This is a genomic window from Colwellia sp. 5_MG-2023, assembly GCF_030547795.1.
Classification (GTDB): domain Bacteria; phylum Pseudomonadota; class Gammaproteobacteria; order Enterobacterales; family Alteromonadaceae; genus Colwellia.
The window spans coordinates 1-57,671 of the sequence record NZ_JAUOPW010000009.1; the positions used below are offsets into that span (position 1 = coordinate 1).

Annotated in this window: 52 protein-coding genes and 2 pseudogenes (1 of these 54 running past the window's edge); 31 read left to right on the plus strand and 23 right to left on the minus strand. The window is 35.4% G+C overall.

Features of this window, described 5'->3' with window-relative positions:
* The 5 genes from Q4496_RS08370 to Q4496_RS08390 form a co-directional block, all read right to left on the minus strand.
* Positions 1–1,037: cache domain-containing protein (locus Q4496_RS08370; RefSeq protein WP_303610228.1), on the minus strand; the 1,037-nt coding region annotated here is incomplete at its 3' end.
* A gap of 337 nt (positions 1,038–1,374) precedes the next feature.
* Positions 1,375–3,276, minus strand: a complete 1,902-nt coding sequence (locus tag Q4496_RS08375) for a hypothetical protein (RefSeq protein ID WP_303610229.1) — start codon at positions 3,274–3,276, stop codon at positions 1,375–1,377.
* A gap of 36 nt (positions 3,277–3,312) precedes the next feature.
* Positions 3,313–3,714, minus strand: a complete 402-nt coding sequence (locus Q4496_RS08380) for a DUF2069 domain-containing protein (protein WP_215972771.1) — start codon at positions 3,712–3,714, stop codon at positions 3,313–3,315.
* Positions 3,715–3,746: 32 nt separating this feature from the next.
* Complete coding sequence (gene arsC, locus Q4496_RS08385; RefSeq protein ID WP_215972772.1) at positions 3,747–4,088, minus strand: arsenate reductase (glutaredoxin); 342 nt, start codon at positions 4,086–4,088, stop codon at positions 3,747–3,749.
* Between the two features lie 29 nt (positions 4,089–4,117).
* Positions 4,118–5,584: a M48 family metalloprotease gene (locus tag Q4496_RS08390; RefSeq protein WP_252727450.1), complete on the minus strand. Its 1,467-nt coding sequence runs from the start codon at positions 5,582–5,584 to the stop codon at positions 4,118–4,120.
* A gap of 234 nt (positions 5,585–5,818) precedes the next feature.
* Here Q4496_RS08390 and Q4496_RS08395 point away from each other — a divergent pair, with 234 nt between their 5' ends.
* Entirely contained in the window at positions 5,819–6,043 is a 225-nt protein-coding gene (locus tag Q4496_RS08395; RefSeq protein WP_215972773.1) for a sulfurtransferase TusA family protein, read from the plus strand.
* A gap of 49 nt (positions 6,044–6,092) precedes the next feature.
* On the plus strand, positions 6,093–7,163 hold the full coding sequence (locus Q4496_RS08400; RefSeq protein WP_215972774.1) for an AI-2E family transporter: 1,071 nt from the start codon (positions 6,093–6,095) through the stop codon (positions 7,161–7,163).
* A gap of 143 nt (positions 7,164–7,306) precedes the next feature.
* Here the strand turns inward: Q4496_RS08400 and Q4496_RS08405 are convergent.
* From Q4496_RS08405 to Q4496_RS08415, 3 genes and pseudogenes are all read right to left on the minus strand, one after another.
* Positions 7,307–7,447: pseudogene (locus Q4496_RS08405) on the minus strand (thioredoxin-dependent thiol peroxidase); the annotation flags it as partial.
* A 266-nt stretch (positions 7,448–7,713) separates the two neighbouring features.
* Entirely contained in the window at positions 7,714–8,043 is a 330-nt protein-coding gene (locus Q4496_RS08410; RefSeq protein WP_303610230.1) for a hypothetical protein, read from the minus strand.
* 13 nt (positions 8,044–8,056) lie between these two features.
* Entirely contained in the window at positions 8,057–8,311 is a 255-nt protein-coding gene (locus Q4496_RS08415) for a hypothetical protein (RefSeq protein ID WP_303610231.1), read from the minus strand.
* Between the two features lie 129 nt (positions 8,312–8,440).
* Between Q4496_RS08415 and Q4496_RS08420 the strand changes: the two genes are divergently transcribed.
* From Q4496_RS08420 to Q4496_RS08500, 17 genes are all read left to right on the plus strand, one after another.
* The gene (locus Q4496_RS08420; RefSeq protein WP_303610232.1) at positions 8,441–9,310 is read left to right on the plus strand and encodes a WYL domain-containing protein; all 870 of its coding nucleotides are present in this window, start codon (positions 8,441–8,443) and stop codon (positions 9,308–9,310) included.
* A 41-nt stretch (positions 9,311–9,351) separates the two neighbouring features.
* Positions 9,352–9,528 (plus strand): hypothetical protein, encoded by a 177-nt coding sequence (locus tag Q4496_RS08425; protein WP_303610233.1) that lies wholly within the window; start codon positions 9,352–9,354, stop codon positions 9,526–9,528.
* A 26-nt stretch (positions 9,529–9,554) separates the two neighbouring features.
* On the plus strand, positions 9,555–12,029 hold the full coding sequence (locus tag Q4496_RS08430) for a class I SAM-dependent DNA methyltransferase (protein ID WP_303610234.1): 2,475 nt from the start codon (positions 9,555–9,557) through the stop codon (positions 12,027–12,029).
* A gap of 2 nt (positions 12,030–12,031) precedes the next feature.
* Entirely contained in the window at positions 12,032–13,348 is a 1,317-nt protein-coding gene (locus Q4496_RS08435; RefSeq protein WP_303610235.1) for a restriction endonuclease subunit S, read from the plus strand.
* Between the two features lie 12 nt (positions 13,349–13,360).
* Positions 13,361–14,968, plus strand: coding sequence for a DUF262 domain-containing protein (locus Q4496_RS08440; protein ID WP_303610236.1), 1,608 nt, complete (start codon positions 13,361–13,363; stop codon positions 14,966–14,968).
* A complete protein-coding gene (locus Q4496_RS08445) occupies positions 14,961–17,015 on the plus strand; it encodes a DUF262 domain-containing HNH endonuclease family protein (RefSeq protein WP_303610237.1) in 2,055 nt (684 codons plus the stop codon). Before Q4496_RS08440 ends, Q4496_RS08445 begins: the two co-directional genes overlap by 8 nt.
* Positions 17,016–17,017: 2 nt before the next feature.
* A complete protein-coding gene (locus Q4496_RS08450; RefSeq protein ID WP_303610238.1) occupies positions 17,018–20,059 on the plus strand; it encodes a type I restriction endonuclease subunit R in 3,042 nt (1,013 codons plus the stop codon).
* A 12-nt stretch (positions 20,060–20,071) separates the two neighbouring features.
* Positions 20,072–21,157 carry an ATP-binding protein gene (locus Q4496_RS08455; protein WP_303610239.1) on the plus strand — a complete coding sequence of 362 codons (1,086 nt, stop codon included), beginning with the start codon at positions 20,072–20,074 and terminating at the stop codon, positions 21,155–21,157.
* A gap of 22 nt (positions 21,158–21,179) precedes the next feature.
* Entirely contained in the window at positions 21,180–21,731 is a 552-nt protein-coding gene (locus Q4496_RS08460) for a DNA-binding protein (RefSeq protein ID WP_303610240.1), read from the plus strand.
* Between the two features lie 136 nt (positions 21,732–21,867).
* On the plus strand, positions 21,868–22,044 hold the full coding sequence (locus Q4496_RS08465) for a hypothetical protein (protein WP_303610241.1): 177 nt from the start codon (positions 21,868–21,870) through the stop codon (positions 22,042–22,044).
* Between the two features lie 54 nt (positions 22,045–22,098).
* Positions 22,099–23,064, plus strand: coding sequence for a CBASS oligonucleotide cyclase (locus Q4496_RS08470; RefSeq protein ID WP_303610242.1), 966 nt, complete (start codon positions 22,099–22,101; stop codon positions 23,062–23,064).
* A gap of 3 nt (positions 23,065–23,067) precedes the next feature.
* Positions 23,068–23,574 (plus strand): hypothetical protein, encoded by a 507-nt coding sequence (locus Q4496_RS08475; RefSeq protein WP_303610243.1) that lies wholly within the window; start codon positions 23,068–23,070, stop codon positions 23,572–23,574.
* Positions 23,575–23,576: 2 nt separating this feature from the next.
* Positions 23,577–24,515 carry an ATP-binding protein gene (locus tag Q4496_RS08480; RefSeq protein WP_303610244.1) on the plus strand — a complete coding sequence of 313 codons (939 nt, stop codon included), beginning with the start codon at positions 23,577–23,579 and terminating at the stop codon, positions 24,513–24,515.
* Positions 24,508–25,233, plus strand: coding sequence for a DUF6602 domain-containing protein (locus Q4496_RS08485; protein WP_303610245.1), 726 nt, complete (start codon positions 24,508–24,510; stop codon positions 25,231–25,233). The genes Q4496_RS08480 and Q4496_RS08485 overlap by 8 nt, the downstream gene beginning before the upstream one ends.
* Positions 25,234–25,259: 26 nt before the next feature.
* On the plus strand, positions 25,260–25,916 hold the full coding sequence (locus Q4496_RS08490; RefSeq protein WP_303610246.1) for a hypothetical protein: 657 nt from the start codon (positions 25,260–25,262) through the stop codon (positions 25,914–25,916).
* A gap of 212 nt (positions 25,917–26,128) precedes the next feature.
* Complete coding sequence (locus Q4496_RS08495) at positions 26,129–26,491, plus strand: hypothetical protein (RefSeq protein ID WP_303610247.1); 363 nt, start codon at positions 26,129–26,131, stop codon at positions 26,489–26,491.
* A 229-nt stretch (positions 26,492–26,720) separates the two neighbouring features.
* On the plus strand, positions 26,721–27,359 hold the full coding sequence (locus tag Q4496_RS08500; protein WP_303610248.1) for a hypothetical protein: 639 nt from the start codon (positions 26,721–26,723) through the stop codon (positions 27,357–27,359).
* Between the two features lie 164 nt (positions 27,360–27,523).
* Here Q4496_RS08500 and bcp (Q4496_RS08505) read toward each other — a convergent pair whose 3' ends face one another.
* The 7 genes and pseudogenes from bcp (Q4496_RS08505) to Q4496_RS08535 form a co-directional block, all read right to left on the minus strand.
* Entirely contained in the window at positions 27,524–27,988 is a 465-nt protein-coding gene (gene bcp, locus Q4496_RS08505; RefSeq protein WP_303610249.1) for a thioredoxin-dependent thiol peroxidase, read from the minus strand.
* 114 nt (positions 27,989–28,102) lie between these two features.
* Positions 28,103–28,588 carry a hypothetical protein gene (locus Q4496_RS08510; RefSeq protein ID WP_303610250.1) on the minus strand — a complete coding sequence of 162 codons (486 nt, stop codon included), beginning with the start codon at positions 28,586–28,588 and terminating at the stop codon, positions 28,103–28,105.
* Positions 28,585–30,783 (minus strand): hypothetical protein, encoded by a 2,199-nt coding sequence (locus tag Q4496_RS08515; RefSeq protein WP_303610251.1) that lies wholly within the window; start codon positions 30,781–30,783, stop codon positions 28,585–28,587. Before Q4496_RS08515 ends, Q4496_RS08510 begins: the two co-directional genes overlap by 4 nt.
* 9 nt (positions 30,784–30,792) lie before the next feature.
* The gene (locus tag Q4496_RS08520) at positions 30,793–33,162 is read right to left on the minus strand and encodes a hypothetical protein (RefSeq protein WP_303610252.1); all 2,370 of its coding nucleotides are present in this window, start codon (positions 33,160–33,162) and stop codon (positions 30,793–30,795) included.
* Between the two features lies 1 nt (position 33,163).
* A complete protein-coding gene (locus Q4496_RS08525) occupies positions 33,164–34,555 on the minus strand; it encodes a site-specific integrase (RefSeq protein ID WP_303610253.1) in 1,392 nt (463 codons plus the stop codon).
* 69 nt (positions 34,556–34,624) lie between these two features.
* Positions 34,625–34,982, minus strand: a pseudogene (gene bcp / locus Q4496_RS08530) (thioredoxin-dependent thiol peroxidase); the annotation flags it as partial.
* 34 nt (positions 34,983–35,016) lie between these two features.
* The gene (locus tag Q4496_RS08535) at positions 35,017–35,544 is read right to left on the minus strand and encodes a glycine cleavage system protein R (protein WP_215972776.1); all 528 of its coding nucleotides are present in this window, start codon (positions 35,542–35,544) and stop codon (positions 35,017–35,019) included.
* 251 nt (positions 35,545–35,795) lie between these two features.
* On the opposite strand from Q4496_RS08535, the gene bamC reads away from it, so the two are divergent.
* The gene (gene bamC / locus Q4496_RS08540; RefSeq protein WP_215972777.1) at positions 35,796–36,917 is read left to right on the plus strand and encodes an outer membrane protein assembly factor BamC; all 1,122 of its coding nucleotides are present in this window, start codon (positions 35,796–35,798) and stop codon (positions 36,915–36,917) included.
* 87 nt (positions 36,918–37,004) lie between these two features.
* On the opposite strand, the gene Q4496_RS08545 is transcribed toward bamC, so the two are convergent.
* The 5 genes from Q4496_RS08545 to Q4496_RS08565 all read right to left on the minus strand — a co-directional run bounded on the left by Q4496_RS08545 (position 37,005) and on the right by Q4496_RS08565 (position 40,110).
* Positions 37,005–37,199: a hypothetical protein gene (locus Q4496_RS08545; RefSeq protein ID WP_215972778.1), complete on the minus strand. Its 195-nt coding sequence runs from the start codon at positions 37,197–37,199 to the stop codon at positions 37,005–37,007.
* Positions 37,200–37,302: 103 nt separating this feature from the next.
* Complete coding sequence (locus Q4496_RS08550) at positions 37,303–38,058, minus strand: M15 family metallopeptidase (protein ID WP_303610254.1); 756 nt, start codon at positions 38,056–38,058, stop codon at positions 37,303–37,305.
* On the minus strand, positions 38,055–39,236 hold the full coding sequence (gene dapE, locus Q4496_RS08555; protein ID WP_303610255.1) for a succinyl-diaminopimelate desuccinylase: 1,182 nt from the start codon (positions 39,234–39,236) through the stop codon (positions 38,055–38,057). The genes Q4496_RS08550 and dapE overlap by 4 nt, the downstream gene beginning before the upstream one ends.
* Positions 39,237–39,302: 66 nt before the next feature.
* Entirely contained in the window at positions 39,303–39,674 is a 372-nt protein-coding gene (locus Q4496_RS08560; RefSeq protein WP_303602403.1) for a Spx/MgsR family RNA polymerase-binding regulatory protein, read from the minus strand.
* A 55-nt stretch (positions 39,675–39,729) separates the two neighbouring features.
* Positions 39,730–40,110 carry an ACT domain-containing protein gene (locus tag Q4496_RS08565; protein ID WP_215972781.1) on the minus strand — a complete coding sequence of 127 codons (381 nt, stop codon included), beginning with the start codon at positions 40,108–40,110 and terminating at the stop codon, positions 39,730–39,732.
* A 329-nt stretch (positions 40,111–40,439) separates the two neighbouring features.
* Here Q4496_RS08565 and yfbV point away from each other — a divergent pair, with 329 nt between their 5' ends.
* Positions 40,440–40,910, plus strand: a complete 471-nt coding sequence (gene yfbV / locus Q4496_RS08570) for a terminus macrodomain insulation protein YfbV (protein WP_215972782.1) — start codon at positions 40,440–40,442, stop codon at positions 40,908–40,910.
* A gap of 64 nt (positions 40,911–40,974) precedes the next feature.
* Here the strand turns inward: yfbV and rlmA are convergent, their stop codons facing one another.
* Complete coding sequence (gene rlmA / locus Q4496_RS08575; protein WP_303610256.1) at positions 40,975–41,784, minus strand: 23S rRNA (guanine(745)-N(1))-methyltransferase; 810 nt, start codon at positions 41,782–41,784, stop codon at positions 40,975–40,977.
* Between the two features lie 55 nt (positions 41,785–41,839).
* The gene (gene xthA / locus Q4496_RS08580) at positions 41,840–42,649 is read right to left on the minus strand and encodes an exodeoxyribonuclease III (RefSeq protein WP_215972784.1); all 810 of its coding nucleotides are present in this window, start codon (positions 42,647–42,649) and stop codon (positions 41,840–41,842) included.
* Between the two features lie 312 nt (positions 42,650–42,961).
* Between xthA and Q4496_RS08585 the strand changes: the two genes are divergently transcribed.
* The 9 genes from Q4496_RS08585 (at position 42,962) to Q4496_RS08625 (ending at position 55,365) form a co-directional block, all read left to right on the plus strand.
* Complete coding sequence (locus tag Q4496_RS08585) at positions 42,962–44,590, plus strand: TldD/PmbA family protein (RefSeq protein ID WP_215972785.1); 1,629 nt, start codon at positions 42,962–42,964, stop codon at positions 44,588–44,590.
* A 48-nt stretch (positions 44,591–44,638) separates the two neighbouring features.
* Complete coding sequence (locus Q4496_RS08590) at positions 44,639–46,015, plus strand: TldD/PmbA family protein (protein ID WP_215972786.1); 1,377 nt, start codon at positions 44,639–44,641, stop codon at positions 46,013–46,015.
* 130 nt (positions 46,016–46,145) lie between these two features.
* Complete coding sequence (locus Q4496_RS08595; RefSeq protein WP_303610257.1) at positions 46,146–46,847, plus strand: DUF4159 domain-containing protein; 702 nt, start codon at positions 46,146–46,148, stop codon at positions 46,845–46,847.
* A 22-nt stretch (positions 46,848–46,869) separates the two neighbouring features.
* On the plus strand, positions 46,870–47,880 hold the full coding sequence (locus tag Q4496_RS08600; RefSeq protein ID WP_215972788.1) for a MoxR family ATPase: 1,011 nt from the start codon (positions 46,870–46,872) through the stop codon (positions 47,878–47,880).
* Positions 47,881–47,900: 20 nt separating this feature from the next.
* Positions 47,901–48,809 (plus strand): DUF58 domain-containing protein, encoded by a 909-nt coding sequence (locus tag Q4496_RS08605; protein WP_303610258.1) that lies wholly within the window; start codon positions 47,901–47,903, stop codon positions 48,807–48,809.
* A complete protein-coding gene (locus tag Q4496_RS08610) occupies positions 48,806–50,275 on the plus strand; it encodes a BatA domain-containing protein (RefSeq protein ID WP_303610259.1) in 1,470 nt (489 codons plus the stop codon). Before Q4496_RS08605 ends, Q4496_RS08610 begins: the two co-directional genes overlap by 4 nt.
* Complete coding sequence (locus Q4496_RS08615) at positions 50,268–52,634, plus strand: hypothetical protein (RefSeq protein ID WP_303610260.1); 2,367 nt, start codon at positions 50,268–50,270, stop codon at positions 52,632–52,634. The genes Q4496_RS08610 and Q4496_RS08615 overlap by 8 nt, the downstream gene beginning before the upstream one ends.
* Positions 52,631–54,655: a hypothetical protein gene (locus Q4496_RS08620; RefSeq protein ID WP_303610261.1), complete on the plus strand. Its 2,025-nt coding sequence runs from the start codon at positions 52,631–52,633 to the stop codon at positions 54,653–54,655. Before Q4496_RS08615 ends, Q4496_RS08620 begins: the two co-directional genes overlap by 4 nt.
* A gap of 128 nt (positions 54,656–54,783) precedes the next feature.
* On the plus strand, positions 54,784–55,365 hold the full coding sequence (locus Q4496_RS08625) for a VC2046/SO_2500 family protein (RefSeq protein ID WP_303610262.1): 582 nt from the start codon (positions 54,784–54,786) through the stop codon (positions 55,363–55,365).
* 122 nt (positions 55,366–55,487) lie between these two features.
* On the opposite strand, the gene Q4496_RS08630 is transcribed toward Q4496_RS08625, so the two are convergent.
* Positions 55,488–56,075, minus strand: coding sequence for a YchJ family protein (locus Q4496_RS08630; protein ID WP_215972794.1), 588 nt, complete (start codon positions 56,073–56,075; stop codon positions 55,488–55,490).
* A 289-nt stretch (positions 56,076–56,364) separates the two neighbouring features.
* Between Q4496_RS08630 and Q4496_RS08635 the strand changes: the two genes are divergently transcribed.
* Positions 56,365–57,671, plus strand: partial view of a prolyl oligopeptidase family serine peptidase gene (locus Q4496_RS08635; RefSeq protein ID WP_303602394.1) — the 5' portion only. Its footprint extends 1,180 nt past the window's final position; 1,307 of the gene's 2,487 nt are visible here — the first part of the coding sequence; the start codon lies at positions 56,365–56,367; the stop codon falls past the right edge of the window.

Sequence of the window (57,671 nt, forward strand, 5' to 3'; positions counted from 1 at the left end):
CTGGCGGCATTGGCAGCGTTTGTTGCTATTTCTTGTGTGGCTGCAGCCATCTCATGTACAGCAGTTGCTGCTTGGATCGTTTCTTGTCTTTGATTTTCGACATTACCATTCGTGCTTATTACGACTGTTTCCATCTGATGTGAAGAGCTACTCAGATCAGTAATACCATTCTTCACTTCTAAAACTGATTGTTGCATTTTATCTACAAATAAGTTGAATCCTTTTGATACTTGTCCAACTTCATCTTCCGCATATATTTTTAAGCGGCGGGTTAGGTCACCTTCGCCTTGGCTAATATCGTCTAATGCAAGTGCGGTGTCACATAAAGGTCGGGTGATTTTAGCAGAGATATAAAGACTGATAAAAATTACAAGTGCAATTAACGAAGCACCGACAGTCCCAATGAGCAACATGGCTTTATTAATACTAGCATTCACTTTTAAACGAATACTAGCAATCTCATCTTCAATATCATCAATATAGAAACCTGAACCTACCATCCATTGAAATTTATCAATAGATTTAGCATAACCTAATTTAGTTACTTCCATATCTTTAGATGGTTTATGCCACATATATTCTACATAGCCACCACCATCTTGTGCTTTATCTATTAATTCCTTAATAACAAGCACACCGTTTGGATCTTTTAAATTATAAAGATTTTTGCCTTCAAGCTCCGGCTTTTCTTTATGCGCAATGTTTATACCATCGTATTTATAAATAAAAATATAACCATCTTTAGACTCTTCAAAAACAATATTACGTAAATAGCCGGCAACTACATTTTTTATTTGCTCATCATTAATCCCACTCGCTTGTTCAACTAAACTGCTCACGGCAGACAATGATATATCAACATAATTTTTAAGGGTTGCTCGTTTATCCTCCATCATTGTACTTTTAGTATTTTGAACTTGTTCTTCACCAAGTTCTTTAAGTTGGATATTGACCAAAAACATAACCACTAGAACAGCGACTGTTATAGGAGCAATTGAAAGCAACAAAATCCTTTGCTTAATACTGAGTGTGTTCATGATATTCCTTACCAGTTAGAGTGTTTTTTTAAGAAGGTAAAGCTAACCTTAAATCGATTGGAAGCCCTTACATGCTTATTTTTAAATAATTTTTTATTTATCAAGGAGTATAGATAAATTAGTTATTTCTACAAAGAAGTGAGTGTAAATTTTTTGTTTTATTATTAGAGTAAACTCTAAAAGAAGAGCAAAATGGTAATCACAAGTGATGTGAACTAAACCAAATCTACACATACTTTACTTAGTCGATTCTAGCGAATTGTAAGAAATATTACTATTATTTACGCTCTCTAATAATATTTCTTACTGCTTTTGATGTCAAAGTTTGATGTTTAAATTAATGCTTGGGCAATGGCTTATGATGATACAAATAGGGGATAGCTTGTTGATCTTGTTTGGTTGTAAATACACGTTTGGCATTTTTAAGGTTATTGGATTGTATCGGGCCTATGGTTAAATTTTCTATCCAATCATTACCACTTGTCATTTGAATAGGGGTAGGTACATTTAGTAAAGCGGTTTCACTATCAAATTCAGGTAATACTCGGCTAGCACTAAATAATACTCTAGGTTTAATATCTTGTTCGCCTATTCTACCGCGTTGACCCCAGGTAACCTTATAATCACTACTGGAAATAGTATCACCAATAGGTTGATTTGTTATTGCAACATCTCTAAAAATATTAAAACGTTTTTGCATCATCAATTCTTCAAACAACATGGCGTAATCTTCTCGTAAACTTGAATAAGCATAAAAGTCGGTGGCAGAATCAGGGCTAAAAATTATTTCTATATCTGTTGGTAAATAGGATTTTTGTGTATTGGTGGCACTTTCACCAGCAAAGCTAACTTGAGCCAAATCACGCATCGTTTGACTTTGCAGAGGGTACGCTACAGACAAGTTGTCTGATTCTGTATTATTGCTAACAGCAGCATCTAATATACGTTGTGAAGAAGAGTAGGTTGACCATCGACTACTAGGAAAAAAATCATTTGCATGGGCTAATTCATGGTACATTAAAGATGTAAGTCGATACAGACCATCACTTTCGGTTCGGTCAGTACGTACTGAACTAGGAATAGTAGAATAAGCGTAATCATTATCTTTTACATAGCGCCAAGGCATTACAAATTGAAGATCGTTTCCAAAATCAGCACGATAATCTGGAGCTTCATTTATTGTGTCTCGCTCTTGCGCAGTTAACCAAAAATTATTGGCATCAAGATAAATAGCACCTGTTGCCGCCCAGTAAAATGAGGGACGAACATCGTAGCTGATAACAATTGCAGTTGTTGCTCTAAGTAGGCGTTTTATATCATCATGAGGATCATTATTAATTAAAAACGATTTAAACTTTTCCCCCATCCATTGGTGGGATACAACAACTCGATCCATAATGGTATCTACAGATGGAATATCTGCAGCGTTTTGAACCTCACTCGCAATAAGAGGTAATTTATTTAGCGTACAAGAACTCGTTAAGGCATTTGAGTATACACAATCAACTAAATCATCTTTATAAGGGCTAGATTTATTGTAAGAGAATACCTTAGCAACGCGTGTCTCAAAATAAGCGTTATTGCTGATCGTATCAGCTGATTCAACAAGTATTGTTACTGTATCACTATATTTTACTCCATCTGAGGAAATTGAGGCTGTAAAGCTCAGATAAGTATCTTTATTAACTTGTGGTGCATCGAAAAAAATTGCTAATTTTCCGTTAGTGTCACTATCAGTTAATGTCACAGTAGGACCAGCAACTTGTTCCCAATTTAATAAATTACTATCAATGTCTTCATTAATTTCAGCTCTTAAGGATACTTTATTACCGCTACGTACTTCATGTGCTAATCGTGTGGTGATTAAACTTGATTCCCCTGTTACCGTGATAGTTTTTGTTAATGTTTGACTTGCACCACCATCATTATTAAAACTTACCGAAAAACTATATTCTCCTGCGCTAGCAGGTGTAAACCCTATAGCTTTACTTTTAGGAGCAAGCAAGTCTACAGCGTCACCAGCTGTTTGTTGCCACTGTATATTGGTTAAGTCACCATCAGGGAAATACAAAATTAAATCTACACCTTGGTTTATTGAAAGTGAGTCTTCAAGTTGCAAAATACTTCCTATAGTATCAACATTATTAGTATTATCAGATTGAGAGCTTCCACCACCGCAAGCTGACAACATGAGTGTTGATGAAAGTGTTAAGTGTAAGAAAGTATTTTTAAATGTCATGCTTTGAATCCTTTAAGTGCAGATAAAACAACCAAGTTAATCAGCTTTATCCGTTTTAGGTTTACGAATACTAAGTCCAAGTTCTTGTCCTTTATATTTTGCATAATAGCTACATCCTAAAAACATAGTAGAAGCAAATATAAGCTCTAATAGCGCCCAAATTCTATCACTTGGTAAGACCCATAATGTAGTTAATGAGTGTAAAAAGTAAATTAATACAATGAAATTTGCCCAAGCATGGGTAAATGGATTACCTTGTAAAATTCCCTTCATAGGGAAGAGTAGTGGCAAAATAAATAATAGAAATGTTGTTAAAGCGCTTAAACTTTCGCTCGGTGATAATACAAGCAACCATAAAGGCATAAAAATAAGTAAAGAAAAATAGCCAAATAAGGCTAATTTTCTGAGGTTTGGGGTAGAGATTTTTTGAGTTTTCATTTATTGCTTATAACCTTTAATCTAGAGCAAAGTTAGCATAAAGCTAGGGCATTTTGTGGCGGTCTACCTATCACGGCTTTATTACCATCACTTACAATAGGGCGTTCAATTAATTTTGGTGTAGCAACCATTGCCGCTATCAGTGTTTTATCATCGGCTTTACTTAGGTTTTGCTCCTTAAACTCAGCTTCCTTTACTCGCATCATTTCGATAGGAGTACAAGATAGTAAGGATAATATTGTTTCAATTTCTGCTTCGGTTAGTGGCTCTTTAAGATATTCAATAACTTTAATCTCTTTTTGTGAATTTTCTTTAATCAGCTCAAGAGTTTGTCTGCTTTTTGAACATCTTGGGTTGTGGTAAATTGTTAACATAATATATTCTTAATCAGTAAGGGTTAGTATTATAAACGTTTCAGCTTATTCTCTTGTTCTTGAAGTTGTAATATTCTAGCTTTTACGCGTTTTTGTAAAAGCGGTTGTCCTTCAATAAAATCATAACTTGTTTGTAATTCATCTACGGCTTTTTTATATGCACCCAATAAAGCTAATACCTCAGCGTTTGTTATATGCATTAAGCCTTTATTTTCTTGTTTTCTATAAACTTTTGTTAAAATATCATAAGCAATAAAGTTCTCTGGACTAACGATTAAAAAATCTTGAAGAACACTTGCAGCTTGTTCATATTTACCAGCAGTAAGTAACGCATTAGCATGATTTAAACTAATAACTTGATTGTTCGGCATCAATAAACTTAATTCACTTAACATGGATATTGCTTTGTCATATTCTTTTAATGATAAATAAACATCAGTTAGCGCATCAATATAAAATAGATTATTTTTATCTTCTTGCCTTAGAGCTTCTAAAATACTTTTAGCTTGTTCATAATTTTTATTTTCGAAATATGATAACGCTAATCCATATTTTGCACCAGCCTCTACAGCATAACTTTGCGTTCGTAATTGTCGTGCAAAATAGGCAATATTGTCGTTCGGGTTACCTTGATATCGAGCTTGAATTCTAGACTTAGCTAATTCAAAGTTGAGACTTGGAGCTAAACGACGTATTGGGTAATTATGAGCACGTTGTCTTGCGTCGGCTATTCGTGATTCAGGTAAAGGATGTGTAAGTAACATTGCAGGTGGTTTACTGGCGTAGCGGTATTTCTCAGACATCTTAGCAAAGAAACTTGGAGCACCTTGAGGATCAAAATTACTGTTTGCTAGCAAAGCAATACCAACTCTATCGGCTTCTTTTTCATTACTACGAGTATAATTGATACTGGCTTGTTGAGAAGCAGCCATAGAAGCACTTAATGCCGCCATGCCAACGGTAGGATTGACTAGGGCAAGTAATATACCTGAAACCATTCCTGCCATCGTTAACGATTGGCTATTACTTTGTGATTCCAAACGGCGTGCTAAATGACGTTGTGTAACATGAGATATTTCATGAGCTATAACAGATGCAAGCTCACTTTCATTATCAGCAGTTGTTAATAAACCACTATGAATACCAACATGACCACCAAAAAAAGCAAATGCGTTGAGTTCATCATTGTTAATTAAAAAAAATTCAAACGGATAATTAACATCATTAGCATTCTTAACTAGTTGATTGCCTAAATGATTGATGTATTCTATTAAAACGGGATCTTGAATGACAGGCTGAGTGGCACGAAGTTGGCGCATCATTGCTGTACCTATTTGTCCCTCTTTATCTAAAGAGAGGACACTAAAACCCGAAATACCTATCTCAGGTAATTTGTTTTTATTGTTTTGCCCATGGGCCTCGGCATCTAAATTAAACGTATTTGCTATTAACGTGGTGATAGCAATGCCTATTAATAAAGGTTTTATGTTAAACAATATGTAATCCTGTAATTAGTTTTATGAGAATGATATAAATAAAAGCAGTATATTAATGCTAAATACCCATCATTCTTTGACACCGATTATGAAGAAAGATTCGGTTAAAAATTAAATTATTATAAATTAAGTTGTTTGAGTAAGCTGTTCATTTAGCTATTTATATAAGAACAGTTAAGATAAGATATCAAATTGATTGTCGCAGATTACCTTGTTAAAAAAAAGAACTAAATAATGATCTTTCAATATGATGCTAGTCAAGAAAAGTGTCCACTTCCATTGGTTCAGTTACGCTTGATTTTGAAGAAAATGACTAAAGATGATGTTTGTGTGTTAAAAATACGTGATTCAGGCTCTAAAGAAAGTATACCTAAATTATTGTCTAAGTTAGGGTATGGTTTTAAGCAAAATATTATTGGCAATAACATTGTAGAAATAACGTTATCTAAAAATAATTAAATTTAATTAATGTAAAATATAATAAAACACAGTGGAGTAAAGGAAATATATGTTTAAGCTTTTTAGCGACTGGTATACCCGTAAGTTTTCAGACCCTCATGCTGTTACGCTTGTGGTTATTTTGCTCGGTCTATTTTTATTCCTCGCCTTATTTAGTCATTTATTAATGCCAGTACTTGTTGCGTTAGGAATTGCTTTTTTATTAGATCTACCTGTCAATAAATTGGTGGCTTTAAAACTTTCCAGAACTGGTTCAACCGTTGTTATTGTAGCAAGTTTTGTCGGGATATCATTAATTTCTCTGCTTGGCTTGATGCCAATTATCTGGCAACAAAGTAGTAATTTATTGCAAGAAGTACCAAACATGGTGACTGAAGGACAAAAATATTTATTAACGTTACCTGAAAAATATCCAGATATTATTCAAGCTTCACAGATTGAAACTTTTATTAATACAATTAAAGATAAGTCCCTTGAATGGGGGGAAGTTGCACTTAAGGCGTCTCTTAATTCTATTTCTGATATTGTAGCCTTAATGGTTTATCTTATTTTAGTGCCTCTGATGGTGTTCTTTTTTCTGAAAGATAAGCAAGATTTGTTTGCTACTTTCAGTCGATTCTTACCTAAAGAGCGTCGTATGGCGACTGCAGTTGGTAAAGAAATGAATCAGCAAATATTAAATTATATACGCGGTAAAGTAATTGAAATTCTTATTGTTGGCGCTTCTACCACTATCGCATTTGTATTTCTTGATTTACGATATTCTGTTTTATTAGGCGTATTAGTTGGTTTGTCAGTATTAGTGCCTTATGTTGGAGCAACGATTGTAACTATTCCTGTTTTTCTAGTTGCCTTGTTTCAGTTTGGTTTTAGTCAAGAGCTAGGATATGTAATGTTGGCTTATGGGATTATTCAAGCCATAGACGGTAATGTAATAGTGCCATTATTATTTTCAGAAGCCGTTAACCTTCACCCTGTCACTATAATTATTGCTGTAATACTCTTTGGTGGTTTATGGGGATTTTGGGGAATATTTTTCGCGATACCTTTAGCAACATTAGTTAAAGCAGTGATTAATGCTTGGTCTTCAACACAGGAAGACTTTGAATCTATAAATTAACTTAACTAGCAAGTAACATAAAGCGGCTATTGTTGTTTGTGCTGTGAAACCAGCGATATTACAGATAGTGATAGATAAATAAACGCTTTTCATTGATAAAGTCTCCATAATTAACATATGGTAGACTTTATCAATATTAACGCTTAAGCTTGGTTTTCAGTTAAGTAATCAATTACTACTTGGTGATGATCTTTCGTTTTGAACTTGTTAAATACATGCGCTATTTTACCATCTAAGCCAATTAGAAAACTTAAACGGTGAATGCCGTCGTATTCTTTACCCATAATCATTTAACCTTGGAAAGTGTTTATGACTAAAATTATGATATAGGCAATAAAAAACTATCTTTAACAGTGTGTTAAGTTAAAATTATTGTGTATTTATTCAGCTCTAAAAATTTATCATAAATTTTAGAGAAATGTCTCATTTTTTGATGATTTCATCAAAAAATTTATCATAAAAATGAATATACTCTTAGGCATTATCTGCTTCCTCTAATATTTTAATTATCATATCTTTCTGTAATCTCGGTAAATCGGTAGCCTATTAATTACGTTAACTTAATCCTCTCAAGCAGCAGTAATATAAGATCCCTCTCAAAATATTGATAATCATCTGAGATGTCTAAGTTGCTTATTTTAGGTAAATAAACATCCCCCGTGTGCTTTTGAATGCGTTCAATATGTTGCTTTTCAAATACATATACTTGATCAGCCCATTGCAACATTTCTACGGTACAAAGAGTAGAATTAGCTTTACTTACATATTTTTCGCTAAGGCCAGCTGATTTGTATTGGTGGTTATTATTGGCAGCACGAAACAACTCTTCAGCAGTTTTGCTTCGTTGTATATTACTAGTACATAAAAAGAGAATATTCATAGACGGCTATTCCTTATGAAAAATCACCTGTTCTCATGCGAATCAACATTCCCATCACTTCATCAGGATTAATCGACAGCTGCTCAAACGGTGACTTCCCTTGCAAAAAAGGTTTAGGTTTAGTGAGCCACTCTTGGCACAGCCGATCATCCAATTTAAATTGCTTCATCAACTCCTGATACATATCAAAATGCTCAGCATTTAAATGTTCAAGTTCGGCTAAATTAGTATGTTTTTCTGTAGAAGGTTTGCCGTTTTGATTGGACATAAACTTAAGCTTTTAAATAGTGATGATCTGTATCAACACTAAAGCATAAAATCTATTTGCTGTCTAACTCATAATGAGACATACTATTTCAACTCGAATAGAAAATGTCAATAGAATCAGATTTATCGAATGGAAAATTTCAGTTTTGCACAGAAGCAGCGCCTAGCTTATATCGACTTTAAGCTTTATTTTTCTGGGATGGTAACTCGCAGTGAAATAGTTAGTCATTTCGAATTAGGCCTAGCCGCAGCAACCAGAGATTTAAAGTTCTATAAAGATAATGCGCCTGAGAATATGGCGTATGACAACGTAGAGAAAAAATACTTCATCACCACGCAATTCAAGCCTATATTTAAACATGATGCTCGCCGCACGCTTATTAAGTTAGCGAATAACATTAGCTATGGTTTTGACTCTATTGGTGATACTTCATTCCCTATTGAATCGCCAAGCCCATTAAACGTGCCTGATATTGATATTATCGCTAAGTTATCTCAAGCGATTATCAACCAAAAGCCTATTGGCATTATATATACGTCTTTAAGCAGTGGTTCAGGTGCAAGAGAATTAGTGCCTCATTCAATAGTAGATAACGGCTTACGTTGGCATTTAAGAGCGTATGATCGTAAATCAAAATCATTCAGAGACTTTGTATTAACTCGCATTACCAAAGTTACAATTCTGGCACAGACTCCATCCCCTGAAGAAGATAAATTAGAAGATCATCAATGGATGCGTATAGTGCCGTTACAAATTATTCCGCACCCAAATAACGTTAAGCACCCAACCGCCATTAAGCTCGATTTCGGGATGGAAAAAGGCATATTAGAAGTTAACGTGCGTGCCGCAATGGCAGGTTATTTATTAAGACGTTGGAACGTGGACTGTTCTGAAAGTGGTTCACTTTCAGGTCCCGAGTATCAGCTCTATTTACAAAACATTCAAACATTATACGGTGCTGAAAACCTCGCTATAGCACCGGGATATCAGCAAAATTAAAAACGAATTTAAAGTTAAGTATATAAATTGGGGAAGAAGTCATGGCAGAAATAGATATATCGGACGTATTAAACTTAGCCCTTAAAAATTTACCAAGCAAAGACATACAACAAGCGATGCTCGATGAAGTGAAACAACGTATGGAAAGTGGCGAGAGTGAAGAGCTAGCGATCCACAACGTTTTTGGCAATAACTCACCGCTTAACAAAGCACATTAGTGCTAATCAATATTATTGGAATACAAATGGATCACAGCGCACATAACAAACTTATCTCTTTTATCTGGTCAATTGCTGACGACTGCCTGCGTGATGTATACGTACGTGGTAAATACCGTGACGTAATTTTACCTATGGTGGTATTACGCCGTTTAGATACCTTACTAGAGCCCACTAAACAAGCGGTACTTGATGAAGTTAAATTTCAAGTTGAGGAAATGGAAGCAACAGAGCTTGATGATGCACCTTTAACTGATGCCGCAGGTTATGTGTTTTACAACACCTCTAAATGGACATTAACCAGCATTAAAGAAACCGCAACCAATAACCGCCAAATCATTTTGGCGAATATTGAAGAATACCTAAACGGTTTTAGTGCTAACGTTAAAGAGATTATTGAATGCTTTAACCTAAAGTCTCAGTTTCAACACATGGCAGGTAAAGATGTACTGCTTGATGTACTAGAGAAATTTGTGTCTCCATATATCAACTTAACGCCTGATGAGGTTGAAGATCCAGAAGGTAACAAATTACCAGCCTTAAGTAATTTAGGTATGGGTTATGTGTTTGAAGAGCTCATTCGTAAATTTAATGAAGATAACAACGAAGAGGCTGGTGAGCACTTTACCCCACGTGAAGTAATTGAGTTAATGACTCACCTTGTATTTGACCCAATCAAATCAGACTTACCACTAACATTAACGTGTTATGACCCAGCTTGTGGTAGTGGCGGTATGCTTACCGAAACGCAAAACTTTATTAATGAAAAATACCCAGTAGAAAATACCACCCGCGATATTAATTTATACGGTAAAGAGATCAACGACGAAACTTACGCTATTTGTAAGTCAGACATGATGATCAAAGGCAACGATCCTAAAAATATTAAAGTAGGTTCAACCCTTTCTACTGACGAATTTGCAGGCCAACGCTTTGATTTTTGCTTATCTAACCCACCATACGGTAAGAGCTGGGCAAGTGAACAAAAACATATTAAAGAAGGCTCAGACGTAATCGACTCACGCTTTCAGGTTGTGCTAAAAGATTACTGGGGAAATTTACCAAAAGAAGGCTTTGTTGACGCCACACCACGTTCATCAGACGGCCAATTACTGTTTCTAATGGAAATGGTTAGCAAGATGAAATCTACCGCTACTAGTCCTTTAGGCTCTCGTATTGCCTCGGTTCATAACGGCTCTAGTTTATTTACCGGTGATGCAGGCTCAGGCGAAAGTAACATTCGCCGTTACATTATCGAAAACGATATGTTAGATGCCATAGTGCAACTACCTAATAACTTGTTCTACAACACAGGTATCACCACCTATATTTGGCTACTTAACAATAACAAGCCGCAAGAGCGCAAAGGCAGGGTACAACTGATTGACGCAAGTTTGTTGTTTAAAAAACTGCGTAAAAACTTAGGTAATAAAAACTGTGAGTTTTCACCTGAACATATTACTGAAATTACCCAAACCTATCTTGATTCTGCAAGTGTTGAGCGCCAATTAACGGAAGATAAAGATCCTACAGGTATTGCAGCCAAAGTATTCAATAATGATGATTTTGGTTACTACAAAGTAAATATTGAACGCCCAGACAGACGAAGTGCTCAGTTTAAAGACGAACTTATTGTACCGCTGCGTTTTGACAAAACTCTTCGTGAGCCAATGGAGCACCTTTTTGCAGAATATGGCGACAAGGTTTATCAAGCTGACTTTTTTACTGCTAATAGCAAAGAAAAAGAAAAGGAAATAATCGCTTGGTGTGAAGATAACGACATTAACCTAAACGCTAAAGCGAAAGTTAAGTTGCTTTCAACCGATACTTGGCTAAATGGTAAGTTGCTTGTTGAACTTGCAAACAAGCTTGCTGAAACCATTACCAATGAATATAGCGATTACAACTTATTTAAAGCTGATGTGGAAGCTCAATTTAAAGAAGTATCAGCTGATGTATTAGCTGATATTAAATCAAATAAACGCAAAGCTTTTTACACCACAGTTGTTAATGCCATGAGTTGGTACGACGAAAATGCTGAAAAAGTAGTTAAGAAAGTCGTTAAGTTTAAACAAGACAAACTTGATGAATTATTACATTACTTGGGTTGCGAGCAAACTGGCTCTTTATCTGAGGTGATGGCTGACTTTGGTTATTACGCTACAGGCACTAAAAATGAGTTCACTACTTATGAGTCAAATTCTGATTTACGTGATGCTGAATCTATACCGCTAACTTACAACGAAGGTAATGATAGCGAAAACTCTGAAATCCACCAATATTTCCTTGATGAAGTTCAACCTCATGTTAGTGAGGCTTGGATAAACCTGGATAGCACCAAAATTGGTTATGAGATCAGCTTCAATAAATACTTCTACCAGCACAAACCTTTGCGTGCAATGGATGACGTGGCGACTGATATCATTAGCCTTGAGCAAAAAGCCGAAGGATTAATTGCTGATATTCTTGGTGTTGATATTGCTAAAGTACATGGAGCGTAGTTATGGGTGAACTAACGACTATGCCTAAGTATGAGGCATATAAAGATTCTGGTGAAGGCTGGATAAGCGAAGTACCTGAACATTGGGAAGTAAAAAAACTAAAGCATGTTTTCTTCGAGAAAAAGCATACTCAGAATATGAGTTTAAATTGTGGCTCGATTAGTTTTGGTAAAGTCGTCACTAAAGATGATGATAAAATTCCACACTCAACTAAAGCTTCGTATCAAGAGGTATTAAACGGTGAGTTTTTAATAAATCCTCTTAACCTTAATTACGATTTAATCAGTTTGAGAATTGGGTTGTCGGAAATTGATGTTGTAGTTAGTGCGGGGTATATCGTTCTAAAAAATAAAGTAGATATGAGTAAAGAATATTTTAAGTATTTACTGCATAGATATGATGTAGCTTATATGAAATTACTAGGCTCAGGTGTGCGCCAAACAATTAACTTTAATCATATAGCTAACAGCCTGCTTTTACAGCCTCCTATGGCAGAACAAACCGCCATTGCCAGCTTTCTCGATAAAAAAACAGCACAGATTGATGAAGCGATTGCCATCAAAGAAAAGCAAATTGAGCTGTTAAAAGAACGCAAGCAAATCATCATCCAGCATGCTGTTACTAAAGGCTTGAATCCTAATGCACCTATGAAAGACTCAGGCGCCGATTGGATTGGACAAGTACCAAAGGCGTGGGAAGTAACTAAATTAGGTTTCATATCTAATATTGGAAATGGTTGTACACCTAGTAGAGCCTCGATACCTTTTTGGAAGGATGGGGTTATTCCTTGGTTAAACAGCTCAAAAGTAAACGATGGGATAATAACTGTAGCAGATCAATTTGTAACCCCAAGGGCTGTCCGAGATTGTCATTTACCACTTATAGAACCAGGTAGCCTTGTTATGGCAATAACAGGAGAAGGTAAAACAAGAGGGATGGTTGCTATAAGCAAAATCAAAACGACTATTAATCAGCACCTTGCTTATATTGAGGTTAATGAAGCGAAGATAAATCCATTATTCGTATTGGTTTATTTAAGAGGGATGTATAGTCAAATTAGAGGAGATTCTTCGGGGTTAGGTAGCACTAAGGGAGCCATTACGTGCGGAGATTTAAAAAAATACCCAATACCTAAACCGCCTATGAATGAGCAAGCCAAAATTGTTACTTATATTGAAAATGAAACTAAAAAAACCGAAGTAGCAATTGATTTACAAATTCAACAAATCGAAAAACTCAAAGAATACAAAACCACGCTAATCAACAGCGCGGTAACAGGTAAAATTAAAGTACCTGAAGTGGATTTAGAAATTAACTAACAAGGAAGTGGTATGTCGGTTGAAGTGGCAAGTTGTACCTTAGCGCAGTTATTCAGTAATGAAAGTATTGTTAGTGCTAATAACACTGAAATTCATGGCGAATTAGCCATACCTGAGTATCAGCGCCCTTATCGTTGGGGCGAGGTGCAAATAAAAAAACTGTTAAGTGATTATCAGCTTTATTTAGCTGATTTGGCACAAAGCGCTTTAACACAAAGCAATAGTGCTTATGGTTATTACCTAGGTAGTGTTATTTTGCACCAGTCAGCTGAAAATGGTCAGCTAAATATTATTGACGGTCAGCAACGCTTAACCACGTTAGCGTTAATTGCCTATGTGCAAAGTTTGGCTAATCAAGATAATGAACAAGATGCATTTGAACCAAGCTCTTTTGACTCAGGCCATTTTGAACTTTCTTTAAGCTACGACTCACCAGAGTCACAACAACAAATACTGCAAAATTTGACTTGGTTACAGGAATACTCAACAAGCAGTAATGCTAGCCAAATTACCACATTTGATGCCAATAAAATCAATCTAACGCTGGTTGTTACTCGCAGTGAAGATGATGCTTATCGCTTTTTTGAAACTCAGAATACAGGCGGCGTCAGGCTCAGTGGTCCAGACATTATTAAAGCCCATCACCTCAGAGCCATTGCACGCCAAAGTCAAAATGAGTTTGCTGCTAAATGGGAAGCATTAGGCGATTTAAACCCTGTGGTTGGTTCATTAATTAAGGGGCGCTACTGGCAAAAACTGTATAACCGTAATGTACCTTCTCATCGTCAACCCCATTTAGTAAGAAGTGCTGTAGTCAATGAGCTTGGAGAAACTACGGGCAAGGGTGATGACATAGCCTTTGGTCGGTTTGAGCGAGCATATTTACCTGATGGTGGTCAAATAGATAAACAAGCACAACAAGGTTATGAACTAAGACAGCCATTAAATAGTGGTATTAATACCATTCACTACTTAAGCTATTTTGAACAATTAAGAAGCAAATACTTAACCAGTCTAGTTAAAAACAATAAGGTCAAAAACAAAAAGATAACTGCAAAAACTTCCGTTAAAGGGGGAAATCAAGGAGAAAATACCCTTGTACGCTTTTCTCACTTTTATCAAAACCTGATCTGCGAACTTGACGGTTGTAGCTATGTAAAAGGGTTATACGATACTGCACTGCTTATTTACATTAGCCAATTTGGCGAACAGCAATTAGACATAGCTGCGAAGAAACTGTTTCGGGTTATCTACTCCCCAAGAGTAAGCAATCAAAAAGCGGTGAGAGAAAACTCTATATCAGCGTTTGTCCGTGATAACCCTGTACTTGACTGGATTGCAGCCAGTTATACACCAAACATGTGTTTCGATTACTTAGATCGTTTTAGCTTTAAAGCTGACCCCGCCAACTTAGCCGTTGATAAAAACAGTGTAAAAAAACGCTTTATAATTAACGTATTAAAGCATTTTGGAATAGAGGTAATTGAAGGTGGCTCAGCTCAAGCACTTGCTAACACTTATACCGCAGGGTTGGATGCTTATATCCTTCCTTTAGGCACTGAAACAGTAGCTGCGAATCAGATGAGCATGCGCAAAAATAATGGAGAGCAACATGGGTAATGTATTTACAGATGAAGCTAATGCAAAAGGATGTCAGGTGACACAACATCATGTTGAAACACAAGTGCTCACGTTAAATTACATTCAAAGCAATGAATATCAATTTAGTATTCCAAGTTATCAGCGTCCCTATGTTTGGCCAGATGAAGCTGTATTAAAGCTATTTAAAGATATAAATGATGCTCGTGTTGCAAAAGAGCCTAATTACTTTATTGGTACGGTGCTTACTTCAATAGAGCAAGATGAAGATGGTAATAGTATTTATGAGCTAATTGATGGGCAGCAACGCACCACTACGTTAATGCTTATTGCGCTTGCCTTTAAAATGGCAAAAGTTGATTCAGCTATTGCCGGTATTGCGGCTTTTAAAAAGCAACCGAGACTGCAATTTACTATTCGTGATCAAGTTCAACACTTATTAGGTAGTTTAGCTGGCTTAGATGATTATGTATTTCCAGGGCTAGAAGCCATTGGTGAAAACCCATATTTAAAACGCATATATGCAGCGTTACAAGTGTTAGAACAACAAGTAAGAGCGCTCAAAGATGAAGACCGTATCTTATTAGGTGATTACATTTTTAAGAATGTGCAATGGGTGAATAATATTGTGCCTCAGCAAATGGATTTAAATCGTTTATTTGCCACCATGAATACTGCTGGTATACAGCTTGAACAGGCCGATATATTAAAATCAAAACTTCTTAAACAGGTTTCTACAGATAAGCCTTTATTCGATGCTATGTGGTTAGCATGCGAACACATGGAAAACTACTTTGAACGTAATGTACGTAAAGTTTTTCCTAACGCACCGTGGAATGATATTAAATCAGAACATTTAGCTTGTTTTGATGAAGCGTTATTTGTGAAAAATTCAGGTAGTGCTGCGCATAAGCAGGGCTTAACCATTTTGCAGTTAGCAGAGCAATTGAAAGCAAGTGCAGCGGACACAGATAAAAACATTGATGCTAGTACAAACACGGATCATGGCAACGAGCAGGATTCTGGTACCTACGATTTAGAAACCGAAACCGTTTATTGTCGCCCAATTATTAGTTTTCCGTTATTACTTATCCACGCTTATCGAATTTACTTAGCACACCGAGCTGTTGAGTTAAAAGATGGTTCAGACGATGTTCTACCTCGTGTACACGCCGATAAGTTACTGGAAACTTTTGAGCCGCTTACTAAAGCAAGTGAAGAAGAAGTTAAAGAATTTATAAAAACGTTGTGGCAAGTGCGTTATCAGTTTGACCGTTGGGTAGTTAAGTGGGTTGAGCGTGATGATAGTGATGATGAACAGTTGCGCTTAACTTATCTGACAAGAAGCGAATCAAGTGGAAAACAGTACATTAACCGTACTCAAAAAGAGTTAAACGAATTAGTGATGCTGCAAAGTGTGCGTAACTTTACTGGTGAACGCAGTGCTCAGTATTGGATCACGCCTTTCATCGCAGGCTTGATGAAAGATAATATAACTGAAGATTCACAAGCTATAGCCTTGCTTGAGAAAATTGATAACGATTTATCATTGGCTGGTGAGTCGGAAACTCAAAAAACAGCTAGCTTCAAACAAGCAAAACAACAGCAACCTGAAGTAAATTTTTGGCAAGCAAACGTTGATTATTTTGCCCAAGCGAGAGGTACTAGTTTTGAACATTATTGGTTTCAAAAACTAGAATATATATTATGGAAACAAGAGCCAGATAGGCAGCTAGAACAGTTTAAAAAATACCGTATAACGGCTAAGAACTCTGTTGAGCACGTATATCCTCAGCATGAAGAGCATCAAAACATGTTGGAACGAGACTTCTTAGATGCATTTGGTAATTTAGTTTTATTAAGTCCAGGTGAAAACTCGTCATACAGCAATCAAGCGGTTAAGAAGAAGTTGGTTGATTTTGAAGCTAAGCCACAATATGACTCTTTAAAATTAAAAGCCATGTTCAAATTATTAAAAGAACAAAACGATTGGCAAGAAGATCAAATAAAACAACATCAGAAAGAAATGTTGAGTACATTAGCAATGCATTACGGTAACAAGGAATAATTATGGTTAGCCAAACAAATGAACAAGCTTTAGAAGCAGCAATTGAAAAGCACTTAACTGGTACGTGTTTAGAAGATTTAAAAGCAGGAGTGCAGGAAGCTGCACCTGGCTATAACAATACGCTGTACAAACTTGGTTATCCTGCTGATTTTGATATGCATTACGCTATAGATACCAACTACTTTTGGCAGTTTTTACAAGACACTCAAGAGCAAGAGCTAGAAAAACTAAAGAAAAATAGCCCTAATGACTGGGAGCGAAAAGTACTTGAGCGTTTTGATAGACTGATCAAAAAATATGGCATTTTGCATTTGCTTAAAAAAGGCTTAAGTGTTGAAGATGCGCATTTAAATCTGATGTATCCAGCGCCATTAGCTAGTAGTAGTGATTCTGTTAAACAGAACTTTAATGCCAATATATTTAGCTCAACGCGCCAAATAAGGTATTCAAAAACTAATCCGTTACAAGAAATTGATATGGTGCTGTTTATCAATGGTATTCCGTTGATAACACTAGAACTGAAGAATGCATGGACCGGCCAAAATGCCCGTTACCATGGTCAAAAGCAGTATCGTAATGATAGAGACACCTCGCAGTCGTTATTGCAGTTTGGTCGTTGTTTAGTGCATATGGCTGTTGATACTGATGAAGTGTATATGACCACCAAGTTAGCAGGGAAAAGCACCTTCTTTTTACCGTTTAATAAAGGTAATAATCATGGTCAGGGTAATCCACCAAATACCTCTTTACATGGAAATGGCGGCCACAAGACAAGCTACTTATGGGAAAAGGTCTTTACGAAAGCTAGTCTTGCTAACATCATCCAGCACTTTGTTCGTTTAGATGGCAGTAGCAAAGATGATTTGAAAAAACGAACCTTATTCTTTCCACGCTATCACCAGATGGATGTTGTTCGCCGCTTAATTGATCATGCTTCAACTAACGGTGTTGGCCATACTTATTTAATTCAGCACTCTGCCGGTTCCGGTAAGTCGAACTCAATTACTTGGGCTGCCTATCAGTTAATAGAAACGTATCCAGCTAGTCCTGATACTCAAGGTAGTAAAGGTGTTGAACAACCGCTATTTGACTCAGTAATCGTGGTTACTGATAGACGATTACTTGATAAACAACTTAGAGATAACATTAAAGAATTCTCTGAAGTTAAAAACATTGTTGCCCCTGCATTTAAATCATCTGAGCTTAAATCAGCCTTGGAAAATGGTAAGAAAATTATCATTACCACTATTCAAAAGTTCCCATTTATTATTGATGGCATCAGTGATTTAAGTGATAAACGTTTTGCTGTGATTATTGATGAGGCACATAGCTCTCAGTCTGGCTCTGCCCACGACAATATGAACAGAGCGATGGGGAAAACTGAAGTAGAGGAAGCTGAAGATGCGCAAGATAAAGTACTGCAAGCGATGCGCTCACGTAAAATGCGAGGCAATGCTTCATATTTAGCTTTTACTGCAACGCCTAAAAACAGCACCTTAGAAAAGTTTGGCCAAAAACAAGAAGACGGTAGTTTTAAGCCATTTCATTTATATTCGATGAAACAAGCGATTGAAGAAGGCTTTATTCTTGATGTTATTGCCAATTACACTACCTATAAAAGTTATTACGAGATAGAAAAATCGATTCAAGACAATCCTGAATTTGATACTAAAAAAGCGCAAAAACGATTACGTGCCTACGTTGAAACCAGCCAACAGACCATAGATACCAAAGCTGAAATTATGCTTGAGCATTTTATTCCGCATGTAGTAAATGCCAAAAAGCTACGTGGTAAAGGCAAAGGTATGGTTGTTACACAAAATATTGTAACCGCTATTCGCTATTACAAAGCCTTAAAACGAGTGATAGAAGCCCAAGGTAGCCCATTTAAAATAGCGATAGCATTTTCTGGCACCAAAGAAGTTGATGGCATTGAGTATACTGAAGCTGAAATGAATGGTTTTGCCGAGAGTGAAACAAAAGATAAGTTTGATACTGATGAGTATCGCTTGTTGGTTGTGGCCAATAAATACCTAACGGGTTTTGATCAGCCAAAGCTTTGTTCTATGTACGTAGATAAAAAGTTAGCAAGCGTGCTTTGTGTACAAACATTATCACGCTTAAATCGCTCTGCACCTAAGCTTGGTAAAAAGACTGAGGATTTATTTGTACTAGATTTCTTTAATAGTGTTGATGAGATAAAAACGGCATTTGACCCATTTTATACTTCAACGACTTTATCTGAAGCAACTGATGTAAATGTATTACATGAGCTAAAAGATGCGATGGACGATATTGGCGTTTATGAATGGTACGAAGTTGAAGACTTCGTTAAGCGCTACTTTGATAATGAAGACGCTCAAACCTTAAGCCCAATTATTGATACTGCTGCTAATCGATTTAATTTTGAATTAGAGCTAGAAGATGACGATAAAGTCGATTTTAAGATCAAAGCTAAACAATTTGTGAAAATTTACGGGCAGATGGCTTCAATCATGCCTTATGAAATTGTTGCGTGGGAAAAGCTATTTTGGTTCCTTAAGTTCTTAATTCCAAAGTTAATCGTTAAAGATCCTGATTCAGAAAAGCTTGATGCATTGTTAGACTCTGTTGACTTAAGCTCTTACGGCTTACAGCGTGTAAAGCTCAACTATGGTATTGGCTTAGATGATGGTGAAACTGAATTAGATCCACAAAACCCTAACCCTCGCGGTGCTCATGGCGGTGATGATGAAAAAGATCCACTAGACGAAATCATTAAAAACTTTAACGAAAGATGGTTTCAAGGCTGGAGTGCAACACCTGAAGAGCAAAAAGTTAAATTTATAAACATTGCTGAAAGTGTGAAAAGTCACCCTGATTTTGAAGCTAAATACCAAAACAACCCTGATCCACATAACCGAGAATTAGCGTTTGAAAAAATGCTTAAAGAAGTCATGTTAGCAAGGCGTAAAGATGAGCTTGAGCTTTATAAGTTGTTTGCAGGAGATAGCGCCTTTAAAGCCTCGTGGACGCAAAGTATGCAAAGAAGTATTGGATTATAAAAAGGAATTATTATGTTTGATGATATCAAGGACGTTTTAAAAGTTAAGCCAGGTTTAACAGGTCGTCAGATAGCCAGAAATATTGGGGAAGAACGTAAAGTAGTAAACTCTTTTTTAAGTAAAAATTTAGACTCATTTGAAAAAGATGACGATCATTGTTGGACGTTAAAACAAGTTTCTATCACAAAAGTTGAGTTTCCTAGTAAGTGGGTTGATGAACATATATTTGAAAAATCGCTAAAGCCGCTGAATGTAGATTCAATCGACTCTTTAAAAGAAATACATTTTATTTTTCCTGAGGACTGTAAATTTTTACTCATCGCTATAGCTCGCTTTCTAGCATTGGCTAACCAGTTAAAAGATGGTGGTTACAATATTACTATTGATATGGGCGAGTGCCGTAATACTTTAAACTTTTTTAGCCGTAATGGATTTTTTGATTATCTAGATGACAAAATTAAAACTATTCCTGCTAGACCTAAATCTTCTTTGGCAAAACGTTATCAAGGTAATAGCAAGACGATGCTGGAGTTAGGAGATATAGATCCTAACGAAAGAAATCGAGAGTTAATAATACTTCTTGGTGAAAGGTTTATTGAAAATTCTTCGGAACAATACGCTTTAGCAGCCAAGACCGTTTTTTCTGAATTAATAGGTAATGTTAAGGATCATAGTGATAGTAAAATTATTGGTTTAGCTGGCCTTCAGCTTTATAAAGGCAAGAATAAGCATATTCAAACAATAGTTTCAGACAGTGGAGTTGGTATTGCAGCCACTTTACGTTCTACTTTAAAAGAAACACACCCTAAGCTATATAAAAAATACCGAGTCGATAATAGCGAAAATAATGCCCAACTCGTTCTACATGCATTTACTAAAGGTGAAGTGAGCAGATATGGAAAAGGTAGAGGGTTAGGCTTTAAAAGCAGTAGAGAGCATGCCACAAAAGACAGGGCTCTTATTTCGATTCGACAAGAAGATTTCTCTATCGAACTTGAATATATTAATGGGGATAAAATAAGTTCAAATATAACTCAAAACTTGTCTAAGATTTCTGGAACTCATATTTGTTTTGACTTCTATATAGATAATTTCTGATAAATATAATAAACTTAAGCAGATGAAAGAGAGAACTTATAAAATACTTCTAAAAGATGTGGTTGAATGTGATCATGCTTTTGGAAACGATGAAGGGAGAGAAGCCTTCGTAAAGATTAGTAAAATCGTAGATGAAAATCCATCTTGCGACTTTTTTGCTATCAGCTTAGAGGGGATGAAATTTACAGACGCATCCTTTCCAAGAGAGAGCATAATTTCTTTAGCTAAGGCATTAAAAGGAGAAAAAGGCTTTTATCTTATCGATATTCCTAATAAAGACTTACTAGATAACTGGTCATATGGGGCTATTGCAAAAGATCAGCCAATCTTAGTTAAATCTGATAATGGTTTTGATGTTATCGGAAGCAAGCTGAGTAATACTGTTAAAGAACTATTGGAGTTTGTAGTTGATAAAAATCAAGTTACAACATCTACAGTGTCTAAACATTTTGATGTTTCAGCTCAGAATGCTAGCGGTAAGTTAAAAAAACTACATAACATTGGTTTAGTTCTCGGTCATAAAGAAGTCGCTGAATCAGGAGGCTTAGAATTTGTCTATAAAGCTATTTTGTAGCTTTTTTTTAACTATTCTGATAAATCTGCTTGTGTTAACCAGAAGTAAGGTGTAAATTAGTAGACGATCCCATGAGGGATCTTTTTTAAAAACTCTGATAAATGTGATTAACTTAACCAGAAACCAGGAGGCTATAATGGCTACAAACCCACCAAAAGGCGATGGACATCGCAAAGGCGCAGTAAGAAGCAGATCTCAAACGCAAACTCAAAGCGGGCATTGGGTTAAAAGAGATGCTGATACAGGGCGTTTCATGGATGTTAAAACAACTGATAAAACTCCTTTCAAAGGTGTTAGAAAGGAGAAAAAGTGATGAATAGAATCAAGTATTATTTTCTTATTACTACTCAATAAGTGAGGAGTTGTTATGTCGCTAGATCATATAAACCATAAAGAGCTATGTCAGTTCGCAAAAGATAAAGTTAATCTGCCTAAGGATAAGGCTGATAAGTTTCGTAAACAAGCAAGAAACTTAAGAGAGAAATTAGATGGCTACCTTAAAGAACACCCTGACTTTGCATTAAAAAGAATGCAACTGTCTGGTAGCTTAGCAAAGGGAACAGCCCTAAAAATGCTTAATGATATCGATGTGGCAGTCTATGTATCAGGTGTTGATTCTTCAACTTCGTTAAATGATTTATTAGATTACCTAGAAGAAAAAATCAGAAAAGCTTACCCAAATTTTTCATATGATCAAATTAAGCGTCAAACATATAGCATTTGCGTTTCATTTAAAGGTACTGGGTTAGATGTTGACCTTGTTCCTATTATCTATGAAGGCAAGCCAGACTGGCGTGGCTTTTTAGTTAGTCAAGCAGATGGTAGTTATTTAGAAACGAGTATTCCTTTGCATTTGGAATTTGCCAAAAAACGTAAAGATCATCAACCAGAACATTTTTCCCAGGTAGTAAGGTTAGTTAAGTATTGGGCTAGAAAACAAAAAAGAGAAGTTGAAGGATTTAGGTTTAAATCTTTTATGGTTGAAATGATATTAGCTAAATTATCTGATAACGGGGTTGATTTCTCAAATTATGTTGAAGCTTTACAAGCGTTTTTCACTTACATAGTTAAGTCTAATTTAGAAGAAAAGATACTATTTGAAGATTACTATAATGCAGCTGAAGTAAATACTTTTAATGATCCTGTTGAAATCATTGATCCGGTAAATGCAGAAAATAATGTTAGTAATTTATATACAAGATACCAAGCTGACTTAATCGTGGAAGCTGCAATGAATGCTGGTGATGCTATTGATGCTGCTGAATTCGCTCCTAATAAAACTTTGACTATTCAATACTGGCAAACAGTATTTGGTCCATCATTTTCGGGGTAAGTTATGAGCAGTTTTACATCAACAGTATCGAATACTTTTACTATTACTCATGCTCGCCATATGTCAGCAAAAGTTTCAGCTGACTTACGTAGAATGCAAAGGTTTTATGATAAGCCTAATAGCGTTCAGATAGCTGATTTTGAGGAAGAAATAGCACAGTTATTGAAGCATGGTTACTTAAATAAAGCGACATTTGGCTTCCAAAAAGATGGTAGCTGGATAGAACCAACCTTCACTTACACAGCAAGTGAAATAGCGAGTGGCGTTGATGATACACCAGGGGCACTAAGTGCTAATGCAGATGTTTCTAATGCTTATTTTCATAGTTATGTGTCATACACAGACAAGTATTTCTCGCTTTCAGATAGTGAGAGGGCTGATTTTAAAAAGTCATTACCAGTCCAGCGTGTAGGAGCAGATGAACCTGGAGTTTCAGGTTGTTTTGATAGTGATAAAACATATTCTTCAGGTGAAAGAAGTCTGTCGAGAAAATCTTTAAGGAGTTATTAATTATGACAACATTAGAAGCTAAAAGCTTATTTGAAAATAGTAGAGAGTTTCCTGACTTTGAAGCTCAAATGAAATTAGAACGATTGATAGGGCTTGACGAGTATAAGTTAAGGTTAACTAAAATGTTGTCTATATTGGTAAAGCCAGCCTCTATGGAAAGCTGGATTAAAAAGTTTCACGGAGACCATTTTGAAGCTTTAGAGTCCATTATCAACAGGCCTCCTTTGATTGTTTTAGCTGGTGATGTAGGTTCAGGTAAAACAGCATTAGCTGAAAGTATTGGAGATAAGGTAGCACGCTTAAACGATATTGATATTACATTATTACCGTTAAGTTTATCTTCAAGAGGACAAGGTCGCGTTGGAGAAATGACTCAATTGGTAACATCTGCATTTCAACAAACAAAAGACTTAGCTAAAAAATTTAAAAGTGAAACAGGTAAAGCTAGAGGTGCTGTTATTCTTTTAATTGATGAGGCTGATGCACTAGCTCAGTCTAGAGAGTCTGAGCAAATGCATCATGAAGATCGTGCAGGTGTAAATGCTTTTATTCGTGGAATTGATTCTCTTGCTAGCGAAGGCTTACCTGCGGCAGTGATTATGTGTACCAATCGACTTGATTCGTTAGATCCTGCTGTCAAAAGAAGAGCGGCAGAAATTTTACCATTTAAAAGGCCGACAGCTGAACAACGTAAAGCTGTTATTGAGCAAACGTTAGCTCCGTTTAATTTAAGCTATGCAACCTTAAATAAAATAGCCAGCCTAACAGGCAGCTCAAATGAACGTAACTTTGGTTTTTCCTTTTCAGATATTACTCAGCGACTTGTACCATCAATAATATTAGATGCTTTTCCTAATAAAGCTGTTACAGATGAAAGAGCTATTGAGGTTGCGATGTCGATAGTACCAACTCCTCCATTTGTGAGCTTGAATAATGAGTGACAATAAATGGCTGAAAGGTGTTTTTGAGGATGTTCAGACTGATTTACACCATGATTTAAAAAGAGCATCAAGAGGGGTTGAACACCCCGGTACTAAAGGCGATATACATGAAGATAGCTGGATTGATATCCTGAGAAATTATTTGCCCAAACGTTATGGTGTTGATAAAGGTATAGTGATTGATAGCCATGGGAATAAGAGTGATCAAATTGATATCGTTATTTTTGATCCACAGTACACACCAATGTTATTGATACAACAAGGCCACAAGTATATTCCAGCTGAAGCTGTTTATGCTGCCTTCGAATGTAAACCTACATTAAGTAAGGCTTATCTTGAATATGCTGGGAGTAAGGCAAAGTCAGTACGTGTGCTATCTAGAACAAGTGTTCCAGTAACAACAGTCTCAGGAGTCAAAGATGCTAAAGAGCCTTTTAATATAGTCTGCGGTATTCTAGCTGCTAATTGTGAATGGTCTGCTGGAGTATCAAGTAAATCTTTTGATGGGAATTTACCGATAGAAAAAGACTCAATATTAGATATTGGCTGTTCATTGGCCGGAGGGACATATGTTCTTGATGCACAAACGATCAGGAAACATCAATCAGAGAATAACCTAATGTTTTTTCTATTTAGTTTATTAGGCAAACTTCAATCATTGGGCACTGTTGCTGCGATAGATTGGAATGCGTACGCAAATATTTTAAATGCTGAATAGAAAATAAAACCTTTGGGGGTCTAAAGTTGAAAGTAAATGAAATTGTTGAAGAGCTGATTGATGAAGTTACAGCTTCTAATATAATTGCTAGGTTATATGACAATAAGGTTCAAAAGTGGTCGCTTGTTATAATTGGTGTTTGTATCTTTATTGGTTTAGTTACTTTCTTTATAGACTCTAAAAGTATTGTGATCGGCGTTGTAATGATAATCTCACTTTTAATGGTCATAATTTTTTCAGTAAATAATACATTTCTTCAAATGAAGTATATGTTGGCTCCAGCTAAAGAGTATCTTAGTGAGTTGCACTCCCGGATAAACCGAGAATCAATGCTTGTTCAAAGGTTAACTTCGTATGATTCATGGAGTTTGTGCAAAGCCAAACAGAGGCTCATTTTCGAGGCTGATAAACTTGAAAACAGAATTGGTGCTCTTGTAGGAGCATTAAATAAATTAGGCTTGTTTCCTGCGTTAATCGCACTGTATATAGCTATTGCGAAAGTATTTGGCTCAACCAATTTTACGGACATTCCATACTTATTGTTAGCATTTGTAGCAGGCCTTTATTTAGCTGCTTTTTCAGCCGTTAATATAATTGGGCGATTAAGAGAGTATGCTTTCATTATTGGAATTGCAGAAGACTTAAGGAATCAAGTTGAAGATGTTGCTAAGGAGCATAAATAAGGTTAACTGTTTCAGCTGATTAATATTTTCTGAAATTTTTAAGAGTTGATAGGCAATATTAATTATGTACATAAAAGTATAAACTTAAAGTTAATTAGGCTGAAATGGCTGCCTGTGACCACAAAAACGAAGCGAAAGCCCATTTAAAATTTAAAAAGACTTCTTAAGTAACGAATATGCTGTGGATGCTTCGGTACTTATGGAGACTTTTAGTGCCTGAAGAAAAATCACAATATGAAAAAATACTTAAACGACAAGCTCGCCGTTTAGCTAATTTCACAGAATGCAAATTGAATCAGGCGCAAAGGACTATCGCGATAGACTTTTATGGGTACAAATCTTTAAAGGACTTAAAGCTAAGTCTAGAGAATGGATTGGCAACCCCGGACACAACTAAACTTCTTGAGTTTGATAAAAGCTCTGAATGTTTGATAAGTCTTCAACGTAGCTGGAAAAGAATTAATACCGCGTTTGATGAAGTTGATTACCTTACAAGCTTTGATCGCATAGAGGTTGTTGCCTGTATTCTTAATGTGCAGCCTGAAGAGTTTAAAAACCTAATTAATCCTGAGTAACTTTTTTGCGATTTGTATTCGATTAAAAATTACTATATCTATTTACAAGTAAAATGTCGTGATGAATAAATAAATGTATATTTTTATCTAGTTAATTGTTTAATATAGCCTAGAGGCTTACGGGAAGCCTGCGCCTACTTTTTATAACGGCGAAGTCGACGCACCCGAACAATTTGTAATATTAAAAATGAATAAGCGTTTAGTAGGCCTTATTTATTTAAGGATTATTATGAATTGTGCCTATTGCAATAGCCCCGTTTTGTCTGGTTTAGCGTTAAAAAAATATCAAAAGTCATTTCCTGACGTTTTTTATGGAGAGTCTCTCCCCATAAATAGCTCAATCTTTTATTGTTATAATCAAAGTAAATATGAAATATCACATACGCTTTTCAAGTTAAGCCAAGTCTTTCGGGGGGAGTCTATCTCAGATATTGCGAGTGAAGTAAATGTTTGTCCTGGAAGCATCACTTTTAGCATATCGATTGGTGCAGCTAACCCTAAGAAATACTTTGACTATGTTAGCTCCGATAAATCTTTGCTGAATGTTCATCTTAACAAACTAGAAAAACCATTTTTTGAATCAGAAACAAGTTACTTTAAAGCGATTGTTAATGCTATTTATGAAGAGTTGGATGAATATGATACTCAATTAACTCAAACAGATATATTAAGAACTTGTAATTTGAATAAAGGTGAATACTACCGAATAATAGTGAATTTTCTTGGTATTGACTTGGGTAGCTTTAATCTTAACCTTGACGATCACATTGGTTTCGACTTATATCAGGCGCTTATGTCTAAACCTGAAAGAAGGGATTATGAAAATATGAAGCGAGAATTTGGTTTTAAAATAACTAATGAGTTGTAGCAGGGGAGTCTTGAGTTTGTTTTTCTAAAAAGTGAGTAATTCTCTTTTGGTGGAGGACGAATTGCTCACTTTAGGCATTAGCTGTCAGATCAAATATGAACTCGTATATTTCAACTTACTCGATAATTGGTAAGTTGTAATTACTGCCTACTGTATTTAAGCAATTACTTGCTGTTCAAATAATCTAAAACTACTTCGTGGTGGTTCTTAGTTTTGAATTTATTGAACACATGCTCAATGTTACCTTTTTCATCAACAAGGAAGCTAGTCCTGACAACGCCCATGTTTTCTTTACCCATGAACTTCTTTAATTGCCATACATGGTATTTTTCACAAACAGCATGGTCTTCATCTGCGAGTAAGGTGAAATTAAGTTCTTGCTTGTTGGTAAAGTTTGTCAGCTTTTTTGGAGTGTCTGGGCTAATGCCTAGAACAATGACATTAAGTGCGTCTAATTCAGTTTTAGAATCACGCAGGCCTTGTGCTTGCACCGTACAACCAGGTGTGCTTGCACGAGGATAAAAATAAACTAAAGCTTTTTTTCCTTTTAACTCTGATAATGTTACAGGGTTGCTGTTTTGATCTAAGAGTGTAAAGTCAGGTGCTATTTGACCAACTTCAATTGCCATAATATTTTCCTTTTGATTATTGGGTAAACAAGAGACTTAAGGTGTGCTCTTTATAATATTTTTATACGTCACTGTGGTGGCGCAGTTCAACAGGCGATGGTTCGTGCCAGTAATTTATCTAAACTTGCCTTCGATAATATTATCGGGCCTAGCAGAAACTACTTTATCCATTGCCTTTTCACGTTCTTCAAATGGTATCATATCCATTAAGCGTTGTACTATTCTGATATGTTTAGCTGCCTGAACTTGAAGAGCTTTTTGGTGATTTTTGGATAGTTTATAGTACTTATTTTTTAGCTTGTTAGCTTGGGTAGTTTTTTTCTTTTGTTCTTTAAGCTTTTCTTCCAATAAATCACTAGTTGACTCGGCTATAGGGCTTTGTTCAACAATTATGTCCAGAGACTTTTTAGCTATCATTTTCTTTATATAGTCGTAATTACGAAGTACTCCAACAGAACGGCTCGCTTCTATCTCTACAGTGTAGTTATTTATTTTTAGCCTTCCTTCTTTAGCTTTTTGCTTGTTCTCTGAAACTTCAGGCGTACCTTGGAGTAGTCTGCCTAATGCATCAATAAGTCTTTTTTCCGTTCCTTTTGTCATATTGTTTCTCCTGTAAAAGGGATAAGTAAATCTTGTACTGCTTTCGGCAAAATAATAGGTTCATAATCAAAGTCTAAATCACTCATGATGCGCTCAGCAGCAGTTATCTTAATATATGCCTCTGATGCTGTCTGAGGGGTTAGCTCATCATGTTCAATGTCCCATAACATATTAATTTCAGCTTCTTTTCTTTTTGTTTCAGCAAAAACAGCATCGACAATGAAATCATTTTTGCAATCAACACATTCCATTAGGTTAACTTGTGTTCTTAAACTGCAAGCTGTAGATGTGCAATAAACCCCAGGTGCAACAGCATGGATATGGCGCTTTTGCTCTCTAACTTGTTTGATCCAGTAGTCTAAAGAAAGCATGTCATTATTCACTTTATCTTTAAATAAATTACGGGGTTCTTTGCTCATGTTTTTCGCAAATTCTTTGCCTTTACCACCTGCAACTCGCTCTTTATTTGCAAGTTTTTTGTAAATTTTTAGATATATCTTGGCTTTTTGAAGAATTTTCTCTTCGTCATAAGCATTGGCTAAGTTTTGTTTGTGCTTTCGAAACTTCTGGAATTTACTTGCGTTTTTAGCGTAATGTCTCGTCATTGCTAGAGATACATGGCTAAATTGTTGCTTTAATTGAGGAAATGAAAGTAGTTCATATCCAACGAGGTAATAGGCAAAAGATCTGCGTAGCTGGTGCCCTGTGAAATAGTATTTTTCATCAAGGTTGAAGGCTTGTTTAGGGTCGGATATTTTTAGGTCAATAATATCTTCTTTAGTTAAATTGAGTTCTTCACTTAAAATATCATTAAACCAACCTTGAGAATGTCTGTTCAAATCTTTCTTATTAATGGCACTACAATCATCTGTAACCTTGTGAAAGAATTCTGTACTTTCTGGGTGTCGTTTTCTAAGTGGCTTATGTAATTCATTGAGTATTTCATATGCTTTCTTGCCTATTACTGTTGTTACAAACTCATCTTGTTTTGACTGAATGCCTTTCACGGTTTTTGAAAGCTCTGTATGAATTATATAAATAGTCTGTTTTGATATTACTTCTGTTGTGCAGCCTTGAGTTGTATTAAGGCTGTGTAATTCATCTGCACGCATGCCACTACGTGACATTAAACCCCATAAACACCCTCCGTTTAACTCTTTAAAAAGAGATTGGGCTTCGTTTATACCTGTTACCTTTGTATCAAGGGACGTCAGGGTTAATGTAGGGCTGAATTTATGTATGTAGTCATTCTTTAGCTCTGGAGTATAAGTGTTGAGTAAGTTAATTATTTTGCTTTTTGTTGGTGAGCTAAGATCTAAAAAAGCTTTTTGGAACGCCTCGGTACGTTTTTTAGCTAATGTATTTGTTTTACCTAAATACCAAGTGATTTTACCATTTTTTCGCTTTGAGTTATCGCTACTTAAATGTTCAGCATATTTTAGATACAGATTGTCATAATAGGTTGTAATATAATCTCCTAAATCTGCGAGCTCATCTTTTATCGGGTAAAGTTTATTAATTAGCTCTTCAGACTTTTGCAATCCAAGATAATAAATTCGTTGAGGGATTACAGTGTGTTGCTCTGGTTCTAACAATGCTAGTTTAAAACTACTGGCACTTAAACGTTCTTCAATTGCCACATGAAACGGTAAACCTTTTTCTTCAGTGAAAAGCTTATTTAACCCCTCATAAATCGAATTTTGTTTAAAACTTATGTTTGTAGAACCAGTAAGCATCAAAGTTTCTATGAACTCAAAGTTGATGCACGCAAAACTGTTGTATCCGCTTTGTATAATGTAGGGGATTATTTTTTTTATATTAGTAACTGTTTTGTAGATAGTACTAAAAGAGTGATATTGTGGTGATACCCACATCATCTTTAATGCTAGAGATTTAAGTTGGTTCCTGAGATTACGCTCGATTACTTTGCCGTTTAACGTGAAATCTAGCGTCTTTTTAGCTTTGGAGTTTGGGTCAAAAAAATCTTGTAGCGTTTTCCATGCCTCATTATCACCGACTTTACCTAGTGATTTACCTTTAATACTAAACCCAATATCAAGGAGTTCAAACTCATCCCAGTTACCACGTTCAATAGCTGGCTTTAACACATCCTGGAGGTAATTTTTATATGCGCCCACGTTTTTTTGAGCTTCTTTGATAGACTCTAGTCGAGCAAGATCAGTAAGTTTTATCATATTTAAGCCCTAAAATTGATGTATAGATACAATTGCATGATCAACAGAAACTCTTGGGTGGCGACCATTTTTCTTGAATAACTTCATAGCTTGCTCGTAAACATTAGAACTTGCCCCATTTAAGATGTACTCAAAAGCTTCTATTTTTTCGAATACTTCTTCTTTTGCATTGGGAAATTGGTTTAATGCGTCTTTTAAGACATCAATGAAAGAAATTAGCTTATAAATAGCTTGAACCTCGTCAACAGCTTTTGCTGATTTACATATGTAACATTTGTCATATTCAGTACAAGCTAAGTTTGCCCCTATAGCATTATTTGTTTCACGTTGAGTATTTTTTCCGTCAGGAATATCTTGTTTCCCGTTACAGTTTGTACCGTTTGGGTTCGTTTTAGCTTTTTTCTTTTGCCATTCATCATAAGATATCATTGGGATTTTAAATTTATTGGCGACTTGTTCTTTGGCTTCTTCAAGGGTTTGGTCTTTACCTATTTTTTCTAAAACTTGCATTCCTTGTGAGAGAATAGTTTTATTTAGATTTGAATCACCATTAGCGTAATGCTTGTTTATTGTCGCAAGAGTATTTTGAAGAGCTGCTTGAACTCGTGAGATGCTGTTATCGTCATACTCCTGTGAGCTAGTCATTTCTCTCCAACGGCTAGATTGCAGTGAAATAAAGTAATCATTTGGTGCTATCGCCCATTGTGTCATGAGGTTTGCTGATATTGGGCTGATATCGTCCCAATCCATTGGGGAACTTCCGCCACTTCCTCGTCTAAGTAGCAGTCGTTCATAATTTTTAGAAGCTTGCTTATCAGCTAACTCGTTAGCAAATTGTTCAATATCTCGGAGAATTTCAATATCAGTCGCTGGAATTATAAAGCTACCAGTATTCCCATCTCTATATTTAAATGAAATAGCTATGTCGCCGTTCTCATTTTTTTTTGAATAAGTTAGCGGAAGTAGAATGCCTTTTAAGGGTAAATCTGTATAACAGGATAAAATACAGTAACTGGCGTTAGTTGTACCTTGAGTCGCTTTAGTCTGACTGGTTGTTGAGTGGACTATTTTACTAGTCACGACTCTTCCCAATGTGTTCACAGTTGTGTTTAGGATAATAAATTGCTGGTTACGATACGTATCAAACAGTTCCTTAAACCAACGAATAACAGTTTTTCTATATGGCGATAAAAGGTTTAATTTTAAAGCTAAGTGCTTGTTCATGTCAGTAATATTAAATCTATCACTTTCTTGATTTTTACTGTTTAAAAAGAACAGTAGTTCAGAGTATTCTTCACCATTACCATAAAGCTTTGATAGTTTTTCCAGCGTTGTTATGAACTTAACCCCATCTCTTTTTTCTACATCAAAATTAACGATTGATTCATCTATATCATTTGAGAGTAGGGCATCAACTTCTTTATTAGCTCTAGCTTTAAAGCTAGATACTTTGACTGTTTTTAAGCTTTTATCTCGTTCATCGGTATGGACATCAATTGGGTGGGCGATTGTCCTAATATTGGTATCGTTTAAAGAAGTAAAGAAGCACATCAAATGATATGCTGCTCCCATAGCCATATTAAAAGCTGCCACTGACCTAACGGAAACGGTTTTTTGATCTTTAATACTCAGTTTGGTTTCTAGAGATGTTGGTATAGAAACAACTTCGGTATACCCTTCCAAGTTGACGGTTACAAGTAACTCTTCAGGCAAGGCTAAATTTTCTTCCTTGGCAGCAATTAGTTGAGGAGCCAATGCGAAAAATAAATCACTTAAACGAGTAACTAAGGTTTTTTCTTCGGTATCCGAATACCCTTTAATTGAGTTTTGCTGATCATAGAAACCTCTGTGTTGATTTCTCCATACTTCAGAGGCTAAACCGCACCATGATAGAGCTTTTCTTAGATCTGAAGCTATTACCCCGGCAGTTGACTCTTTTATCCCCAGCTCTTCACCATCTGATCTTTGCCATAGCTTTTTAGAAGGTTGATAAATTTTGATACGATGCCTTAATTCACCATCGTTTCCAACATACTTAAGGTAGCCAGCTTCTGTAAAAGGGTCTACATCTACTGCATCACAAAAGCGAATATAAGCATCTAGGTTTTTATAAAATGCTGTTACGGCTGTTGCGGACTTACCGTTGGCAACATATTGCTTAGCCATATCACAAAATTTACGAATATAAGGTATCCGGCTATCAATTTTTGTATGCCCTTTATTTTTCCTTTGGTATATTAAGTGGGAAACATCGAGTTCTCTTATTTTTTTATATTTTGTGCGCCCTGTAGGAATAGTAAAATGTATAGGCACAACATTTTTGGAGTTTCTTACATGGTTGGCTTTCTTTGAGCCTTTAGCAAGTGAGCTTTTTGCCATGTTACCAACCACCACTAATTTTGTTGTTTTTGCGTTTTGCTACACTTAATTGATTATCCCGTTTCTCCATGAAGCGAATATACTTTTCTGTGACGCTTGTGCAGTAGTGCCCCATAAGCTCGGCCAGCTCATCCATTAAATAGTTATAATCAACTCCTCGTTCTTTGTGTTCACTCCAAAGCCAATGAGTTGCATATGTTGCACGGCCGTCATGGATTCTATAGTACCAACTTGGATCTACTTCTTTAATTAGTTGTCGTAACGATGCAAAATGTTTTTCTAGAGTGTTCTCTGAGTATTGCTTGCCTTTGTTTGATATAAACAAGTAATCAGTTAAATCCGACTCTTCTCCAGACTCAATTAAATTGTTTCTTTTCTTTAGGTTTTTTCCACGCTTTATACTTTGTTTGTATTGCTCAAGCTCTTCGTAGAGGTCAATCGGAATTTCAATAATTCGAGGCTTAGCCCCTTTGGTTTTTGTTATTTTGATAGGCACAACTTCATTACCACTATAGTCCACATCACCGATTTCATGAGCTGGAAAGTGAGTGAGCTCATCAACACGAAGTCCTGCCTCAACCACTAATTTAAACATTAATGGAAAGGGCTTTGGTAAAAACTCTACATACTCATCAAATAACTTTCGGTGGTCAAAAGTCATCGGTTTTAACTTCTTATAAGCCGGTGTTGCATCTTTATTTGGAAACATCTTCATGATGTTTGATTGTTCATATACTCTCTTAGTACTTTTTTTGATGTGAGCTAGCTGGTCATGTTGATTAACGCCAGTATCAAATTCTTTTTTCTCATAGTGAGTAACAACATGCTGTTCACCTCGCTTTAAGTAGCCGAACCTTTGCATCCATTTGTAAAAACCAATAACTGTACCCATATAAGTTCTAGCTGTACTAAGAGCTAAAGCTTCATCGCCATTCGAGTTTGCATGACGACAATTTGCTGAAAGAAACTCTGCAAACTGCCAAGGAGCTCCTTCTTCTTCAATTTCTGTTAGGGTTTTATAGGATAAGGGTTCTGCGGGTATTTCGTGGCCGTCTTCATCATATTGAGAGTGCTGTGTTGAATCTAAATAACGGGTAAACATTAAGAGTGCTTTAGCAATAGTGTTTGTATCTTTAACAACAGCTTCCCCCCTCAATTTATACACAAGGTAGAGTGACTGTGGATAAACAACATTACCATCAGGTGCAATGATAATTTTTGTTCTTTTATAATTATGAAGAGGAGAAAGGTCAGTATTAAAAGTTACTTCGCCACTTTCTTTGTCAATTTGCTCTGAAAGCTTTAGCTTAGCTAAAACGTCAACGTCAATTGGAAGTAGCTGGTAATCATCGAAAAGTTCTGTATGTATTTCGTCTTGCGTATTTTCTATCACAAAACAACCCTCAATATGTTAGTCACATATTAAAGATAGTTTTATCATAAAAATTAGCCAAGGTTTTTTATCATAATTTTTTTCCAAGGGTAAATTTCTTTAACCCCCAAACACCAAATTCATCAGCTACTTTATGATCAACATCAGAAAGTAAGGTGAAGTTAAGTTGGTCACGCTCGCAAAATTTAGCTAAACGTTTAGGTTCGTCTGGAGAAATACCAAAAACAACAGTGTTTAGATTACTTAATTCACTTTTATTGTCACGTAGGGCTTGCGCTTGAACTGTACAACCAGGGGTCATCGCTTTAGGGTAAAAGTAAACCAATACCTGCTTCTTACCAATATAGTCTGCTAATGCAACCTTGTTTTCATTTTCATCTTTTAACGTAAATAATGGCGCAGTATCACCAATAGTTAAGGTGTTCATATTTATCCTTTCTTAAATAATTTTGTTTAAATAACTATACAAGCCCGTGAGTTGTTTCTTTTATACACCCTTGTACGCCAAATTGCTCGCAAAGTCGTAAAAAATCATTCTCAATATCATTAATGCTTATTTTTTGCGTTAATGCAATGGAAATACTCGCACTTATAATGCTAGTTTTGGGGTCTATTTCAGATTTCAATGAGGAAATATCGATTTTTCTTGTGGCAAAAAACGCAGTCATTGCCTTGAGTAGACCGGGTTGATCAGTACCGGTGTAATCCGCTTGATAATGTTCAACAAGGTCATAAGTTTTGTGACCAGAAGTGCGTTTCATCATTGTGATTAAATCTAGCGCATGAGCGACCATGGGAAGCCGAGTTTCAATCTTATTTATAGCACGGTTATCGCCATGCAAAAGCATTATAAACGTAAACTCTTGCCCGAATATAGCCATCCTGCTATCTAAAATATTACAGCCGCATTCACTTGCTAATTTAGTTAATTCGCTAACACAGCCTGTTCTATCAGAACCCATAGCGGTTAACACTAAATATTGAGACATTTATTTGCCTAGTCGGTGAAAAGGGAGATTATAACGTATCTAATTAATATAGCGTACCCATATAGGGAAAATAACCGTCACGAATCATAATAATAGGCTTGTGTTTGCAAAAACAGGCAAGTACCATGGTGCGCTAATAAATCGATGTGTTTTAAACTCAATATTTTTTAATGTTACAATTGAACCAATTACGCTTTAAACCATCAAATGAATACTATTATATACCCAAGTGGGATTTCTCAGGAGTTTTAATGAATCGCCAATTGTTTTATTTTTCTGTTATCAGCTTAACATTATCTGCATGTAGTAGTGTTGATAGTAAGCGGGCGCAGGGAGATTTTGATTATGCAAAAAAACAAGAGTCTAAAGAATTTGTTGTCCCTGAAAATTTGGATAAACCAACAAGAAAACAGCAATTTGCTATTACGAGTATTGTAAATACTCGAGGCCCTGTTGGTGAAGAGATGGATATCAGAGCGCCGTCTTTGGTATTGCCGCTAGCTGATTCTTCACGAACGATCCCTGAATCAGCGGATCCTATCATTTGGTTTGATAAAGTACTTGAAGATAGAAGCTTACTTACCTTTGTTAAAGATGCTCTTATTGGACAGTTAACTTCAGATGGTGTTAATTATAATACCGTTAATGTTGATCCTAAAAAGAATGATGAAGTAGGGGGCACGACTGAAATCATTGAATCGCAATGGTATCATCAAGAAGTTGAAACAGGTTGGTTGTTTAAAGAAATAGAACAATCTATCAGCATGCGCTTTCGTTATGAGTTTTACCTTAAACCACATGGCCGTAGTTTATCTTTAAAAGTTTCTTTAATTGATTATATGAAAACTGATATGCGTGGTGGTACTAAAACTATTGATCCTATTGATAAACAACGTGTTGAAATGGCGATGTTAAATGAAGTGATCGGACAAGTTGATTATAATTATCGCTTACAACAGCGAGAAAGTCGCTTAGTACGTGCGAACCAAAAACTGGTCACGATTAGTGAAAATAGAGCAGCCGAAAATGCCTATGCTGTTGAAATGAGTTTAGATAATTTATGGGATAATATGCCTATATTTTTCGAAAATCATGGTTTCACAATTACCGATTTAAATGAAAATGATAAAATTTATTATGTAGATTTTGTCAAACCAACTATGAGTCTTTGGGCTAGTATTTGGGGAGACGATCGACCTGTTATTGAACTAAATGATGCTAAGTATCAATTTGTACTTGCACCTATTGAAGACGATAGCCTAAGAACATCAGTGACTATTTATGATGCTAATGGTGAGCCTTTACCTTTATCAGTATTAGAACTGATATTTCCTGTGATGGAAAAAGGGTTATCTTTTAAAAATATTTACTAAAAATAGACTATTGCATATTAAAAAGCGCTGATGGTTCAGCGCTTTTTTTTTAAATTTAATTTTTAATTATTTTTAGTTTACGTAATATTACTTTTTAAACTGATCTTGCTTAATCGTCGGCATTTTATGCTCAGACTTATTTGTTCTTGGTAATGTTTCTTCTCGATCATTTAACGCTTTTTTACGCATTTTATGATTGGTGCTTTTATAGAAGGTACTGAAATTACCAATAAGTAAGGCAATCGTGACACCTATAATTAAAATCGCTAACCAATTTTCCATGTATTATCCTATGTATTTGTTATGCAAGATGCTATTGATAAGATCATCATAAGCTTTACTGAGTTTATTTTAGCAATGTCTCCAACAAAATAATGTTATTCAATCAATAAATTGTATTAACGTTATTGATGTAACGTTTAAAAATTACCGGTAAATGTTCAATTATAGTATCTTTGCCTGCGATATCGGTTTCTAATAATAAGTTTTGTAGTAACTCTATACTCAATATCGCTTGATATTGTTTAGCAAGTGGAGCGTAAGACAAATGCCACGGTTCTTCTGCTATACCACCTCGGAAACGATCATATGGAAAATAAAAACCATATTGTTCAGCATGCTCTACTAACCAAGATGACAGCTTAGCGAAAGGACCTGAAGCATCATACTCCCATGGCTCTAATTGTAATTTATCATCACCTAATAAATTGGGTGCATAAATATCAATATCACAGCCCCAATGATGCCTACTTCCACCTGGAAGAGCAGAAAATAGTAAGATAGCATTCATTATCTCAAATTCAGAAAGTTTATTAATATTTATTACTTTACCATCAATATCTTTAATGGCCGTTTTACCGGTAAATTTATTATTCCAAATTAACAATTGTCGTTCAAATGAGCGAAAGCCACTTGCAAGTTGTATTTCAATACCTGCTTTAGCTGCATGGTCTACTAATGCTTGGTAATCGTTTTGCATCAGTTTATGTATGCCTAATACTTTTGCATTAGCCGGTTTATCTGTATTAAGTGACGTAGCATTTTCAAAAAAATCGATATGTTGATCAGTTAAGCCAAGTGCTTGCGCTGAAAATTGACCACTTATTTTTTTATTAGTTACTCCAGGGCTCATAGCAGTCATTCAGTTTTATCTTGCAGTAATACTTGCTGTAAACAAGTATAATAAATATCACAAAGTTTTTCTAAATCCTCACATGTAACCGATTCATTGACTTGATGAATAGTTGCATTACATGGCCCTAACTCTATTACTTTTGCACCTGTTGGCGCAATAAAACGGCCATCAGAAGTCCCTCCTGATGTTGAAAGTTTTGGTGCTATACCGGTAACAGAGCTGACAGCTTGTATTACTGATGTTAGAAAATCACCTTTTTCATTACCCAGTTCGGTAATAAAAGGCTTGCCGTTAAATGTCCATTTTATATCGTAGTCTAATTGATGCTTATTGAGAATTGATTCAACTTGTTGAACAATAATTTGATCTGTTAACTCTGTACTATAACGTAAATTAAACAACGCAGTTAAATGCCCAGGGACAACATTAGTCGCACCGGTACCTGAATTAATGTTTGATATTTGAAAACTTGTGGCAGGGAAGTAATCATTTCCATTATCCCAATGATATTGACTGAGCTCTGTTAAAGCAGGCATTGCTATATGAATTGGATTGATAACATGTTCAGGGTAGGCAACATGTCCTTGTTTTCCTTTAATATCTACATCTGCCGAAATAGAGCCTCGACGACCATTCTTTATCACATCACCAACAAAATCGGTACTTGATGGTTCACCAACAATACAATAAGTTATTTTTTCATTTCGTGCTTCTAATGCATCAATAACACGAGTGGTACCATTAATAAAAGGGCCTTCTTCATCGCTCGTTATTAAGTAGGTGATAGCGCCATGATAGTGAGGGTAATCAGTAACAAATCGCTCTGTTGCCACAAGCATTGCAGCAAGACTGCCTTTCATATCTGCAGCACCTCGTCCATAGAGAACTCCATCAATAATGGTTGGCTCAAAGGGTGGTGTATGCCATAGTTCTAAATTTCCAGCGGGAACAACATCAGTATGACCTGCAAAACAGAATATAGGGTCACTTTCATTTAACGTTTTACCATCACGTCTAGACCATAAGTTAGTCGTATCTTCAAACACCATTGTTTCGTTAATAAAACCAAGCTTTGCAAGTCTATCTTTCATTAATTGCTGACAACCCGCATCTTCAGGGGTTACTGATGGGCGCGAAATTAAATCGATTGCTAGCTTGATCACATCACTAGTTTGGTCAGACATAAGGATCCTTGAAATATAAATAATTTACATAGCTATCATAGGTAATTTGCACAGGTAATTTGATATTTATTGGCAAATACTTTGGTAGAGTTCAGCTTTAAAGCCTAAGTGTAACTGTTGACTTGACTCATCAGATGACTCTATTAACAACAAAGGTCGCTTCAACAAAGTAGGTTGCGCAATAACTTGTTCAAAAGCGACTTCATCAGTGAGATTATTTTTAATATCATCACTTAAGTTGCGATAAGTCGTACTACGTTTATTCAGTAGAGTACTCCAATCATTAAGTTCAACAAATTTAGTTAATAGAGCCTCTGTCAGTGGCTGCTTTTTAAAATCGTAAAATTGATGCGCGATATTATTTGTTGTAAGCCATTTTAAAGCCTTTTTAACTGTATCGCAGTTATTGATTCCGTATAGTGTTAATTTTTTAGTCATAATAGTTACTAGTTGATTATCCTAATGTAAAATTGAATTGTAGCTGAAAAATTAATTATTCAATCACGTTGTAATCGTTTAATTTAAGTGTTTCGATTGCTGCCGAAATAGCCTCTTTTTTTACTAATATGTAGTCGGTATCAAATGTAGAAATAGCGAAAATGCTAATGCTTTCATTAGCCAGCAAAGTGGCAATGCGTGATAAAATTCCCGTTAACGAGAAATCTAATGGGCCAACAACTTCTAATGCTTGCCAATTAGTTTCAATTGCATCGCTATTAATTTTAATGTTTTCAGGTAAAACGATAGAGACTTCATTAAACGTTTTCGCAATAAAATAAATAGGTGCGGTAAAAACTTGATCGGGTATGTCACGCTCTTTAGATAAGCGATGAATAGTAAAAGATTCATTTAAGCGTTTTAAGGTTAAAGCCATTGTAAATCCATATTTTATTAAAGGCGTTATTATAACTATTTTTTAGTATGAACTCTAGCAAAGGACAAAATATTGCAGTAGTGATAACATCCACAAAACCTGTGGACATCTTTGTGTGTAATTATGTGGGTAAAGTTTAAAGTATTGATTGTAATGGGTTTAATGCTGTGTTTGTTTTTTAACACATCGTTAGTTTTCTCGATTGCGCTTCATTTGTGGATGTTATTAACGTTGAAAATGCAAGCTATAAAATAATTTTTTTAGTTTGTCATGCTAAGTTTATTTTCGAGTCACTTTTCCAGACTGTACATTAGTGCTATAGTTTAAATATGAATATATCTGTAATAGACCTCATTAAATTAGGTCAAAAATATTGTAAGCTTTGGCCTGAAAAAGCCGAATTAGCTCGGTATTTTTCTGATTATCGTGCGGTACAAAGTGCACGGTTTGTTTGTCGCTATTTCCCTGCATTGTCGTTATTTACTGTTATTATGCAGCTTTATTTTGCGTCTGGCTTTTTTAGTGGCAATGGTAATATCAATAATGCGATTAACGCATTACCCCAAGCTTTAGTGTATGGAATCTTTTTATTATCTATTCCTGTGCAAGCTTTAGTGATGTTAGGCGTTAAAGCGGATAAAATTTTACCTCCGCCTTTAGCATCTTGGTATCGGAGCGGATTAGAAAAAGCATTAACTCAAGGAAGTAATAAACACCTTAATGATTTAGCCACGTCAAACCCAAGATATATTGATTTAGCCCAATTGTTGCAGATTACTTACGCCTCTCGAAATACATAATTTTAGGTCATATAAGCGTTTTATCACTAATACTTATATTTTAATGAAAGAATAAGTATTATTTTTACTTTTTGTATAAACGTAAAATAAAGTCTGCCTGGCAAGTAAATTGATCTATTGCTTTAATTTGTGCCATTAATTCTTTTGAGGCTTTAAAGGCAAAGGGTGTCATCGCTAATAAGTTTAAGACATCTTCACTGCTGCTAAAGTGCATTGGGTATGTTAATTTCTGCTCTTCAATGAGCGTTAAATTTTCAATAGGACTCTTACTCGTGTCATGCTGGTTAGCTTGTTCATAAATAAGTTCTTTTAATTCAAATAGGTGTTTTTCAGCCGGGGTCACTGTTAAAAGGTAGCCGTTTTCACTAAGAATACGTGTAAATTCCGTTTCTAAAATTGGCGCATACACAGATACAAGCCAAGCAAAGTAATTATCACTAAAACTTAATTTAGATAATGTCCCTACACTAAAGTGGCAGGTCTTATAACGTTTAGCGGCAATTTTTATTGTTTCTTTGGCAATATCAACACCGTACACATTATTTGTACCATTTTTATGTTGATGAGTATAAAAACCTTCTCCACAACCCGCATCAAGTAAAGGCGCACTTGTATTGCCATATTGCTGATAAAGCTCAAGCATTTTATCAGCTAATGGTTGATAGAAACCTTTATCAAGAAAAGCTCTTCTGGCAACAACCATTGCTTTATTATCACCTGGCTCTTTTGAGTGTTTAAATTGCACAGGAAGCAAATTTACATAACCTTGTTTAGCCTGATCAAAACTATGTTTATTATCACAACAATAAGTTTTACCGATAAGAGATAATGGTTGCTGGCAAAGAGGGCAGAGGTATTTTTCTAATTGAGACATAGTTTACCTTTAGCATTAACGTATAATAGTTAATGCTAATATTTTATAGAAATATTTAGTGGTTAAAAGTAGACCAAATTGGTGCATGATCAGATGGCTTTTCTATACCGCGTAATTCATAATCAATATCTGATTCAATACATTGTTCACTTAAGCTTTGTGTTGCTAGTACAACGTCAATTCGTAAACCACGATTGTCATCAAAACCCCGTGAACGATAATCAAACCAAGAATATTTTTCAGTCTGTTCAGGATGAAGTTGACGGAAAGTATCAATAAAGCCCCAAGCCATTAATTTGGCTAACCATTCACGTTCTTCTAATTGAAATGAACATTTTCCTGACTTTAACCAACGCTTACGATTTATCTCACCAATACCAATATCTAAATCGAGTGGAGAGATATTGATATCACCCATCACAACAATTTTCTCATCTTTGGTGTGATGTTCATTTAAGTAAGTCATTAGATCTTGATAAAATTTACGTTTATAAGGAAATTTAGTTTCATGGTTAATATTCTCACCTTGTGGGAAATAACCATTTAAAACGGTGATCTTTTCGCCTATATCATTAGTGGTTTCTACCATGATCATTCGGCGTTGCGCTTCTTCATCATCAGTAGGAAATCCTTTTTGAACTTTTATTGCAGGTTTTTTACATAGCATTGCCACACCATAATGGGCTTTTTGTCCATGAAAATATACGTGATATCCCATGGCTTCAACCGCTTCAAGTGGGAATATCTCATCGTGAACCTTGATTTCTTGTAGGCCAATAATATCGGGTTGGTGTTTATCAATAATGGCTTGTAATTGATGAAGACGAGCGCGAAGGCCATTAATGTTAAAAGAGATAATTTTCATAAAACAGACTCAGTAAAAAATTTGTTGAATATGCTAACAGAAACTTTTTTTAAAAACCCTAATTATTACCTGATCTTACTATTTTTACTCAAAGATGTTTATTTTTTAACTTTTGTAATAGATTGTTACCGATTTAGTTTTTTTAAGCTATTGAGCTTTTTTGTATTATTGTTATAAACTGAAGGTATAAGTTATATTAAAAAATATTTTTAGAACCTTTTTTGATATACCTTATGAATGAAGTTAATAACTTGAATTACATTAAAAATAATTACAATGAATAAAACAAATAACTAATAGAAGGGAATACCAATGCAAAGACGTGACTTTATTAAACTCACTGGTGTCGGTGTCGGCGGGCTTGTACTGCCTATGTCGGGCATGGCTGTTTCAGCAGAACAATTATTAGACAAACCAATGGATGTCGTGTTTAAGAAAAAACTTGCCGATATAGCGCTCAATGCTGCTAAAGCGAAAGGCGCAACTTATGCCGATGTACGTATTGGACGGTATTTAAATCAATTTATTACCACACAAGAAAAGCGTGTTGATAACATAGTTAATACTGAGTCTGCTGGTATTGGTGTTCGTGTTATTGCAAATGGTACATGGGGGTTTGCTTCTACCTCTAATATGACACCAGATAGCGTAGCTAAAGCCGCTGAACAAGCGGTTGCGGTTGCTGTTGCTAATTCAAAATTTCAAACCGTGCCAGTACAATTAGCACCAGTTAAAGGGGTTGGTGATGTTACTTGGAATACACCAATCACAAAGAATGCATTTGAAGTACCTATTAAAGATAAAGTTGATTTATTGCTGTCAGTAAATGATGCAGCCATGACGAATGGTGCTAATTATATTACGTCAGTGCTATTTCTGGTTAATGAACAAAAATATTTTGCTTCTACTGATGGCTCTTATATTGATCAAGATGTACATCGTTTATGGGCACCATTTTTTGCTACTGCTATTGGCGAATCAGGCTTTAAGCAACGTACAGGTTTAGGTAATCCTGTTGGTATGGGGTTTGAGTACTTAGACGGCAAAGAAGAAGATAAAATTCGTATTTCTGGTGCTAATGTTGGTTATAAAAATTCTTACGATATACTCGAAGATGCTGCTGAAGCAGGTAAACAGCTCAAAGTTAAGCTGAAAGCTAAATCAGTTGAACCAGGAAAATATGATTTAGTGTTAGACCCTGCGCATTTAATGTTAACTATCCATGAATCAGTAGGCCATCCATTAGAGTTAGACCGAGTATTAGGTTATGAAGCTAACTTTGCTGGAACAAGTTTTGCTACTTTAGACAAATGGAAAAGTGGCAAGTTTAATTATGGCTCTAAAATAGTTAATTTAGTAGCAGATAAAACACAACCTTATTCATTAGGGAATGTCGGCTTTGATGATGAAGGCGTTAAAACCAAAGAATGGGATCTAGTTAAAGATGGTACGTTAGTCAATTACCAAGCTACTCGCGATCAAGTACATATGATTGATCAAAAAGAATCACACGGTTGTTGTTATGCACAAAGCTGGCGTGACGTGCAATTTCAACGTATGCCTAATGTATCATTAAAACCAAACAAAGAAGATATTTCAGCAGAAGATGTTATTAAAGATGTTGAAAATGGTATTTATATCGCAGGTCGTGGTTCGTTCTCAATTGATCAACAACGTTATAACTTCCAGTTTGGCGGTCAATTATTTTATGAAATTAAAAATGGTAAAATTACTGAACAAATTGAAGATGTTGCTTATCAATCGAATACGCAGGAGTTTTGGAACAGTTGTACGCAGATGGCAGGAAAATCGGATTACAGAATAGGCGGTTCTTTCTTTGATGGTAAAGGTCAACCTTCGCAAGTGAGTGCAGTATCTCACGGTTGTCCAACGACACGTTTTAACAATATAAACGTGATTAATACCGCACGTAATGTGTAGTCGTTAATTCGATACACAAAGCAAAATAATTTAAAGAAGGAATATGTAATGACTATTTTATCAGAGCAACATGCAAAAACATTGCTTACTAAAGTTTTAAAGTTTTCAAAGGCAGATGAATGTGAGTGTAATTTAGATGGCCAAGTTGGTGGCAATATTCGTTATGCACGTAACACTGTCTCTACCGCGGGTGAGCAAAGTGATTTAACACTTTCAGTTCAGTCTACTTTTGGACTTCGTACCGGTGTTGCGACTATTAATGAGTTTGATGATGCTTCAATTCAAAAAGTAGTACAACGCTCGGAAGAGTTAGCTAAATTAGCACCAGAAAACCCAGAAAGAATGCCTGTTTTTGGTCCGCAAAAATATAGTAAACCAACAGGTTTTTTTGATTCAACAGCTAATGTTACTCCTGAAGATAGAGCACAAGCAGCTGAAAACAGTATTAAACCCTCAAAAGCGAATAAATTAGTCTCTTCAGGTTTTTTACAAGAAGGTACTAGCTTTACTGCAATCATGAATAACAAAGGTTTGTTCGCTTATGACAAATCAACTAATGTCGATTTCACGGTAACCATTAGAACTGAAGATGGTAAAGGATCGGGTTGGGCAACGAGCGATTACAGTGATGTGAGTTTACTTGATACTAAAAAAACTTCAGATGCGGCTATTAAAAAAGCATTAGGTTCGGTTGATGCTAAAGAAATGGAGCCAGGTAAATATACGGTAATTTTAGAGCCTGCCGCGAGTGTGCAGCTACTAAGTAACATGTTTGGCAGTATGGGACAGAGACCAGCAGATGAAGGCCGTAGTTTTTTAAGTAAAAAACAAACTAAAGATAGTGAAGGTAACTTGGTTGGTGCAACGAATAAATTAGGTGAGAAGCTTTTCGATGAGCGAGTTCATATTTATTCAGACCCAATGCACCCTGAAGTACCAACACCACCTTTCTCTGGTGACGGTTATAGTGTGAGTAAAACTGACTGGGTAAAAGATGGCAAAATTATCAATATGCCAAATTCTGCTTATTGGGCTAAAAAAACGGGTGTTGAATATAAACCTACAGCTTATGCGGGTTCAGGTATTTTTGGTGGTGCAGCACAGTTTATTATGGCCGGTGGTGATGAAAGTCTTGAAGAGATGATCAAAAATACACGTCGAGGGGTATTGGTTACTCGTTTATGGTATATCCGCGCTTTAGACCCACAAACCTTGCTTTATACTGGTTTAACGCGCGATGGTACTTTTTATATTGAAAACGGCAAAATTAAGTATCCAATTAAAAATTTCAGATTTAATGAAAGTCCTATCGTAATGTTAAATAATATCGAAGCATTAGGTAAGTCAGTGAGAATAAATGGCTCTATGGTACCACCTATGAAAATTCGTGATTTTACCTTTAGTAGTTTATCTGACGCGGTATAAATCTATTTCATTATCGTAAATATGCTGAATTAACTTCAAACCTTGGTTTATTGTTTGAAGTTAATTCAATTCTAGTAAGAAGAGTTTATATTCTTTACTATCATCTTCTAATAACGCTAATTTTTTTATTATGAATAGACGCTATTTTCTAAAATCACTTTCTGCACTTACAGGTATTACAGCCTTAGGAAAGGTACCTTTAGTATTATCAGCGCCTTATTTTGATTTTTACTTCACCCGTTTAAGTTATGAATCGGGAGATTGGGAGGTTGATGAGCGAATGCCTGCCAATGTTTTAAATTCGCTGATTGAATACACAAGTTTACGAGTTGATATAAAAGAACGAATTGTCCCGTTATCTGATCCCATTATGTTAACCGCACCATTTTGTTATTTAGCGGGCCATCGGTTAGTACAATTTAATCATGAAGAAAAACAAAATTTTAAACGTTATGTAGAAAATGGCGGCTTCGTTTTTGTTGACGATTGTAATCATGATATTGATGGCATGTTTGCACGTAGCTTTGAACAACAAATGAGGGAAATTTTTGGCGAGAACTCATTAAACAAAATACCAAATGACCATGCTATTTACTCTTCTTTTTTTAAGTTTGATGGGCCGCCTCGAACATCTATTGAGCTGAATGGCTGGGGAGACGATCTAGTGCATGATTATCTAAAAGCGATTGAAGTAGATGGCCGAATTGGTGTGCTTTATAGCAATAAAGATTTAGGATGCGAATGGGATTATGACTTTAGAAATAAGCGTTGGTTAAAAGTTGATAATACACGCTTTGCCGTCAATATTGTTATGTATGCAATGACAGCTTAACCGTACAACAATGGATGAAAGAATGAACGAACAAGAGATTACCGCGACATTAGATAAACTTTCTCAAGTCATCGATGAAGTTGGAAAAGTAATTGTTGGCCAAAAGAATGTGATGGAAGAGTTGCTAATCAGCATTTTAGCAGGAGGGCACTGCTTACTTGAGGGTGTACCAGGCTTAGCAAAAACGTTAATGGTGAGTTCATTAGCGCAAACATTAGAACTAAACTTTAATCGCGTGCAATTCACACCTGATTTAATGCCGAGTGATATTATTGGTACCGAAATATTAGAAACAGACCATAGCAGTGGTGAGCGTTTTTTTAAATTTCAAAAAGGACCTGTTTTTACCAATATTTTGTTAGCGGATGAAATCAATCGTACACCACCGAAGACGCAAGCCGCACTCCTTGAAGCAATGCAGGAAAAGAGTGTCAGTTATGGTGGGGAAAGCCATGCCTTACCTAAACCATTTTTTGTTTTAGCAACCCAGAATCCAGTTGAGCAAGCAGGCACTTATCCTTTACCAGAGGCACAATTAGATCGTTTTTTAATGTTTATTCGTGTGGGCTACCCAACTCAAGCCGAAGAAGTAGAAATATTAAAAAGAACCACAGGTAACGCAGAATCTACCTTAACACGCGTATTAAAAGGTGAAGAGTTACTCGTATTGCAACAACTTGTACGCTCAGTTGAAGTATCTGATACTTTGCTTGATTATGTGAGTGCACTTGTTAGAACAACAAGGCCCGATTCAAGCGATAATGAGCTTGTTAAGTGTGATAAAGTTAACTCGTTTGTACGTTGGGGAGCAGGACCTAGAGCAGGGCAAGCATTAGTACTATGCGCTAAAGCTAAGGCATTATTGTCAGGACGTTATGCGATGACTTTAGCCGATCTTATTTTTGTTGCCCCTGCTGTTTTACGGCATCGAATTTTACTTAATTTTCAAGCTGAAGCTGACAATGTATCAACAGATGATGTAATTAGTGATTTATTATTAAGCGTTCCAAAACCTACTAGTCCGTTAGCATAGGTTGGGTTTAAGTTATTACAATGCATGAATTTGTTGATCCCAAAACATTATCTCGAATTAAAGACCTACCTTTAGTTGCTAAAACCTTAGCACAAGGTTTTTTACATGGCCTACATACTGGTACTCAACGAGGCGTTGGCATAGAGTTTAGCCAATACCGTGTTTATGAGCCTGGTGATGATCTGTCTCGAGTTGATTGGAAGCTGTTTGCTCGTTCTGATAAGTATTTTGTCAGAGAGGCTGAGCGGGAAAGTGACATTAATGCTTGGTTTGTCTTAGATACCAGTGCTTCAATGTTACAAAAATCTCAGTTCAGCTCAAATGAAAATTCATGGCATAAACTTGATTATGCGCGTTGCTTAGTAGCAACGGCTGCTTATCTTGCCCAAAAGCAAGGTGATAATGTTGGCTTTTTATCCTTAGATAACGATAATCAAACGTTTCTTCCTGCGTTATCTGGCGAACGTCATTGGCAAAAAATTCTTCTAGGATTAACGCGCTTAAAAGCACAAAACACTTTTCCTACGCTTGAACATGTTATGAATCAATTAGGTCGTGTACAAAGAAACGGCATTATTTTTGTTATTAGTGACTTTCATCAGCAAAGTGATGAAATTGTTGAGCTGGTAGGGCAACTCAGTAATACCAGAACTGACGTCGTTACTATTCAATTAAGCTGTGATGATGAGGAGCTATTTCCTTATAAAGGTGCGATTCGATTTGAAGATTTAGAAACTAAGGAGCAAGTGTTAGTTTCGGCAAATCAAGTTAAAGAAAAGTACTATGTTGAAAAGCAAAAATATCAAACGGACTTGCTGAATAGATTAACCAAAAACAAAGTGAAACACTTTATTGCTAATATAGATGAGCCGCTTGATCAAACCTTATTTGATATTCTAACGATGAGAAATAAGGCTGTTATAAAATGACATTTCCTTCAATAGCCTACTGGTTTGTACAATCGCCTTGGATGCTACTTGCGCTTTTGAGTTTACTTGTACCGTTAATTATTCATTTATTCAGTAAAAGTAAGGGGAAATTAGTCCCTTTTGGTAATATTCGGTTAATTCAATTAAGTAAACCGGTAAAAATGAATGAAATACGTTTAGTTGAGCGCTTATTATTATGTTGTCGTTTACTTATGCTGTTTTTTTCGGTGCTATTGTTAGCTCAGCTTTATTACGATGAGAGAAGTAATACTGATGGCGCTACTGAAGGTAATATCTTAATTACTAATGATTGGCTAAATAATGCCACTGAAGCGGAATTAAAGACCTTAGCATTAAAAGCTGAAAATGTGCCTACTTATCTTTTATCAGCAAGGGTTGAACGATTAACCAGTGATAAAATTGTTACTTGGAAAAATACGGTCACCAATACTAATAAAAGTAATTATTTAAAAGAAAGTAAGCAACAAAATACTTGGTTACTTGTTAATAACTATGCCAAAACTTTACCTAATAACGTAAATATCAAGGTTTATACTACTAATCGTTTATCACAATTTATTAACGGTAAAATCTATTTTCCGGATAATATTACATGGAATATTAAGCACTTATCTGAAGATGAAATCACTAACTCAATGGAGTCATTAATCAATAAAACACTATCAGTAGTCGTCATTAGTGATAAAAGTAATAGTGAATATTTACCGGCGTTAAAGGCTGTTCTTTCTATTATTCAAACGACTAAGCTTGAGAACTTAGCCTTTAGTTTCCACCTTTCTGATGAACTTAACGATGAACTATTTCAAGATGAGCAAGCTAAAGATGATTTACCTAAAGGTAACTCTCTTGAATATGAACCATCCAAAAGTGATCAGCTTCATAATAATATTACAGGCAAGTATGATTCGATTTTATATTTAAGCTCTGCGCCAATTCCTTTGTTTATTAATCAAGAAGTTCGAAAAGGAACAAGCTTAATTGCTGATATAACGCATGCAAAAGATCCTACTGTGACTCATTTGGTGAACTGGGATGAACTTGTGACAAAAATAACGTTTCCATCAGAATTGATGTCACTATTGCTAGATGAAGCAATAAAAGATCACCGAATGCAGCAACAGTTAAGCGATGAACAAATAACGAGTCAACTTGTCCATGAAAGCTCTGCTATTGCAGCGTCCTTAGGTGATAAAGATGATTATAAAGAACAAACTAATAAAGAACACTATGCAAGTAAGTATACGGAATCATTTAAAAACGAATCAATGACTCAATTATTGATTATACTGTTAGTGCTTTTCTGGTCGCTTGAGCGCTTGTTAAGTGAAAAATTTCGAAAAGCGCAGGAGGAAAGTACGCTAACTAAGGCGTTTAACTCAGATAATGTCAGTCATTCTAGTGACATGCTTGTTACTCAGACATTGAGAGGTAAGGATAATGTCTGATAATAATAACGCAGAAAATTCGATTAACGTTCAACTTAATGCTGTAGTGAAACAACTAAAAGTTAGATGGCATTGCTATACTGTGGTTAATTTTTTGCCATGGCTAATAGTATTGTTAACTATGGGGTTTTACATAAACATACCTATTATTTTACTCATTATAATAAGCACATTAACTCTTATTTTAACTATTTGGATAAGAATTAAATCTTCAAGTTATCAACAACTAACGTTAAGTAATTTATTACAGCATTTAAACCGGCTATACCCTGAACTACAAGAAAGTGCACAACTCGTTACTCGAGATGACGATTCACTTTCAATATTACAGACATTACAAAAACAAAAAACAATTAGCAATATTGAACTTTTATTAAGCGATAACCAGGGTGCAATTTACCCTAAAATATCTTATCAAAATAGTATTGTGTCATTTGTTTGTGCGATGATAATTTTACTATTAATGTATTTTAGTCATCTATGGTTACCATTACTGACTGTAAGCGAGAATGACGCTATTAAGGTAACTGTTGTTAGTAAAGATAAAATGGCAGAGACTAGCCAAACACTTTTATTGACACAACATGAAGTCCTTATAACACCACCAGGTTATACCAAGTTACAAAGCCGCCAGCAAAATGATTTAAATGTATCAGCTGTTGAGGGCTCAATTCTGCGTTGGCAATTAGCTTTAACTACCACTGTCGATAATGTTTTCATTGAATTTTCAGATAATCAAAAATTATATTTTACCAAAGAAAGCCAAGATTTTTATAGCCTAGAAAAATCCGCTGATTATACCAGTGTTTATCGTTTGGGCATTCTCGTTAACGGCGTTGAGACCTTATTACCTGAGGTTTATACTTTAACAATAGTTAAAGATCAAAAAGCTAAAATCACTATTATTAGCCCGAAAAAAACGATTACTGAAATTGCGACACAAGATCATACTGACGTGTTGACACAGGTTAAAATAACCGATGATTATAATGTCGCTAAGGTTGAAATATTAGCTTCTATCGCTAAAGGCTCTGGTGAGTCGGTTAAGTTTAGAGATCAAACTTTTAATTTTGATTCCACTGACGTAATTGACGGGGTTGATCATTATTATATTAATTGGCAGTTAGAAAAATTGGGTATGGAGCCAGGTGATGAACTTTATTTTACTGTCAAAGCATGGGATAACCGTCAACCAACTCCGCAAATAACACGGTCAATAACAAAAATAATACGTTGGCTTGAAGATGAAGATCAGGCTGTGATGTTTGACGGTGCATTGCTTGATTTTATGCCGGAATATTTTAAAAGTCAGCGACAAATTATTATTGAAACCATTGAGCTTATAAATGATAGAACAGAGTTAACTACGGAACAATTTGTTGAAAAATCAGAGTTATTAGGTATTGCTCAGCGTGAGTTGAAAGAAAAGTATGGCCAGTACTTGGGTGATGAAGTAGAAGATGGCGGCGGTAGCCATGCCATGAGTCATGAAGCTAGTGAGCAAGTTTCGAGTCGAGTAGAGAGTGTCACGAATCAAGATAATCATGATGAATCAGAAGAACATCATCATGCTCCTGAGCATCACCATGAAGAAGCAGGACACCATGCCAGTGATGATTTTGCAATGAAAGGCTTTGGTACAGATAAATCAGGTAGTAGTGAGGTTATTAGTCAATTTGGGCACAATCATGAAGAAGCAGATATTGGTATTATGGCACGCCAAGACCCTAAAGCTTTAATGAAACGTTCTATCACTAATATGTGGCAAGCAGAGTCGCACTTAATGTTATCAGTACCTGAAAAAGCGCTTCCTTATGAAGAAGAAGCATTAAAGTATTTAAATATGGCAAAAAAAGCAGAGCGTATTTATGTTAAACGCCTTGGGTTTGAACCACCACCGGTGACTGAACAGCGGCGATATCAAGGTGACTTGGATGATATTTTAAGCTATCGACACCATCAAACCATAGATTTAACTGATAATGAAAAAAATCAGTTAAATAAATTTTATCGTTTATTAAATAGATTGCTAAGTCGTGTGAACAATAAGGTGCCAACGTCAAAAGAAATGTTGCTCTCAAATACAGAGCGACAACTTGTTAGCAATGTAAAAAAGCAACTTGAAGCGTTACTTGATAAACGCCCTGTATTGATAAAATATGTCGCTATTATAGAGCGAATATTACTCGCTAATAGTTTTACACTTGATAATTGTCAATTGTGTTTACCTGACTTAGCAGAAAAAATTTGGCAATTACTACCTGAGCCTAATGCAAAACCCCAAGTATTGAGAAAGCCTTACCTTACTACAGATGCTTTAACTCAGCAGTACGCTGAATTTTTGTCGGTACAACCATGATTTTTAATATAACGGAAAACTTACAGTTAGCTCTTCCAAGCCATCTTATCGCTATTGAATATGGGCTTATTATGCTGAGTTTTATTACCTTAGGTATCACAGTGTTTACAGCTTATAAACGCTTACATTATTCACGCCGTTTTTTTGTGATTGTTTTACTTAATATGCTCTCATTTTGTGCAATTATTGGCTTGATCAGTGATATAAAAATAAAAACGCAAACTGAAATGTCAGCTGTGTTATTAACCTATGGAACGAGTCAGCAACAAATTGAATCAATACCTAAGGATAATAATACACAGATTTTTCTTTTATCTTCGCTACCCAATTGGCAAGCTTCGTTAGATTTATCTACGTTAACTAAACCGTTGCTCATTGATAATGTGGGTGAAATATTGTTATATCAGCCTCAGATTACTCAGTTAAGTGTTTATGGCGATGGCTTGGCGACACCAGAGTGGCAAATATTGAATAGCTTGATTAATTCAACAGCGCATGAAAACTTAAGTAAACAGCAATTTAATGTTAATTTTTATCCTTCAAGTATTCGAACTGGCCCAGTAAAACTTAACTGGCCTAAACAATTAGTACTAGGCCAACCTTTCTATATTTCTGGAACATTCAGAGCACAAAAGCAAGATGAAGAACGAATTTTTAAAATAAGTTTATCAAATACTTATGATGAAGTTGTTGATGAATTTTTAATTAAACATAATGAACGTTTTAATTTATCGGCTTCGTTAAAAAGCCAAGGTTTATTTACGTATCAGTTGAAAGTTTTCGATGATGATCAAACGTTGCTAATGTCAGAGCCGGTATCATTTAGTGTTACTTCAGCTGAAAAAATAAAAGTTGTTATTAAGCAGTCGGCAGCTTCTTTTGAAAGTAAACATTTAAAAAATTGGTTAGCAGAGCAGGGTGAAGAAGTATTAGTTTTTACACAAGTGAGTAAAAATAAACATATTCAGCAAGTTGTTAATGCGACGACTGATGTAGAAGTTATATCTAAGCCAAATAAGGGAGATAAAAGTACTGTAAACATAATTGACAAAGAGTTTACAAGCATTTTATTGAAAGATACTGACTTACTTTATATGGATGGTCGTGCAGTTTTATCCTTAACGCAGGAAGAAAGTACACAAGTTGAAATGGCTGTAAAAAATGGCCTAGGTTTAATTATTATTGTCGATGATGAATTACTGTTATCTTCTAATGAAGTGTTAAGTCATTCATTATTAACGCGTGTTTTTTCACAAGAATCATGGCCATTAAGTACAAAAGTGAATCAAGGGTTAACCACTATACCGCGTTGGTTACATAGCCAAGAAGAGCATACTTTATCCTATACCAATGCAATTTTACCTAAAGTTAACGGTGAGGTGCTTGTTGAGGGCAATGACAGTCAAACGTTGGCGATTGCACATAATTACGGTTTAGGCACGGCGACTTTCTCATTAATTAATAGCAGTTACCAATGGCTAACCTCTGATAATAAAAGTCATTATAGTCGCTATTGGCAGCATATTATTGAAAATACTGCGCGTTCAGCGCAAGAGTCAGGATGGCAAAAATCACCTATTGAACAGATTTATTTTCAAGGTAATACACAACCAATGTGCGCGCAACTAAATGGAGATGATATCAGTGACTTACAAGTTGAAAATATTAATTTATTACCGTCAGTTGTTCTCGATTCTGCTTATTGTGGCGTGTATTTAAGTGATTATTTAGGTTGGCATAACTTTACTCTTAAGAATGAAAAGACGGATTTAAATCAAGTTAATATGAGTACATCATTACAAAATAATATACGCTCAAATAGTCAATCAGTTTTTGTGTATTCACAACGAAATTGGCTAACTTGGCAACAATTATTGAAGCATGAAGCGAGTCATTTAGCACATAAAAACTCATCAAAAATAGCAGACAAAGTCAGCTACTTACCTATTGATAAATTGGCGTTTTGGTGGTTATTGTTTATCAGTTCATCTTTATTGTGGTACGAAAGAAAAATATTTTAAATTTTTATTAAATTAATACTAAAGCTTTACATTTTTGGGTCGATAACTTCTTTACATAACATTATTTAATCAACAACTTTGTTAAATTTAAATTTTTAATTATAGTTTTGTAAAGAAGAGATAATCCTTTGGCTGTAAACGTTGTAGATGACACAGTTAACACTAATTCGGTAGCTTCAAAGCCTTTATTGCATGAATTGCAATTAGGTGAGCAGTTAAACGAATGTGTGCATCAGTCAAGACGTTCCGACTTTTCTTTAATGTTAGCGATGCTTTGTGATGATGTTAGAGAGCAAAGCCAATTTATCTTACCAAAGTCTGCACCAATCGATGGTACGTCAACAGATATCAAAGAAGTTAACAATAAAACGTTAAGAAAACATTTTGATCTGCCAGATGAAGCACCGTTAGCATTAAAAAACATGCAACAAATTAATCGCTATAACCAAAGCCAATTGATTATTGATAATGATTTAGCTTGCTTGCATTTATCTAATGCTATATCACCAAATCCACTTGCGTTTCGTGATGATAAAAAACATATTGAGAGTAATATCTTAACTAACACGAATTTGATCTGCCAAGAAAAACATGCCAATAAACAAGAAGGGCAAGTGATGAACAAGCCGTTAAATATGGATGTTGATGGTTGGTTGAAAGCGGTTCAAAATTCAGTTGTTGAATCAAGCTTAGTTAATGTAGCAGCTTAAGATCTCATATTTTAAATAACTCTTAAATCTGCGTTACCTCTACTTAAGTTAAAACTTAATTGATGAGTCTGAAAATTAGTAGTTTTATTTTCTAACAACTCTTATGAATGTTCGTCAATTGCTCACTTATCACAACATTGTTTAAATTTTTTGCCTTTTTTTATTGACCAGGCAGTAGGGTAATTATTGCAAGGGCATAAATCTTTTCGTTTTATTTGCTTTAGTTCGCTATGTTCAATAATTTCACCATCGATATAACGCCATTGTAAGTTTTGTCTTTCTTCAGCATTATTCTCTAAGGTAACGGGGTTTGATGAAACATGCTCTAGAATAAAGCGTGAGTTTTCTCTTAATTCACACAGAGTATTATTTGTTATATAAAAAGCTGAAAATTCAACAAATTGATCAGAATATTCATTATATATTGTATTTGAATTATTGTTGATTGCATGAATTTTAAGTGCTATCCATGTACAAGACTTCCCCCAATCATTAATTTCTTTCACCGACTGTGAAGCTTGGCTTATTTTGGCGTAAGTGTCATAAATGTATTGACCATTTCCCAAGGCATAAGCACTAAAGCGTGAGCGCATTAATTGTTCAGGGTCTTCAGGATATATTGCTTTTATTTCATTATTTTCAATAAAAACTTGGCAGCAATTAGCAAAGCTTTTTTCTGAGCCGCAAAAACAGGGATTATTAGTTAACATAGAGGACTACACATACAAAAAATAGGACTTTAGTGATTAATGAATTAGGATTCGTTTTATTATAGCTTTTATTGTTGTTAACCTTAACTTGGTTTTCGTGTTATTTAGCGAGTTTTATCGCAGAAACCAGGCTACTGGTGGTTTTCCCTTACACTTTCGCAAAAAATTACAATACTCTATTCTCCTATGAGTATTGATCAATTCCTATTTGATTAGTATAACTGTGAACACGTGAATAAATTAATCCAATATATTAATTCTTACTCTCAAATTAAGAGACTATAACTTTATGAAATTAAACTTAATAGCGGCTGTTTTAAGTATTTCTTTAGTTGCTTGTGCAAGCACTGAAGATACTACAAAAACTAGCTCAACTTCGTTAAAATCGCCTGCCACTGTTTTATCACCTACAAGCAATAGTGGCGATGTAACCAATAATAATGAAGTTATTACATTAAAAAAAATCACATTAGAAAAAATCATGTCAGATCCTGACTGGTTTGGACGTGCGCCTGAATCTTGGTATTGGGGTGATGATAGCAATACCATTTTCTATAAACAAAAACAGTTAGGTAACCCGCTAAGAGATCTTTGGGTTAAAAATTTAGGCTCAGGCTCACAAGCACAGCAAGTTAGTTTATCTGAGCTACATAAAGTTGCAGACAGCAATGCAAAAAGTAATAGCGATGGTAGTCTTGAGATTTATAGCTTTGAAGGTAATGTTTTTGTTAAAAATGTTGCGACTAAATCAGTAAAACAGATTACGTATACTTCTGCCAATGAAAGCGATGCGTTATTTTTAACTAACGGAAAAATCGCTTACCGTATCGACAATGTTTTTTATGCACATGACTTAGTCACCGGGCAGGTTGTTGAATTAGCTAACTTACAAATGGCTGAAAAACCTAAAGGTATTGAAGCACCTACAAGTTACTTAGCTAAAGAACAGCATAAACTGATTAACTACATTGCATTACAGCAACGTAATGGCGAATTAAAAGAGCAACAAAAAGACAGCTTAACAGCACAAAACACGACAGTGACACAAACCAAATATTATTTTGGTAAAGATAATCAAGTAAGCCACGCAAGCTTGTCGCCAGCGGGTGATAAATTATTTGTGAGTATTACTGAGGCTAAATCAAGCCGAGATGATTCGGATATTATGCCAAACTATGTTACTAAAGATGGCGTGATTGCCGCTGAAAAAGTACGCGCTCGTGTGGCTAATAACCGTCAGTATAAAGAAGAGCTATTTTTTATCGATTTAAAAGCAGGTAAAAAAGTGGCGTTGAACTACGAATCACTGCCTAATTTTGATACTGATGTGCTTGCAGCAGTAAAAAAAGAGAACTATGCACGTGAAGGAAAAACCTATAAAAGTAGTAAAACGGCTAGAAATATTCATTTATTACAAATGTGGTTTCCTGTTAAATGGAACGACGATGGCAGCCAAGTTGCTTTAATGTTAGAAGCTTGGGACAACAAAACTCGTTGGTTAGCTACTGTTGATTTTGAAAAAGAAGCCTTAGTTAATCAGCACGAGTTACAAGATGATGCTTGGATTAACTGGAGCTTTAACGAATTTGATTGGGT

What these genes read in the sequence shown, in the direction of transcription:
- Q4496_RS08590 (WP_215972786.1), top strand. Translation starts at nt 44,639, where the DNA reads ATGACTATTTTATCAGAGCAACATGCAAAAACATTGCTTACTAAAGTT.
- Q4496_RS08545 (WP_215972778.1), bottom strand. Translation starts at nt 37,199, where the DNA reads ATGGAAAATTGGTTAGCGATTTTAATTATAGGTGTCACGATTGCCTTA.
- Q4496_RS08585 (WP_215972785.1), top strand. Translation starts at nt 42,962, where the DNA reads ATGCAAAGACGTGACTTTATTAAACTCACTGGTGTCGGTGTCGGCGGG.
- Q4496_RS08450 (WP_303610238.1), top strand. Translation starts at nt 17,018, where the DNA reads ATGGTTAGCCAAACAAATGAACAAGCTTTAGAAGCAGCAATTGAAAAG.
- Q4496_RS08615 (WP_303610260.1), top strand. Translation starts at nt 50,268, where the DNA reads ATGTCTGATAATAATAACGCAGAAAATTCGATTAACGTTCAACTTAAT.
- Q4496_RS08535 (WP_215972776.1), bottom strand. Translation starts at nt 35,544, where the DNA reads ATGTCTCAATATTTAGTGTTAACCGCTATGGGTTCTGATAGAACAGGC.
- Q4496_RS08620 (WP_303610261.1), top strand. Translation starts at nt 52,631, where the DNA reads ATGATTTTTAATATAACGGAAAACTTACAGTTAGCTCTTCCAAGCCAT.
- dapE (WP_303610255.1), bottom strand. Translation starts at nt 39,236, where the DNA reads ATGTCTGACCAAACTAGTGATGTGATCAAGCTAGCAATCGATTTAATT.
- Q4496_RS08485 (WP_303610245.1), top strand. Translation starts at nt 24,508, where the DNA reads ATGAGTGACAATAAATGGCTGAAAGGTGTTTTTGAGGATGTTCAGACT.
- bamC (WP_215972777.1), top strand. Translation starts at nt 35,796, where the DNA reads ATGAATCGCCAATTGTTTTATTTTTCTGTTATCAGCTTAACATTATCT.
- Q4496_RS08380 (WP_215972771.1), bottom strand. Translation starts at nt 3,714, where the DNA reads ATGAAAACTCAAAAAATCTCTACCCCAAACCTCAGAAAATTAGCCTTA.
- Q4496_RS08375 (WP_303610229.1), bottom strand. Translation starts at nt 3,276, where the DNA reads ATGACATTTAAAAATACTTTCTTACACTTAACACTTTCATCAACACTC.
- Q4496_RS08630 (WP_215972794.1), bottom strand. Translation starts at nt 56,075, where the DNA reads ATGTTAACTAATAATCCCTGTTTTTGCGGCTCAGAAAAAAGCTTTGCT.
- rlmA (WP_303610256.1), bottom strand. Translation starts at nt 41,784, where the DNA reads ATGTCTCAATTAGAAAAATACCTCTGCCCTCTTTGCCAGCAACCATTA.
- bcp (WP_303610249.1), bottom strand. Translation starts at nt 27,988, where the DNA reads ATGGCAATTGAAGTTGGTCAAATAGCACCTGACTTTACACTCTTAGAT.
- Q4496_RS08600 (WP_215972788.1), top strand. Translation starts at nt 46,870, where the DNA reads ATGAACGAACAAGAGATTACCGCGACATTAGATAAACTTTCTCAAGTC.
- Q4496_RS08440 (WP_303610236.1), top strand. Translation starts at nt 13,361, where the DNA reads ATGTCGGTTGAAGTGGCAAGTTGTACCTTAGCGCAGTTATTCAGTAAT.
- Q4496_RS08470 (WP_303610242.1), top strand. Translation starts at nt 22,099, where the DNA reads ATGTCGCTAGATCATATAAACCATAAAGAGCTATGTCAGTTCGCAAAA.
- Q4496_RS08595 (WP_303610257.1), top strand. Translation starts at nt 46,146, where the DNA reads ATGAATAGACGCTATTTTCTAAAATCACTTTCTGCACTTACAGGTATT.
- Q4496_RS08605 (WP_303610258.1), top strand. Translation starts at nt 47,901, where the DNA reads ATGCATGAATTTGTTGATCCCAAAACATTATCTCGAATTAAAGACCTA.
- Q4496_RS08425 (WP_303610233.1), top strand. Translation starts at nt 9,352, where the DNA reads ATGGCAGAAATAGATATATCGGACGTATTAAACTTAGCCCTTAAAAAT.
- Q4496_RS08445 (WP_303610237.1), top strand. Translation starts at nt 14,961, where the DNA reads ATGGGTAATGTATTTACAGATGAAGCTAATGCAAAAGGATGTCAGGTG.
- Q4496_RS08465 (WP_303610241.1), top strand. Translation starts at nt 21,868, where the DNA reads ATGGCTACAAACCCACCAAAAGGCGATGGACATCGCAAAGGCGCAGTA.
- Q4496_RS08515 (WP_303610251.1), bottom strand. Translation starts at nt 30,783, where the DNA reads ATGATAAAACTTACTGATCTTGCTCGACTAGAGTCTATCAAAGAAGCT.
- yfbV (WP_215972782.1), top strand. Translation starts at nt 40,440, where the DNA reads ATGAATATATCTGTAATAGACCTCATTAAATTAGGTCAAAAATATTGT.
- Q4496_RS08455 (WP_303610239.1), top strand. Translation starts at nt 20,072, where the DNA reads ATGTTTGATGATATCAAGGACGTTTTAAAAGTTAAGCCAGGTTTAACA.
- Q4496_RS08410 (WP_303610230.1), bottom strand. Translation starts at nt 8,043, where the DNA reads ATGAATATTCTCTTTTTATGTACTAGTAATATACAACGAAGCAAAACT.
- Q4496_RS08435 (WP_303610235.1), top strand. Translation starts at nt 12,032, where the DNA reads ATGGGTGAACTAACGACTATGCCTAAGTATGAGGCATATAAAGATTCT.
- Q4496_RS08480 (WP_303610244.1), top strand. Translation starts at nt 23,577, where the DNA reads ATGACAACATTAGAAGCTAAAAGCTTATTTGAAAATAGTAGAGAGTTT.
- Q4496_RS08430 (WP_303610234.1), top strand. Translation starts at nt 9,555, where the DNA reads ATGGATCACAGCGCACATAACAAACTTATCTCTTTTATCTGGTCAATT.
- Q4496_RS08460 (WP_303610240.1), top strand. Translation starts at nt 21,180, where the DNA reads ATGAAAGAGAGAACTTATAAAATACTTCTAAAAGATGTGGTTGAATGT.
- Q4496_RS08415 (WP_303610231.1), bottom strand. Translation starts at nt 8,311, where the DNA reads ATGTCCAATCAAAACGGCAAACCTTCTACAGAAAAACATACTAATTTA.
- arsC (WP_215972772.1), bottom strand. Translation starts at nt 4,088, where the DNA reads ATGTTAACAATTTACCACAACCCAAGATGTTCAAAAAGCAGACAAACT.
- Q4496_RS08560 (WP_303602403.1), bottom strand. Translation starts at nt 39,674, where the DNA reads ATGACTAAAAAATTAACACTATACGGAATCAATAACTGCGATACAGTT.
- Q4496_RS08565 (WP_215972781.1), bottom strand. Translation starts at nt 40,110, where the DNA reads ATGGCTTTAACCTTAAAACGCTTAAATGAATCTTTTACTATTCATCGC.
- xthA (WP_215972784.1), bottom strand. Translation starts at nt 42,649, where the DNA reads ATGAAAATTATCTCTTTTAACATTAATGGCCTTCGCGCTCGTCTTCAT.
- Q4496_RS08400 (WP_215972774.1), top strand. Translation starts at nt 6,093, where the DNA reads ATGTTTAAGCTTTTTAGCGACTGGTATACCCGTAAGTTTTCAGACCCT.
- Q4496_RS08420 (WP_303610232.1), top strand. Translation starts at nt 8,441, where the DNA reads ATGGAAAATTTCAGTTTTGCACAGAAGCAGCGCCTAGCTTATATCGAC.
- Q4496_RS08610 (WP_303610259.1), top strand. Translation starts at nt 48,806, where the DNA reads ATGACATTTCCTTCAATAGCCTACTGGTTTGTACAATCGCCTTGGATG.
- Q4496_RS08550 (WP_303610254.1), bottom strand. Translation starts at nt 38,058, where the DNA reads ATGACTGCTATGAGCCCTGGAGTAACTAATAAAAAAATAAGTGGTCAA.
- Q4496_RS08395 (WP_215972773.1), top strand. Translation starts at nt 5,819, where the DNA reads ATGATCTTTCAATATGATGCTAGTCAAGAAAAGTGTCCACTTCCATTG.
- Q4496_RS08500 (WP_303610248.1), top strand. Translation starts at nt 26,721, where the DNA reads ATGAATTGTGCCTATTGCAATAGCCCCGTTTTGTCTGGTTTAGCGTTA.
- Q4496_RS08520 (WP_303610252.1), bottom strand. Translation starts at nt 33,162, where the DNA reads ATGGCAAAAAGCTCACTTGCTAAAGGCTCAAAGAAAGCCAACCATGTA.
- Q4496_RS08510 (WP_303610250.1), bottom strand. Translation starts at nt 28,588, where the DNA reads ATGACAAAAGGAACGGAAAAAAGACTTATTGATGCATTAGGCAGACTA.
- Q4496_RS08475 (WP_303610243.1), top strand. Translation starts at nt 23,068, where the DNA reads ATGAGCAGTTTTACATCAACAGTATCGAATACTTTTACTATTACTCAT.